Genomic DNA, 47,023 nt, shown 5'->3' with positions numbered 1-47,023 from the left:
CCTGGCAACCGGTGTCCGGCCCACGGCCGTCACTGCCCTTGCCTCTCGCCTCCTGGCCTACGCCTTACGCGTCGACTGCGATCCGCTCACCGCCCAGCTCGACCGCCGCGCAGCGCCAGCGGAGGTCGGGGCCCCGTTCCAGGCGGAACGCCATGGCCGACACCCGGTCGCCCGTGCCGATCCGGGCGAAGGCCTCGATGACTCCGGGGCGCGGGATGTACTCGTCGCAGTGCCGCAGCACCGGCCGCACACCGTTCGCGGCCAGCGGCGTGCCCGGGGCGAGGCGGACCAGATGCTCATAGCCGTCCCCCACGGTGTGGCCGAGCATCCAGTGGACCGGGCGGGTGCCGCTGAGTACCGCGAGCAGGCGCTCCGCGAACCAGTAGCGGGGGAGCCGGGATCTCGCTCCAGCCACCCCCGTGCGGCGTGGTGTGAGACGGCCCGGGCCGCGGCTGTCGTGGCGCCCGCCGGGCGGGTGGCTCAGGGCCGAGGTGTGGTCCACGGCTGTCGCTCCTTCCGATACCCGCAAGTAACTTTCAGTCGCGGGTTGTCTACGCGGAGTCACGGGTCTGTCGCAAGCGGCGCCCTCTCGCCCCGCGGCGGTGCGGAGAATCACCTATCAGGGTGATCAGAGGCCTGTGCGAGGCCTGAGGGAAGGGGTTTCCAGGGTGCTGGACTGACCTCGGGGGGCGCGCTCGGGGGCACTCTGACGGGGGATCGCGCACGTATCCTTAGGTGTTCACCCGACGACGAAAGCGGCCGGCCATGCGCGTCTACGTACCCCTGACCATCCCGGGTCTCGCAGAGGCGTACAAGGTGGGTGAACTGGGCTCCGCGCCGCTGACGGCCTACGCCGTCACGCCGGCGCTGCGGGAGTGGTACGTCTCCGACGACATCGAGGAGCTCGAGTACGCCGCGCTCAGCAGGGCCGCCGCCGCCTCCCTGCGACTGCTGGCCGGAGACCCCGGTACGCCCAGGCGCCGGGTCGTGGTGGCCGTCGACGTGTCCGACGGTGACGCCGTCGCCGACCCGGGACACGGGCTCGGCTCGGCCTCGCTCGGTGAGGTGCGGATCGCTTCGGCGGTGCCCCTGAAGAAGGCGGCGTCGGTGCACGTGGACTCGGGCGAGGCGGAAGCCGATGTGTCAGCGGCGGCCGGCGCGCTCGGCGCGGCCGACCACGGGGACGACGACGCGCAGTTCATCGTGGACGGCGCGGAGGACCATGAGCTGCTGTGGTTCGGCGTGCAGGAGATCCCCGGACTCATCGGCTGACACCGGCCCGAGGGAGCCCGCTGTCAGACCCGGAAGGTACCGTTTCCTGCCATGGGGAAGCACAGCGCGCATCTGGTCTGGGACTGGAACGGCACACTCCTCGATGACATCCACGCCGTCATCGAGGCGACCAACGCGTCGTTCGCGGAGATAGGCCTGGAGCCGATCACGCTGGAGCGTTACCGGGACCTGTACTGCGTGCCGGTGCCCCGGTTCTACGAACGCCTCATGGGCCGGCTCCCCACGGACGCCGAGTGGGCCGTCATGGACGAGGTGTTCCACCGGCACTACTGGCAGCGCGCGGACGCCTGCGGGCTCGCGGCGGGCGCCGCCGAGCTGCTCGCGAAGCGCCAGGCGGCGGGCCGTACGCAGTCGCTGCTCTCGCTGGCCCCGCATGAGCACCTGATACCGATCGTGCGGCGGCACGGCATCGAGGCGCGCTTCACGCGGGTCGACGGCCGGATCGGCGGTTCCCACACCGGCAAGACCGAGCACATGGTGCGCCATCTGGCGGCGCTGGAAGGCGTCGCAGCGGACCGGATCGTCGTGATCGGCGACGCGGTGGACGACGCCGTCGCCGCCCACCATGTGGGGGCCCGGGCGGTGCTGTACTCCGGCGGCTCGCACAGTACGGCCAGCCTGCTGCTGGCCGGGGTCCCGGTGGTGGACACCCTCGCCGAGGCCGTGCTGGTGGCCGAGGAGATGCTGGAGTAGCGGCGGCGACGGGCCGCACGACGGCCATGGCCTTCGCCGGCTCGTCACGTGTTCGCCACCTGGCGGTCCCGCGGCGCCCGGTCCGGCCGCCGGCGGGCACAGCGGCCGGACCTCGTGTCGCAGTCGTGTCAGCTCAGCGGGGCCTTCTCCCGCAGGACCTTCAGGAATTCGCGCATCCACGCCGGGTGGTCCGGCCAGGCCCGGGACGACACCAGGGTGCCGTCCACCACGGCCTCGGAGTCGCGGAAGGAGGCGCCGGCCGACTGCATGTCGAGTTCGAGCGCCGGATAGGCCGTGACGCGGCGGCCCGTGAGACTGCCGACGGCCGCCGTCAGCAGGGGACCGTGGCAGATCTGCGCCACGGGCTTGTCCGCGTCGAAGAAGGACTTGAGGATCTTGCGGAGCTCGGGATCGTTGCGGAGGTACTCGGGCGCACGGCCGCCCGGGATGACGATCGCCGCGTAGTGGCCCGGGTCCACCTCGGAGAACGCCAGATCGGCGGGCCAGGTGTACCCCGGCTTCTCCGTGTACGTGTCAAAGCCGGGTTCGAAGTCGTGCACCACGAACTGGAGCTGCTTGCGCGAGGGGGCCGCGATATGGACCTCGTACCCCTCCTCGCGGAGTCGCTGGTACGGATACAGCACTTCGAGTGACTCGGCCGCGTCGCCGGTGACGATCAGGATCTGCACAGTCATGGCTGCTGCTCCCCGGAATCGATGTATTGATTTGTCGCTATCGTTCGGGTCTGAGGTTGTTCCCTGCTTCAGGGTTGATTGTCATCCTTGGTCCACGGGGTCAACCTGCCCGTCCGCGGTGGGTTTGCCAAGAGGCCATGTGTCGCTGTCCAGAGTGTCAAACTTCCGGCCCCGCTTTTGTACACATACGGCTCATGACGGCCCCGGGGTCGGGGGCGATAGCCTTGTGCCGTGATCAGCGCGATACGCCGCGGGGGCAGTGCAGCCCCCGACGGGCTCCGCCCAGTGACAACTGGGGGACCGCGCCCGGGACGCCACAGCGGCCGGGTGCGAGCTGATCTTCCCTGCGGCCCGCATAGTCGCGGCCCGCGGTACACCCCGGGCCCGTCACAGCCGGAATCGGCCGAATACGGCTCGGACATCTCTCATTTCGGCATAGCGTCGACCCTGACCGGACACCCCGCGTCGTGGCGTTGTGCCTACGTTTCCACCTACGTCACGCAACGGCGCGCGACAGGAGCCAGAGGACATGCAGACCAAGCTGGACGAAGCCAAGGCCGAGCTGCTCGAGAGGGCCGCTCGGGTAGCTGAGAACAGCCCGGGCGGGGGGCAACTTCCGACTGGGTCCGACGGCGGGGAGCGCCCTGACCGGGCCACGCTCCTCGCGTACCTCCAGCGCTATTACCTGCACACCGCGCCCGAGGACCTCACCGACCGTGACCCGGTCGATGCCTACGGCGCCGCCGTCTCCCACTTCCGGCTGGCGGAGAACCGCCCGCAGGGCACGGCCAACGTCCGGGTGCACACCCCGACGGTCGAGGAGAACGGCTGGACCTCCAGCCACTCCGTCGTCGAGGTCGTCACCGACGACATGCCCTTCCTGGTCGACTCGGTCACGAACGAGCTCACCCGCCAGGGCCGCGGCATCCATGTCGTGATCCACCCGCAGATCACCGTCCGCCGCGACGTCACCGGCAAGCTCATCGAGGTGCTCCGCGCCGAGTCGAACGGCGCCACGCTCCCCCACGACGCCTTCGTCGAGTCCTGGATCCACGTCGAGATCGACCGCGAGACCGATCGCGCCGACCTCAAGCAGATCACCGCCGACCTGCTCCGGGTGCTGTCCGACGCCCGCGAGGCCGTCGAGGACTGGGAGAAGATGCGCGAGGCCGCGCTGCGCATCGCAGAAGGACTGCCCCGCGAGCCCATCGCCGAGGACATCCGCAACGAGGATGTCGACGAGGCCCGTGAGCTGCTGCGCTGGCTCGCCGACGACCACTTCACCTTCCTCGGCTACCGCGAGTACAACCTCGTGGACGGCGACGCGCTGTCCGCCGTGCCCGGCACCGGGCTCGGCATCCTCCGCTCCGACCCGCACCACAGCGGCGACGACGCCCACGGCCACCCGGTGAGCCCCTCCTTCAACCGGCTGCCCGCCGACGCCCGCGCCAAGGCCCGCGAGCACAAGCTGCTGATCCTCACCAAGGCCAACAGCCGCTCCACCGTGCACCGCCCGTCCTACCTCGACTACGTCGGCGTCAAGAAGTTCGACGACAAGGGCAACGTCATCGGTGAGCGCCGCTTCCTCGGGCTCTTCTCCTCGGCCGCCTACACCGAGTCGGTCCGCCGTGTCCCTGTGATCCGCCGCAAGGTCGCCGAGGTCCTGGAAGGCGCCGGCTTCTCGCCGAACAGCCACGACGGCCGCGACCTGCTCCAGATTCTGGAGACCTTCCCGCGCGACGAGCTGTTCCAGACCCCGCCGGACCAGCTCCGCGAGATCGTCACCAGCGTGCTCTACCTCCAGGAGCGCCGCAGGCTGCGGCTCTACCTGCGCCAGGAGGAGTACGGCCGCTACTACTCGGCCCTGGTCTACCTGCCGCGCGACCGCTTCAACACCACCGTCCGCGAACGCCTGACCGGCATCCTCAAGGAGGAGCTCGACGGCAGCAGCGTCGACTTCACCCTGATGAGCACCGAGTCGGTGCTGACCCGGCTGCACTTCGTCGTGCGCGTCGCCCCCGGCAGTGAGCTCACCCACCTCACCGACACCGACAAGGACCGCATCGAGGCCCGGCTCGTCGAGGCCGCCCGATCCTGGGCCGACGGTTTCGCCGAGGCGCTGAACGCCGAGGCGGGCGAGGAGCGCGCCGCCGAGCTGCTGCGCAAGTACGGCAATGCCTTCCCCGAGGGCTACAAGGCCGACCACTCCCCGCGTGCCGCCGTCTCCGACCTTTCCCATCTGGACCAGCTCAGCAGCTCCGGCAAGGAGTTCTCGCTCTCCCTCTACGAGCCGGTCGGCGCCGCCCCCGGTGAGCGCCGCTTCAAGATCTACCGGCTCGGCGAGCAGGTCTCCCTGTCCGTCGTGCTGCCGGTGCTCAACCGCCTCGGCGTCGAGGTCATCGACGAGCGCCCGTACGAGCTGCGCTGCGCCGACCGCACCCACGCCTGGATCTACGACTTCGGTCTGCGGATGCCGCTCCCCAGCGGCAACGGCGGTGGGGACTTCCTCGGTGACGACGCCCGCGAGCGCTTCCAGGACGCCTTCGCCGCCGTGTGGACGGGCGCCGCGGAGAACGACTCGTTCAACTCGCTCGTGCTGCGCGCCGGGCTCAACTGGCGTGAGGCCGTGGTGCTGCGCGCCTACGCCAAGTACCTGCGCCAGGCCAGTTCGACCTTCAGCCAGGACTACATGGAGGACACCCTCCTCAACAACGTCCACACCACCCGGCTGCTGATCAACCTGTTCGAGGCCCGGATGTCGCCGGACCGCCAGCACGCCGGCACGGAGCTGATCGACGGACTGCTCGAGGAGCTGGACTTCGCGCTCGACCAGGTCGCCTCGCTGGACGAGGACCGGATCCTGCGCTCCTTCCTCACCCTTATCAAGGCCACCCTGCGCACCAACTTCTTCCAGGAGGCGGGCGGCGGTACACGGCACGGCTATGTGTCGATGAAGTTCGACCCGCAGGCCATCCCGGACCTGCCCGCGCCCCGCCCGGCGTACGAGATCTGGGTGTACTCCCCGCGTGTCGAGGGTGTCCACCTGCGCTTCGGCAAGGTCGCCCGCGGTGGTCTGCGCTGGTCCGACCGGCGTGAGGACTTCCGTACGGAGATCCTCGGCCTGGTCAAGGCGCAGATGGTGAAGAACACCGTGATCGTGCCGGTCGGCGCCAAGGGCGGCTTCGTCGCCAAGCAGCTGCCGGACCCGGCCGTGGACCGCGACGCCTGGCTCGCCGAGGGCATCGCCTGCTACAAGACCTTCATCTCCGCGCTGCTCGACATCACCGACAACCTGGTGGCGGGCGAGGTCGTGCCGCCGCACGACGTGGTGCGCCACGACGAGGACGACACCTATCTCGTCGTCGCCGCCGACAAGGGCACCGCCACCTTCTCCGACATCGCCAACGAGGTCGCGGTCGCCTACAACTTCTGGCTCGGCGACGCGTTCGCGTCCGGCGGCTCCGCGGGCTACGACCACAAGGGCATGGGCATCACGGCCCGTGGCGCCTGGGAGTCCGTCAAGCGGCACTTCCGCGAGCTCGGGCACGACACCCAGACCGAGGACTTCACCGTCGTCGGAGTCGGCGACATGTCGGGTGACGTGTTCGGCAACGGCATGCTGCTGTCCGAGCACATCCGGCTGGTCGCGGCCTTCGACCACCGGCACATCTTCATCGACCCGGACCCCGACGCGGCCGTCTCGTACGCCGAGCGCCGCAGGCTCTTCGAGCTGCCCCGCTCCTCCTGGGCCGACTACAACAAGGAACTGCTCTCGGCGGGCGGCGGCATCCACCCCCGTACCGCCAAGTCGATCCCGGTCAACACGCACGTCCGGGAGGCCCTCGGCATCGACGAGGGCGTCACCAAGCTGACCCCGGCCGAGCTGATGAAGGCGATCCTCCAGGCCCCGGTGGACCTGCTGTGGAACGGCGGCATCGGTACGTACGTCAAGGCCGCCACCGAGTCCAACCCCGACGTCGGCGACAAGGCCAACGACCCGATCCGCGTCAACGGCGACGAACTGCGGGCCAAGGTGGTCGGCGAGGGTGGAAACCTGGGCCTGACCCAGCTCGGCCGGATCGAGTTCGCCCGGGGCGGCGGACGGGTCAACACCGATGCCATCGACAACAGCGCGGGCGTGGACACCTCCGACCACGAGGTGAACATCAAGATTCTGCTGAACGGTCTGGTCGCGGACGGCGACATGACCGTCAAGCAGCGCAACAAGCTGCTCGCCGAGATGACCGACGAGGTCGGCAGGCTGGTGCTGCGCAACAACTACGCCCAGAACGTGGCCCTGTCCAACGCCGTCGCACAGTCCCCGAGCCTGCTCCACGCCCACCAGCGCTTCATGCGCCGGCTGGGCCGGGACGGCGCACTGGACCGGGCACTGGAGTTCCTGCCCAACGACCGGCAGATCCGGGACCTGCTGAACAACAGGCAGGGCCTGTCCCAGCCCGAGCTCGCCGTGCTGCTCGCCTACACCAAGATCACGGTGGCGGAGGAGCTGATCGGCACCTCGCTGCCCGACGACCCGTATCTGCGGGGCCTGCTGCACGCCTACTTCCCGAAGGCGCTGCGCGAGAAGTTCACCGACGCGGTCGACGGCCATGCGCTGCGCCGCGAGATCGTCACCACCGTCCTGGTCAACGACACCGTCAACACGGGCGGATCGACCTTCCTGCACCGGCTGCGCGAGGAGACCGGGGCCTCGATCGAGGAGATCGTCCGGGCGCAGACCGCGGCCCGCGCCATCTTCGGGCTCGGTGGGGTGTGGGACGCCGTCGAGGCGCTCGACAACCAGGTCGCGGCGGACGTCCAGACCCGTATCCGGCTCCACTCGCGCCGGCTCGTCGAGCGCGGCACGCGCTGGCTGCTGGGCAACCGTCCGCAGCCGCTGGAGCTCACGGAGACGATCGACTTCTTCGGGGCGGGCGTCGAGCAGGTCTGGGCCGAGCTGCCCAAGATGCTCCGGGGCGACGACCTGGAGTGGTACGAGGGGCTGCTGGAGGAGTTCACGGCCGCGGGCGTCCCGGACGAGCTGGCGACACGGGTCGCCGGGTTCTCCTCGGCCTTCCCGACGCTCGACATCGTGGCGATCGCCGACCGCACCGGCAAGGACCCGCTGGCCGTCGCCGAGGTCTACTACGACCTGGCGGACCGGCTGCGGATCACCGAGCTGATGGACCGGATCATCGAGCTGCCGCGAGCCGACCGCTGGCAGTCCATGGCCCGTGCGTCCATCCGTGAGGACCTGTACGCGGCGCACGCGATGCTCACTTCGGACGTGCTGATCGCCGGCAACGGCAGCGCCACGCCTGAGGAGCGCTTCACGGCCTGGGAGGAGAAGAACGCGGCGATCCTGGGCAGGGCACGGACCACGCTGGAGGAGATCCAGGGCTCGGACACGTTCGACCTGGCGAACCTGTCGGTGGCGATGCGGACGATGCGGCAGCTGCTGCGAGCACACACCTGACGCCGCTCGAGCGACTGAGGGGGCGCCCACCACGGCGGTGGGCGCCCCCTCAGTGCGTGGGCCGGTACGTGTGCCGAGAGCTACTTCTTGCGAGTGAACGCCTCGTACGCGGCGACGACCTCCGCGGCGGGCCCGTCCATCCGTAGCGTGCCCGATTCCAACCACAGCGCACGGTCACACGTCTGGGTGATCGCGCCATTGCTGTGGCTGACCAGGAACACCGTGCCCGCCTGCTCCCGCAGTTCGGCGATCCGTTCCTGGCTGCGGCGCTGGAACTTCGCGTCGCCCGTCGCCAGAGCCTCGTCGATCAGCAGGACATCGTGGTTCTTGGCCGCCGCGATGGAGAAGCGCAGCCGGGCGCCCATGCCGGAGGAGTACGTCCGCATGGGCAGGGAGATGAAGTCGTCCTTCTCGTTGATCCCGGAGAACTCGACGATCTCCTCGTAGCGGTCGCGGACCTCCTCGCGGGTCATGCCCATCGCGAGACCGCCGAGGATCACGTTGCGCTCGCCGGTCAGATCGCCCATGAGGGCGGCGTTCACGCCGAGCAGTGAAGGCTGGCCATGGGTGTAGACCCGGCCCTTGGCGGTGGGCAGCAGCCCCGCGATGGCCTTCAGCAGGGTGGACTTGCCCGAGCCGTTGGAGCCGATCAGGCCGATGGCCTCGCCCTTGTAGGCGGTGAAACTGACTCCCTTGACGGCATGGACCTTGCGGCCGCCGCCGTCGGGGTCCCGGCGCCGGGAGAGGAGCCGGCTCAGCGCGGCGGTGGCGGCGCCGCGGCCCGGAGTGCTCTTCGCGCCATTGACGGTATAGGTGATGTGGACGCCGTCGACGACGACGGTGGGGGTCCTGTCCCGCGTGCGCGGGTCCGCTGCGATGTGGTCAGCCACGGCCGTACTGCTCCTCCGCCTTCCAGAAGTACACGAATCCGCCCACCCCGAAGACCACGGCCCAACCGAGGGCGACCACCCAGACATGCGGTGGCAGCTGGGCCGATGTGTAGCTGTCGATGAGCGCGAAGCGGACGAGGTCGATATAGACGGCCGCGGGGTTGCACTGGATGGCCAGCTCCACCGCGTGCGGCAGGTGCCGGCCCTTCAGCACGGCGTGGATGCTCCACATCACGCCGGACCCGTACATCCAGGTGCGCAGGATGAACGGCATCAGCTGCGCGATGTCCGGGGTACGCGCGGCGAGCCGTGCCATGCCCATCGAGACCCCGGTGTTGAAGAGCGCCTGGAGCAGCAGCGCGGGCAGCGCGAGGAGCCAGGACGCCTTCGGGAACTGCCCGAAGCCCATCAGGATCACGATCAGGGCGCCCATGGAGAACAGCAGCTGCTGGAGCTGCTGGAGCGCCAGCGCGATGGGCAGGGCGGCACGCGGGAAGTGCAGGGCCCGTACCAGGCCGATGTTGCCGGAGATGGCCCTCGTCCCGGTCGTGATCGAGTTGGCCGTGAAGGTCCAGATGAAGACTCCGGTGACCAGGAACGGTACGAAGTCGGACACATGGCGGCTGGTCTTGAGCAGCATGCCGAAGATGAAGTAGTAGACCGCCGCGTTGAGCAGCGGGGTCATCAGCTGCCAGACCTGCCCCAGCTTCGCCTGGCTGTACTGAGCGGTGAGCCGGGCGGTCGCGAACGCGGTGATGAAGTGGCGACGGGACCAGAGCTGTCGGACGTACTCGGGGAGTGCTGGGCGGGCGCCGCTGACCTGGAGTCCGTGCCGGGCGGCGAGCGCGCTCAGGCTTTCACCGGGCGCGGCTGCCCCGGGCGGTCCGGAGACCGCCTGGCCGCTGTCCACGCTCACGCTGACGCTCACGTACACGCTCCCTCACCGTCGCAACGCAACCGTATCGTCGTTACGGCGACAGTAGGGCGTTATGACGTCGCAACGCAACCGTCTCGTCGTCACGGGTTATGCTCGTGGACATGACCACGGAGCCGGGACACCCACGCCGCACCCCCGCGGGAGCCGCCGTGCTGCGGGAGGACGTCACCGAGGCCATTCGCTCCGCCGTCTTCGAGGAGCTCGCGACGGTCGGTTTCGCCCGGATGTCGATCGAGGGCATCGCCCGGCGGGCCGGAGTCGGCAAGACCGCGGTCTATCGGCGCTGGAAGTCCAAGCTGTCCCTGGTCCTGGACCTCGTCTCGGCGTTCGCCGCCCAGGGGCTGCCCGCCCCGGCCACCGGCTCGCTGTACGGGGACGTCCGCGCGCTGCTCGAAGTCGCCTCGCACGCCCTGCGCCACCCGGTGGCGTCCCAGGTCATCCCCGACCTGCTGGTCGAGTCCGCCCGTAACCCGGAGATCGCCCAGGCGGTCAGGGCGGCGCTGTTCGACAGCCAGCAGGGAGTCGCGGCGCTCGTGGTACGCGACGCGGTGGCGCGCGGCGAACTCCCGGAGTCGGCCGACCCCGACCGCGCGCTCGACCTGATCGTCGGACCGCTGTACTGGCGGCTGGTGGTGGTGCGGGGTGACCTGCCCAAGGGCTATCTGGACGACCTGGCGGCCTCGGCGGTGGCGGCCCTCACCCGTCACCGGTCCCTGTGAGGGCGATCTTCCCGGGTCCGCGTCCTGCGTCGCCGCGCCCTACTTCACCGCCCCTGCCATCACCCCGGACACGAACTGCCGCTGGAACGCGAAGAACACCACCAGCGGGATCACCATCGAGACGAACGCCCCGGGCGCCAGTACGTCGATGTTGTTGCCGAACTGCCGCACCTGCTGCTGGAGGGCGACCGTGATCGGCGGCGACTCGGAGTCGGCGAAGATCAGTGCGACCAGCATGTCGTTCCATACCCACAGGAACTGGAAGATGCCCAGCGAGGCGATCGCCGGAGCGCCCAGCGGCAGCACCACCCGGGTGAACAGCCGGATCTCACCCGCCCCGTCGAGCCGGGCCGCCTCCAGCAGCTCCCTCGGGATCTCCGCGAAGAAGTTCCGCAGCAGGAAGATCGCGAAGGGCAGGCCGAAGGCGACATGGAAGATCACCACTCCGGCCGTCGTCTCGAAGATCCCGATCTCGCCGAACAGCCTCGAGACCGGGACCAGGGCGACCTGCACCGGGACCACGAGCAGGGCGACCACTGCCAGGAACCACCAGTCACGCCCGGGAAAGTCCATCCAGGCGAAGGCGTAACCGGCGAGCGAGCCGATCACCACGACCAGGACCGTCGCCGGGACGGTGATCAGGACCGTGGAGAGCAGCGAGTGGGTGATGGTGTCGTTCTGGAGCAGCCTGGTGTAGTTCTCGGCGGTGAGCTGGGCGGGCCGGACGAAGACCTCCCACCAGCCGCTCGCGCTGATGTCGGCGGGTGAGCGCAGCGAGGAGAGCAGCAGGCCGATCGCCGGTATCAGCCAGAACAGCCCGACGAGGACGAGGACGACCCGCAGGGCGCCACCACCCGTGCGGGCGGCGATCCGCGAGGCGAGCGAGGGCCTCCCGCTCCCGGACCGGGCGCTTACGGCCGCACGGGTCTTCCGGGCCGCCTCAGCCGTGCCACCGGCGCCGTCCGGGCCCGTCGTGGTCATCGGCGCGTCTCCCTTCGCATCCTGCGGATGTTGAACAGCATCACCGGGATCACCAGCAGCAGGAGGAGCACCGCGATCGCACTGCCGACGCCGAGGTCGGCATCGGTGCCGAAGGAGGACCGGTAGAGCTGGAGCGCCAGCACGTTCGCATCGTCCTGGGACGAGCCGGGCGCGATGATGAAGACCAGGTCGAAGATCTTCAGTACGTTGATCATCAGCGTGACCATGACCACGGCGAGGACCGGCGCCAGCAGCGGGACCGTCACCCTCCGGAAGACCTGCCACTCACTGGCCCCGTCCACCCGGGCCGCCTCCAGCAGCTCCCGTGGCACGGCGGCCAGCCCCGCGGCGATCAGCACCATCGCGAAGCCCGCCCACATCCAGAGGTACGAGCCGATGATCGCCGGGGTCACCAGCGAGGGACCGAGCCAGTCGACCCCGTTGTACGGTTCCCGGAAGTTGCTCTCCGGCAGCCGGAGCCGGGCGCCGTCCGCCTGTGCGGGGAGAGTGAACGTACCGTCGGCGGCCGCCGTGGCCGTGGCGACGACCTTGCCGTCCTTCACCGCCTCGATCCTGATGCCCTTGAGGCCCACTTCCTTCGGGTCGACGGTGTTGGGCTCACCGCCCCCGCCCCGGGTGAAGTCCAGCCAGGCAGTGCCGGTGATCTTCCCCGGTTCCGGGGAAGGGGTACGCGCCGGCCGTGCGTCGGCCGGCATCTTCGCGGGAGCCACCCCGACGAGAGGCAGCCGCACTGCGGCACCGCCCGCTGAGACCGGGTCCCTGGTGATGAACGCCCCGCCGCCCGCAGCCTCCAGCGGATGGGTGGGCAGGGGGTGGGCGTTCGGGAAGCCGGCCGACTCGGCGAAGGTGTCATGCACCCCCACCCAGACCGCGTTCGCCACGCCACGGTCCGGGTCCTGCTCGTACACCAGCCGGAAGATGATGCCCGCGGCCAGCATGGAGATCGCCATGGGCATGAAGACCACCAGCTTGAACGCGGTGCCCCAGCGGACCCGTTCGGTGAGCACGGCGAACACCAGACCGAGTGCGGTGGCCACGGTCGGGGCGACCACGACCCAGATCGCGTTGTTCTTGACGGCGGTGAAGATGGTGTCGTCGGTGAAGATCTCGACGTAGTTGCCGATCCCGGCGAACCCGCTCCCGGACTTGTCGAAGAACGAGCGGTAGACCGAGTACCCGATCGGATACACCACGAGCGCGCCGAGCAGCACGAGTGCGGGCAGCAGGAAGCCGGCGGCGACCAGCCTCCGGGTCCCGGTCACGCTCCTGCGTGCCTTCGCCGCGCGCCGTCCCCGTCGTGGCCCTTCGCTTTGCTGAGCGGTCACGGCGGCGTCAGTCCTTGTACGCCTTGGCCGCGTCGGCCTCAAGCCGCGCCTGCGTACCCGCGATGTCCTTCGGGTGCTTCAGGAAGTCCTGGAGCGCCTTCCACTCGCCCTTGCCGGGAGTCCCGCCGAACGACTGCGGCATCTGGTCCGACATGTCGAAGCGGAAGTTGTCGCCCGCGGCGATCAGGGCCTTCGCGATCTCCCGCTGCACATCGTTCGGGTACGCGGCCGGATCCAGGTTCTTGTTGGGGGAGATGAAACCACCGGACTCGGCCCAGATCTTCGCGGCGTCCGGCGAGGCCAGGAAGGTCAGCAGCGCCTGCGCGCCCTTGGAGTCCTTGAGCACGACGGCAGCGTCGCCACCGGTCACCACGGGCGGCTCCGCGCCGACCCTGGGGAACGGGAACACCTTGGCATCCGTACCGATCCTGGCGTCGGTCTGCGCGATGTTGACGGTGACGAAGTCCCCTTCGAAGACCATCGCCGCCTTGGGCTGGTCGCCGCCGGTGAAGGTCTGGGTGACGGACTTGGGGAACTCCGTCTGGAGCGCGCCATCCGCACCACCGGCGATCAGGGACGGCTTGCCGAACAGCTCGCCGAGCGTCGTCAGGGCCTGGGTCACCGAGGGGTCGGTCCACTTGATCCGGTGCTTGGCGAGCTGGTCGTACTTCTCCGGGCCCGCCTGGGAGAGATAGACGTTCTCGAACCAGTCGGTGAGCGTCCAGCCGTCGGCCCCGCCGACCGAGACCGGGGTGACTCCGGAGGCGGAGATCGTCTCGGCGGTCTTCAGCAGGTCGTTCCAGGTCGTGGGCACGGTGGCACCCGCGTTCTCGAAGACCGCGTTGTTGTACCAGAAGAGCGACTTGTTGGCGGCCTTGAAGTACACGCCGTACGGAGTGCCGTCGACGGAGCCGAGGTCCTGCCAGCCCTTGGCGTAGTTCTTGGCGAGCTGGGCCCTGGCCTCGGCGCCGAGCGGCTTGGCCCACTTCTGGTCCACGGCCTGCTGGATCGCGCCGACCTGCGGAAGCATCGCGACATCGGGCGGGCTGCCCCCGGCGATCTTCGTGCCGAGGAAGTTCACGATCGGGTCCTGAGCGGGGACGAAGGTGACCTTGGCGCCCGTGCGCTTCTCGAACTCCTTGAGGACCTTGGTGAAGTTCTCCTGCTCGGGACCCGTCCAGACCGCCGCGACCTCGAGCTTCTGGCCGTTCAGCCTGGGCAGCTGGACCGTGGGCGCGGAGTCGCTGCCGCCGGTCCTGTCCGGTGCACTGCTGCCGTCGCTGTCGCCGCCGCAGCCGGTGAGCGCCAGCACCCCCGTGGCGACGAGTGCGGTGGCGGCCCTGGCCGTCCTGGTGCCCCTGTGCGTACGACCACGTGCGACTGTCCGCGTTGAGCGCATCACTGCCCCGTCTCTGCCGTGCGCTTCCGGAGGGCGCGCCCGGCCGTGACGCGGGCAGCACCGCTTTCGTCCCGTGCTGTCAGGTCTACGCCCGGTGCCCAGGGGAGGCAAGAGCGCCATCGCCGTCAAGCCGCCGATCGTGATGGGCTCGTGACGTAGAGTCAGGTGACTCTCTCAGGCAGGGGACGAGGTCAGCCGGGGCAGCCGGGCGGCGTCGACCGAGCGGGCCGCGCGGTCCAGGGCACTGGCCAGCAGGGCCAGGTCGGTGGGGCCGTTGCCCAGCTCACGGACCGGGCGACGGGTGGGCGGATCGCCCATCCGCTCCCACTCCAGCTCCACGACGGTGGGCCGCTGGGTCGCCGTACGGGGGATACGGCCCGTCACCCGGCCCGCCTGGAACGGGGTCATGGCACCGTCGGGATGGGCGAGGCGACCACGGCCCGGGGCGGGGTCATCGGGGCCGGGCGACACCGCGGGGGCGTCGAGCTCCACCCGCAGCCGGACGCCGCGCGCGAGCTGGGTGTCCGCCGTGCGCTCGGGACGCGCGGACGTCGCGACCAGATGGACACCGAGCCGCTCCCCGTCCCTGGCGACGGCCTCCAGCGCCCGTACGACGGAACCCGCCGCGGGCCGGCCGGGGCTCCCGAGCGCGGGGGCGACCAGCGCGTCGTAGTCGTCGACGAGCACGACCAGCCGGGACAGAGCAGGGGCTGCCTCGGCCCGTCCGGTTGACGTGTCGGCGGCGCCGCTTCCCTGAGGGCTGCCCGTGCTCCCGGCGGTGCCGCCGTCGGCCGGACCCTGACGCTGGCCCACCAGCCGCACCGGGACCCCGAGGCGGGTATGCCACTCGCTGAAGCTCTCGCCGTCCAGCAGCTCCGCGCGCCGCTTCAGCTCCGCTCCGAGCGCCTGGGCGAAAGCGCGCATGCGGACCGGCTCCGACGCGACCAGATGCTCGCCGACATGGGGAAGGTCGGTACAGGCGGCCAGCCCGTCACCCCGTTCGCCGCCGGCGCCGTCCACGAGCAGCAGACCGAGCTGGTCGGGGCGGCCCGCGGCGGCCAGTGAAGCGGCGATCGCGTGCAGCAGCTCCGTACGGCCGCTGCCGGCCGGGCCCTCGATCAGCAGATGGGGACCATCGGCGGTGAGATCCACCGCGAGCGGTCCGCGCGGGCCCGCGCCCAGCACCGCCGCGCCGAGTGAGGCCGATGCCCAGCGGGCCATCAGCGAGGCCGGTGTGGCCCGGGCAAGGCCCAATTCGTCCAGCAAGCGGGCCGACCGCGGCAGCGGGGTCGCCATGGGCCGCGCCCCCGGGCAGTCCGTACCCCCGCCGTGTGACTCGGCCGCGCGCAGTGGCGCCAGCGCCCGGGCGAAGCGCTGGGCCCAGGCCGTGGAGACCGCGTCCACGGCCGCGACCGTGCCATGGCCTGCGGGCTGACCCCCCGCCGTACGCAGCAGCCGCAGCGCCGTCGCCACATCGCCGCTCAGCAGCGCGACCGCCCCGCACTCCCGGAAGGCGAGGGATACCGCACACGCCTCCTCATAGGTGGCGGCGACCGGCGAGGACGGGGACGCGGCGGGGGTCTCGGCCAGGCAGATCACATGGATGCCCGCGGCCGCTCCGGCTCCGGCCAGCCGCGCCGTGGTTTCACGGAGCGCGGCCGAACCGGGATCGCCGTCCAGCAGCAGCACGGTGCGCGGACCGCTGTGGCGGGCCGCTGCCTCGTCCACCGCGTGGCGGTCGGCGCTCGGCCAGCCGGGTCCGAGCGCGCCGTCGTCCAGCCGCCGGGTCAGCTCAGCGGTCCGGGCGGTGGCCTGGTCCCGGTCGAAGGCGACCAGCAGCCGGCAGTCCTGCCCGTGTGCGGGCCTCAGATGCGGCAGCCAGCCGAGCCAGCTCCAGTCCCGCTTGCGCTCCTCCAGCGCTTTCGCGCGGTCCGCACTGACCAGCACGATCTCCAGCCCGGTGGGCGCGTGCAGCGCGGCGAGCTGGGCCACGACGGACCGGGCGAGCCCGGTGAGCCGGGCCCTGGGCCCCGCGAGACCGAGCGATCCCGCCTCGCGCAGCCCCACGGTGACCGGTACGGACGGTGTGTCCGCGCGATCCACCGTGCCCAGCCGTACCACGAGCTCCTCGGGGTGCCCGGGCTCCCGCTCCCACAGCCGCGGCCCGGGGCCCAGCGCGCTGAGCAGCACGGTGGCGGGGTCGGGCCAGGTCTCCAGCAGCGGGGTGCTGACGGCAGCCATCGGCTCTTCGGGCTCGGTCGCGCCGTCGTCGGCGGCGCCTTCCCGGGTGCCGGTGAACCGTCGCGCCCACGCCCCTATCCCGCGCCGTCGCGCACCGCCGTCTCCCCGGCCGCGTCTTCCGCCCGCGCTCTCGTCGGCTGATTCCCGATCACCGGAAAGGGTGGCTCCGGGCCCCGTCGGGACTGCCCAGATGCCGCTGCCGTGGGTGGTGTCGCCGTGCGGCGCGCCCTGCGCCCCGCTGCCGGTTTCGCGCCGGACCTGCCCGGGGATCGTCACCTCGTCCCGGACCCAGGACGGGACCGGGCGCCGCCTCGGGGCTGCTTCCCCCTGCTCACCGCCGTCATGGCTTTCACGGCCGTCATGGCCGTACGGGCCGGGGTCAGGGCTCTGCTCCGCTTCGGGGGCGATGGCGCCCGCCTCACCCCTGGTCGGCTCCCCGCGCACCCGTAGGTGCCCCTCTCCGTCCGGGGTGGTGGTCAGCGCGTCCGGCGCGGCCGTCGGTGCCAGCCGCAGCGTGGACTCACCCAGGCGCAGCAGGGCGCCGGCGGAGAGCCTGACCGCATCGGAGCCCACGGGGGAGCCGTCCAGCGTGGTGCCGTTGGTGGAGCCGAGGTCCGCGACGGTGACCCGGCCGTCGTCGGCTACGGTCACCGCGCAGTGGAGCCTGGAGACGTCCGGGTCATCGAGGGGGACGTCGGCCTCGGCCGCGCGCCCGATCACTATCCGGCCGCTGTGCAGGAGATGGACACCGCCCGCGTCCGGTCCCGCGATCACATGGAGCCGGGCCGCCGCCTCGGCTTCGCCGTCCGCGTCGCCCTCGACGGGGGTCTGGAGGGCCAGCACGGCCCCGTCCACCAGCGGGGGCTCGCCCAGTGCGCAGCGCTGGGCGTCCAGTCGCTCACCGCCGGCGTACAGCACGACCTGACCGACGTCCTGCCCGGCCACGGCCGCCGCGAGTGCGGAGGCCACCGCGGCCAGCGCCGTACCGGCGGGAGCGGTGACGAGTACGTCACACGCACGTCTCGAGGCATCCGGCGCGGCCGTCGGGCCGGGCGTGGCGGCGGACTGCGCGGAGGGCATGGATGGTGCGGACGGTGTGGACTGGCCGCTGCGCGGCGCGAGGACGGTCAGCCGGATCTGCATCGCCGTCAGCGGTCCCTTCTGCGCGGGGTGCCCGGCAGGGGAGCGGCCTTGTGAATCCCCCCACCCGGCAGGTCGGCACGGCCGCGGGGCACTCCCCACCCCATACGGCGTGCTGGAGGCATCCTTGCACCTGCCACTGACAACTTGCCCGCCACCCGGCCTCAAGTGATCTTGATTGGTCGGCTCTGGGTGCAAAAGTGCCTGGTTGGGATCGTCTATGCCGCCATCGGCACAGCTGTTCGGCGGTCGACCCGGGCGGCGACGTGGTGGTGATCCCGGCGGTGACCAGGCAGTGACCCGGCAGTGACCTGGTGTTCCCCCGGCAACCATCAGCCCGCGGGGCGCGTCTTACCCGGCCCACCGTCCACATCCGCTGAGCCCGCCGTTGACCCGATCAGCGGCACTACAGTGGGTCGGACACGCGGTCGGGGGCCAGTGTGACCAGTACCACCCGTACTACTCGTACGACCCGTACGACCAGAACCACGATCAGCAGGGAGCGCATGACGTGCGGCCGGTAGGCAGCAAGTACCTGCTCGAGGAACCGCTCGGCCGCGGTGCCACGGGCACCGTCTGGCGAGCCCGCCAGCGGGAGACCGCCGGAGCCGAGGCGGCCGTCGCCGGCCAGCCGGGCGAGACCGTGGCGATCAAGGTCCTCAAGGAAGAGCTCGCGAACGACGCGGACGTGGTGATGCGCTTCCTGCGCGAGCGCTCCGTGCTGCTCCGGCTCACCCACCCGAACATCGTCCGCACTCGCGACCTGGTGGTCGAGGGCGATCTGCTCGCCCTGGTGATGGATCTGATCGAGGGTCCCGACCTGCACCGCCACCTCCGGGACAGCGGCCCGTTCTCCCCAGTGGGGGCGTCCCTGCTCACCGCGCAGATCGCGGACGCTCTCGCCGCCAGCCACGCCGACGGAGTGGTGCATCGCGACCTCAAGCCGGCGAACGTGCTGCTGGCCGAGCGCCACGGCGAGATGCACCCGATGCTCACCGACTTCGGCATCGCGCGCCTCGCGGACTCCCCGGGGCTGACCCGTACCCACGAGTTCGTCGGCACGCCCGCCTATGTCGCCCCCGAATCCGCCGAAGGCCGTCCGCAGACCTCGGCCGTCGACATCTACGGTGCCGGGATTCTGCTGTACGAGCTGGTCACCGGGCGTCCGCCGTTCGCCGGCGGCACGGCGCTCGAGGTGCTGCACCGCCACCTCAGCGAGGAGCCCCGTCGCCCATCCACCGTCCCGGGACCGCTGTGGACGGTCATAGAGCGCTGTCTGCGCAAGGAGCCGGGGGAGCGGCCCAGCGCCGAGAACCTCGCCCGCGGGCTGCGTACCGTCGCCGCCGGGATCGGCGTGCACTCCACGCCCGCGCAGATCGAGGCCGCGGAAGGCGTCGGCGCGCTGCTGGCACCCGACCCCGACCCCGCCGCGGTCCCGCAGACGCCGGGGGCCGCCGACCCCACCCAGGTGCTGCCCAGCAACGCCGCGCAGTACGACCCTGGGGCCGCCACCAGCGTGCTGCCGCACACCGGTCGGCCGGGTGGTGACGCCGACCCGACGTCGGTCATGCCGCCCGTTCCCCAGGGGCCCGGGCCCGAGGACCCGCACCCGTGGCAGTCCCAGCTCCAGGCGGCCCGGGACCGCAACGAGCAGACCCAGGTCCAGTACCTGGACCCGGGTGAGGACCCGCTGCGCCGCCGTCCGCAGCGCCAGGCGCCACCGCCTCAGCCTCCGCAGCGGCCGCGGCAGCGCCCCCAGGGCCAGCCGCAGCGCGGCCAGCAGTACGCGCCCCCTCCGCAGCAGTACGCCCCCGCGCCGCCCCAGCACTACGCCCCGCAGCGGCAGCAGTACGCCCCGCCGCAGCCGCAGCCGCCCCAGCAACCTGCCCAGCGCCCGCAGCGCGAACCGCGCCCGCCCCGCCAGCGCGGCGCCAATCCGATGCGGATTCCCGGTCTCGGCTGCCTCAAGGGCTGCCTGTTCACCCTGGTCCTGCTGTTCGTCGCGGGCTGGCTGATCTGGGAGCTCACCCCGCTCCAGCAGTGGATCGGCACGGGCCAGAGCTACTGGAACGCCATCGGTGACGGGATCGGCAAGGTGAGCGACTTCATCGACGAGCTCGTCGGCTCGAACCCGGGCACGGGCGGTGCCGGCGGCACGGGCAGCACCGGCCAGTGACTCTGTCTCTTTGTCGACTTCTGTGGTGGGAAATAGCCCCGCAGAAGTGACGGCTGGCGCCATTCGGGGCACTGAACACCCCGAAACCCGCGTAGTTTGTGGGCAACGCCAGCCGCTGAGGGAGCAGTTTTGGCACGGAATATCGGCAGCCGGTACACCGCCCACCAGATCCTTGGCCGCGGCAGCGCCGGCACGGTGTGGCTCGGCGAGGGGCCCGAAGGCCCCGTCGCCATCAAGCTGCTGCGTGAGGACCTGGCCTCCGACGAGGAGCTGGTCGGGCGGTTCGTCCAGGAGCGCACGGCCCTGCTCGGGCTGGACCATCCGCGGGTCGTCGGGGTCCGGGACCTGGTCGTGGACGGCAACGACCTCGCCCTGGTGATGCACCTGGTGCGCGGCACGGACCTGCGGACCCGCCTCGACCGTGAGCGACGGCTCGCGCCCGCCGCCGCGGTCGCCATCGCCGCCGATGTGGCCGAGGGCCTCGCCGCCGCCCATGCCGCGGGCGTGGTCCACCGCGACGTCAAGCCGGAGAACATCCTGCTCGACATGGAGGGCCCGCTCGGTCCCGGTGGCGCCCACCCCGCTCTGCTCACCGACTTCGGCGTCGCCAAGCTCATCGACACCCCGCGCCGCACCCGGGCCACCCGGATCATCGGGACACCCGACTATCTGGCCCCGGAGATCGTCGAGGGCCTGCCGCCCCGCGCAGCCGTCGACATCTACGCCCTCGCGACGGTCCTCTACGAGCTGCTCGCGGGCTTCACGCCGTTCGGTGGCGGCCACCCGGGAGCGGTCCTGCGGCGCCACGTCACCGAGACCGTGGTGCCCCTTCCCGGCATCCCCGACGAGCTGTGGCAGCTCATCGTGCAGTGCCTGGCCAAGGCGCCCGCGTCCCGGCTGCGCGCATCCGAGCTCGCCGCCCGGCTGCACGACCTCCAGCCGCTGCTGAAGGGCATGCCCCCGCTCGACGTGGACGAGCCGGACGCCGAACCATCCTTCGACGCCGACGACGACCCCGGCTACCCCGCCATCCCCAGCGCGCCCCGCAGAGCGGCCGTCCCGCTGGTCCCCGGCGCGGCCACGGACTCCAACCGGGACACCCACACCTCCATGCGCGTCCCCGGCCCGGACGAGCTCGCGGGCGGCGCCCGCGGCACCGCCCGCGCCCCGCGTACCCCGGGCCAGCGCCGCCCCGGCTCCGCCCGCCACAAATCGGAGGTGGTCCGCAGACGCCGGATCACCCTCGGCATCGCCGGCCTGGCGCTGGCGGTGGCCGTCGGGGTCGGCGGCTGGCTCGCGACCGGCGGTGACGACGAAGGCGTGCCGCCCCAGGACTCCAAGCAGTCGGCTCCCTCGCAGCCCTAGCGCCCTGAAGGACCTGTTTGTCCCGGACGGGCGGGACGGTACGCTCCGCCCAGCCGTTACGCTGGACCCGTGGCAGTCGTCGATGTATCCGAAGAGCTGAAGTCCCTCTCCTCGACCATGGGGTCGATCGAGGCCGTCCTGGACCTCGACAAGCTGAGGGCAGACATCGCCGTGCTCGAGGAGCAGGCGGCGGCACCGTCCCTGTGGGACGACCCCGAGGCGGCGCAGAAGATCACCAGCAAGCTCTCGCACCTCCAGGCCGAGGTCCGCAAGACGGAGGCGCTGCGCGGGCGTATCGACGACCTCGAAGTGCTCTTCGAGCTCGCCGAGGCCGAGGACGATCCGGACACCCTCGTGGAGGCCGAGGCCGAGCTGCAGGCCGTCCGCAAGGCCCTGGACGAGATGGAGGTCCGCACCCTCCTGTCCGGCGAGTACGACGAGCGTGAGGCGCTCGTCAACATCCGCGCCGAGGCCGGCGGCGTCGACGCCGCCGACTTCGCCGAGCAGCTTCAGCGCATGTACCTGCGCTGGGCGGAGCGCCACGGTTACGGCACGGAGGTCTACGAGACCTCGTACGCGGAAGAGGCCGGCATCAAGTCGACCACCTTTGTGGTCAAGGCGCCCTACGCCTACGGCACGCTCTCCGTCGAGCAGGGCACGCACCGCCTGGTCCGTATCTCCCCGTTCGACAACCAGGGCCGCCGCCAGACCTCCTTCGCGGGTGTCGAGGTGCTCCCCGTCGTCGAGCAGTCCGACCATGTGGAGATCGACGAGACCGAGCTGCGCGTGGACGTCTACCGCGCGTCCGGTCCCGGCGGCCAGGGTGTCAACACCACGGACTCCGCGGTTCGCATCACCCATATCCCGACCGGCATCGTGGTCTCCTGCCAGAACGAGCGCTCCCAGATCCAGAACAAGGCGAGCGCGATGAACGTCCTCCAGGCGAAGCTCCTCGAGCGCCGCCGCCAGGAAGAGCAGGCCAAGATGGACGCCCTCAAGGGCGACGGCGGCAACTCCTGGGGCAACCAGATGCGTTCGTATGTCCTGCACCCGTACCAGATGGTCAAGGACCTCCGCACGGAGCACGAGGTCGGTAACCCGCAGTCGGTGCTGGACGGCGAGATCGACGGCTTCCTGGAGGCGGGTATCCGCTGGCGCAAGCAGCAGGAGAAGTAACCGCTCGGCGGCACTCTCGTACGACCGAACGGCGCCGGGCCCTTTGGGATCCGGCGCCGTTCGTTCGCTGGAGCAAGCGGAACGGGAGCCGTTCACTCGCTTTGTCGACAAGGGAACTGCCCTCTTCGAGGCGCCAGTTCCCCTTTTACGTCACAGTTACAGGCCCTCGCCTCAGTCAACTCCCCCTATTCCGGGCATCGCACGCGCAACGTCCTTGACGTGTCCGGGAAAACTGGGGAAGGCTGGCGCGGCACGCGTGTTTCCGGGGCGTGTGTGTGGGGAATGCGAAAGCGCCCCTAGCGGCCGATGCCCCTCGACGCTGCATCAATGACATAGAGCTACTGGGGGTAGCACACAGATGACCAAGAAGACGCGGGTCCGTGTGGCACGAATAGCCGCCGGTGCGGTGATCGCCGCCGGTGCGTCCCTGACTGCCGCGGGTGCCGCTCAGGCCGCCGGTATCGGTGTGGACGTTGTGGGGATCAAGGCCGAGGCCGGGGTCTCCAGGGAAGGCGTCGAGGTCGGCCTCGGCGTCGGCGGTGACTCCGAAGGCAACAAGAACGGGGGCAACGGCGACGACCCGTGCATCCCCGGTGACGCTTCTTGCCCCGACCCGACCAACGGCGGGACCACCGATGGTGGTGTCACTGACGGTGGTGCTACCGATGGTGGTGCTACCGATGGTGGGGCCACTGACGGTGGTGTCACGGATGGTGGTGTCACTGACGGTGGTGCTACCGATGGTGGTGTCACTGACGGTGGTGCTACCGATGGTGGGGCCACTGACGGTGGTGCTACCGATGGTGGTGTCACGGATGGTGGTGTCACTGACGGTGGGGCCACTGACGGTGGTGTCACGGACGGTGGGGCCACTGACGGTGGGGCTACGGACGGTGGCGCTACTGATGGTGGGGCCACGGATGGTGGTAAGACCAGCGGCTCCGCCACCACGTCCGGCGGTTCCGCTACCACCACCGGCGGTGACGGCAACGGCACCGACGGTGGTACGGGCGACTGCACCGTGAACGTCGAGGGTGCCGAGTGCGCCGACAACACCGACACCAACAACGCGGGCTCCACGCCGGTCGAGCAGGGCCAGGCGAAGGAGGAACTCGCCGAGACCGGTGCCACGGAGACCACGTTCCTGCTGGTCGGCGCCGCCACGATGATCGCGGGTGGAATCGGCTTCCGGATGCTGCCGCGCCTCGTCGGCAACGGTCGTACGGCTGCCTGAGTGGCTGTAGCAGTTCGCGAGCGCTGTAACTGCACGTAACAGCACGCACAAGGGGTCCGGACACATTCGGTGTCCGGACCCCTTGGTGCGTCTGTGGCGCTCTGAGGCCGCTGGGGCCTTACCGGGCGCTACGCGGTCTGGTGAGCCGCCAGCAGCGCCACAGCGGCCACCAGGACCGCCAGAAGCACGAGCAGGGCCGCCGGGCTCAGGCCCGCCAGGGGGCCGGTCGATTGCTGCAGGCGCTCACGGCTGCTGCGGCAGACGGGGCACCGGCCCTCGCTGACGGGTGCCGCGCAGTTGGCGCACACCAGTCGGTCGTAGGTCATGCGCTCTCCTCCTCCCGCACGGCGGAGCCGTCGGCCGAGTCGTACTCCCGGGGTTTCCCGGTGATGCTTCTCAGTGGTCTTCTCCGCTCAACGTGCACGGGGACGCGTCCGTTCCCCCTCCCACTGTGCCAGCTCCCGCGCGATTCGGCGCGTCCCCCCGGGTGGCCGTGCCCGCAGGCCCGCCCCGCCCCAACAGTCAAAGCAGCACAAAAGCCGCAACGCCGGTCGGTGACTGCGCGGGCCATCCTCATTCGCGTATGGTCACGCACACCTACTCCCGGCTGACCGTGGTGCACTCGTGATCCGATTCGACAACGTCTCCAAGAGCTATCCCAAGCAGAACCGCCCAGCCCTGCGCGACGTCTCCCTGGAGATCGAGAAGGGGGAGTTCGTCTTCCTCGTGGGCTCGTCCGGTTCCGGAAAGTCGACCTTCCTGCGGCTGCTCCTGCGCGAGGAGCGTGCCAGCCACGGTCAGGTCCACGTCCTGGGCAAGGACCTCGCCCGCCTGTCGAACTGGAAGGTGCCGAACATGCGCCGCCAGCTCGGCACGGTCTTCCAGGACTTCCGGCTGCTGCCCAACAAGACGGTCGCCGAGAACGTGGCGTTCGCGCAGGAGGTCATCGGCAAGTCCCGCGGTGAGATCCGCAAGTCCGTGCCCCAGGTGCTCGACCTCGTCGGGCTAGGCGGCAAGGAGGAGCGGATGCCCGGTGAGCTGTCCGGTGGTGAGCAGCAGCGTGTGGCCATCGCCCGGGCATTCGTCAACCGCCCCATGCTGCTGATCGCGGACGAGCCCACCGGCAACCTGGACCCGCAGACCTCCGTCGGCATCATGAAGCTGCTGGACCGGATCAACAGGACCGGCACCACAGTGGTGATGGCGACCCACGACCAGAACATCGTCGACCAGATGCGCAAGCGCGTCATCGAGCTCGAACAGGGCCGGCTCGTACGTGACCAGGCGCGCGGCGTCTACGGCTACCAGCACTGAAAGGCTGAACGACTCGCCATGCGCGCCCAGTTCGTACTCTCGGAGATCGGCGTCGGTCTCCGCCGCAATCTCACGATGACCTTCGCGGTGATCGTCTCCGTGGCCCTGTCGCTCGCGCTCTTCGGTGGTGCGCTGCTCATGCGTGAGCAGGTCAGCACCATGAAGGACTTCTGGTACGACAAGGTCAACGTCTCCATCTTCCTCTGCAACAAGAACGACGCGGAGTCCGACGAGAAGTGCTCCAAGGGCGCGGTGACCGCCGAGCAGAAGGAGCAGATCGAGGCGGACCTCGAAAAGATGGACGTCGTCGACACCGTGCACCGGGAGTCGGCCGACGAGGCGTACAAGCACTACCGGGAGCAGTACAGCGACACCCCGATCGCCGCGACGATCACCCCGGACCAGATGCAGGAGTCGTTCCGGGTCAAGCTCAAGGACCCCGAGAAATACCAGGTCGTGGCCACCGCGTTCGCGGGCCGGGACGGTGTGCAGTCGGTACAGGACCAGCGCAACATCCTTCAGAACCTGTTCGACCTGATGAACGGCATGAACGTCGCCGCGCTGTTCGTGATGGCGCTGATGCTGATCATCGCGCTGATGCTGATCGTCAACACCGTGCGTGTCTCGGCGTTCAGCCGTCGGCGTGAGACCGGGATCATGCGGCTCGTCGGCGCCTCCAGCTTCTATATCCAGATGCCGTTCATCATGGAGGCCGCGTTCGCGGGGCTCCTCGGCGGTCTGGTGGCCTGTGTGCTGCTGCTGGTGGGCCGGTACTTCCTGATCGACCACGGCCTCGCACTGTCCGAGAAGATGCAACTGGTCAACTTCATCGGCTGGGATGCCGTGATCACCAAGTTGCCTCTGGTGCTGGTGATCGGCCTGTTGATGCCCGCCCTTGCCGCTTTCATCGCGTTGCGCAAGTACCTCAAGGTGTGACAAGCGCCCCGGGCGCCGTACGGTCAACGGCCGTACGGCGCCCTTCGCTTGTCCTAGAGTGGGCGCCATGTTGGGCCCCGAATCACCTCTGATGCCCCGTGGAGTCCCTCGCGGATTCCGCCGCGGGGCGGCCCTGACCATGGTGTTCGCGGGTGTCCTCGCGGCCGCTTCGGCCACCGGTCTGCTGCCTCGCAGCGAGGTTGAGCCGGACCCCGTGCCCGCGGCCCGTGCCGCCGCGGCCACCATGGCCGATCGCGACGAGGTGGCCCGTGCCGCCGCTCGGGCCATGGCGGACGGCAAGTCCGTGGCGGACGCCGCCGAGGAGGTCGTCAGCCGCAGCGGTGACCGCTGGGGCGCGGTGTACGACAAGGGGGAGTACGAGGAGTTCACGCAGGCCCTCGACGGCGCGTACACCGGCGTCGGGCTGTGGGCCAGGCGCGGGCCCGACGGCCGGGTCGAGGTCGCCCGGGTGCAGCGCGGCGGTCCCGCCGAGCGCGCCGGGGTCCGGACCGGGGACCAGGTGCGCACCATCGACGGGGCAGCGATAGACGGGCGCCCGGTCAGCGAGGTCGTCGCTCTGCTGCGCGGCGACGGCAAGGAGGCCCCGGCGGGCTCGGTCGTCGCCCTCGGCCTCCAGCGCGGTGAGCGCACCTGGACGCAGACCCTGCGCAGGGCCCGGCTGGCCACTGAGGCGGTCACGGTCCAGAAGCTCGACGGCAACGCCGTGATGATCAAGGTGGCCGCCTTCACCAAGGGCTCGGGCGAGCGGGTGCGGGACGCCGTCAGGAGGGCTCCGGCAGGCGCGGGCGTGCTGCTCGACCTGCGGGGCAACGGCGGCGGACTGGTGTCCGAGGCCGTGACGGCCGCCTCCGCGTTCCTGGACGGCGGTCTGGTCGCCACGTATGACGTGCACGGGGAGCAGAAGGCCATGTACGCCCGCCCGGGCGGCGACACGGAAAGACCCGTGGTCGCCCTGGTCGACGGCGGCACCATGAGCGCGGCCGAGCTGGTCGCCGGGGCCCTCCAGGACCGTGGCCGTGCGGTCACCGTGGGGTCGCGCACCTTCGGCAAGGGTTCTGTTCAGATGCCCGAGAAGCTGCCGGACGGCTCCGTCGCCGAGCTCACGGTCGGCCACTACCGCACCCCGGCCGGACGCGATGTGGAGGGCAAGGGCATCACCCCGGACCTCGTCGCGGGCAAAGAGGCACAGAAGCGGGCCCGCACAGTATTGAGTGGCCTCGGCACCGGTACGTAGTGCGAAAATGGCCGCACTATGGCTAAGGAAAAAGGGCGCAAGCTGATCGCGCAGAACAAGAAGGCGCGGCACGACTACCACATCCTCGACACCTACGAGTGCGGTCTCGTGCTGATGGGTACCGAGGTCAAGTCGCTGCGCCAGGGGCGGGCCTCGCTGGCGGACGGGTTCGTCCAGATCGACGGACACGAGGCGTGGCTGCACAACGTGCACGTACCGGAGTACAGCCAGGGCACCTGGACCAACCACAGCGCCCGGCGCAAGCGGAAGCTGCTGCTGCACCGTGCCGAGATCGACAAGCTGGAGTCCAAGTCCCAGGAGACGGGGCACACCGTCGTGCCGCTCGCCCTGTACTTCAAGGACGGGCGTGCCAAGGTCGAGATCGCGCTTGCCAGGGGCAAGAAGGAGTACGACAAGCGGCAGACGCTTCGCGAGAAGCAGGATCGCCGCGAGTCGGACCGTGCGATGTCCGCGGCGCGCCGCCGCCAGCGGGCCTGAGCCCCCCTGCCGGGGGAATACGCTGGCACCGTGGTGCGTTGGTCACGTACGATGGCATCTGCCCTCCCCGAGAGGGCGGCGTTTGCGCAGTATCCAATTCAATAGTGAGTACATGGGGATGATCGGTTTCGACAGCGGATGTCGAAGCAGGGGAAGCGTGTCGAGGAAGCGGCAATGATCTCGTAAACCACGCGCCGAAACCAATAATCGCCAACACCAAGCGCGATTCCTTCGCCCTCGCTGCCTAAGTAGCGACTTGCGAAGTGTCAGCCCGGGGCTGTTCCCGACCCGGATCCTGGCATCAGCTAGGGAACTCAACCTCTAGGCCCGGTCACGGGGTGTAGAGGGAAAACATACAGTGACTGAGCCCGTCGGAGACTTGTCCGCGTGATCTCCGGGGCTGAGAAAAGCGCAGCGGACTGCACACGGAGAAGCCCTGATTCTGCACCGTTGGACGCGGGTTCGATTCCCGCCATCTCCACTACCGAAGGATTCCGGGGGCCACCCCCGGAATCCCGAACCCCATGTGGGCAAAGGCCCGGCTGTCACAGCCGGGCCTTTGTCGTACCCGCCTTCGGCGACAGGGCGGAGAACGCGAGCGCCAGCGCGAGGCCCGCCGCGGCGACCGGTACGGCGTAGCCGTGGGCCGCACCCGCGTGCTCGACCGTCCAGCCACCCGTCGCCGACCCCACCGCGATACCTCCGAGCAGCGCGGTCACGGCGAGGGTCATGCCCTCGTTCAGCTGTCCCGCGGGGGTCAGGCGCTGCACCGTGGCCATGCCCGTCACCATCGTCGGGGCCGTCGCCATGCCCGCGATCAGCAGGCAGGCCGCCACGGCGGCCAGCGAACCCGTCGCCACCGCGGCGAGCAGCGGCAGGGCCATCAGGCCCGTCATCGCCGCCAGACACCCCCGCAGTCCGGCACCGCGCCGCGCCCTGCCGTATGCGAGCCCCGCGGCACACGAGCCCGCAGCCTGGAGGGCCAGCACCGGACCGGCCGCAGGGCCGTCCGCGAACGCGATCGTCACGACCTCCATGGATCCGAACACCGCGCCGGTCGCGAGGAACACGGCCAGCAGCGGAGCCATTCCGGGGGTCCGCAGGGGCGACCCTGCCGAGGTGCGGGGTGCCACCGGTGGTTCGGTGGACCGCTGAGCCGCGAACAGCAGGACGCCCGTGAGCAGCAGGAGCGCCCCCGCCAGTGTGCCGGCCTCCGGGAACAGGGCCGAGCAGAGGAGGGCCGCGAGCACCGGACCGAGCATGAAGCACAGCTCGTCGGCGGCCTGCTCGAAGGCGTTGGCGGTGTGCAGCGCTCTGGGGTCGTCCTTCAGGAGGTGGGCCCAGCGGGCCCGGGACATGCCACCGGTGTTGGGCATGGTGGCGGTTGCCGCGTAGGAGGCGAACAGCGTCCAGGTGGGAGCGTCGTACCGCACGCACAGCACCAGGGCGAGCTCACCGAGCACGGCGAGTGCGGTGGCCGGTACGGCGACCCTCGCCTGCCCGCACCGGTCGACCAGCCGTGCCGTCCAGGGCGCGACCAGCGCCGTTGCGGCGAGGCCGGTCGCGGTGACGGCCCCGGCGAGCGCGTAGGAGCCCCGCGCCCCCGCGATCATGATCACGGCGCTCACGCTGAACATCCCCATGGGAAGGCGGGCGATGAGGTTGCCGGTGGTGAAGGCGCGGGCGCCGGGGACGCGGAAGAGGCGTGCGTACGGCCCCGCCGGACGGGCCGGACGGGCCGGGCCCGGCTCCCGGTAGGGCGGCGCCAGCACCAGCGTGCCCCCCGCTGTGGTCATCTGCGGCGCGGTCGTGGTGTGTCCTGCGGTGCTGTGCTGAGTGGTCATCCGAGGCATGGATCAAGGTTCGCCGCGAGCGGTCACCACGGTCCAACACCTGTTCGGAACCCATTGACGCATCTCTGTTGTAAATTCCCCCGCATGCCCCAGGCCCAGGACCTCGAGCCCCGGCTGCTGCGCGCCTTCGTCGCCGTCGCCACCGAACTGCACTTCACCCGCGCCGCTGCCCGGCTGTTCATCGCCCAGCAAGCGCTGAGCCGGGACATCAGGCGCCTTGAGCGGGAGTTGGGCGCCGAGCTGTTCGTACGGACCACCCGGCAGGTGATGCTCACCGCCGACGGGGAGCGGCTGCTGCCGTACGCGCGCCGGGTGCTCGACGCCCAGGACGAGCTGGCCGCCGTGTTCGCGGACGCGAGCCGCCCGCTGCTGGTCGATCTCAACAGCGAGGGGATGACGACGGGGCGGGTTCTGGAGCGGGCCCGTGCGCTCGCGCCCGGGAGCGAGCTGATGGCCCGCTTCGAGAGCGGGCTGACCGGAGCTGCGGCGGAGATCGTCGCCGGCCGGCTCGATGTGTCCTTCGGACGGTACGCCGGACTCGAATCGTCCATGCGCTCGCATCTGGAACATCAGCTCGTGCGGTTCGAGCCGATGGCGGTCCTGTTGCCCGCCGACCATCCGCTGGCGGGATGTGAGCGCCTGGAGCTGGATGCCCTGGCGGGCGAGCGGATCTATGCCGGTGCGGGCAATCCGAGGACGCTGGAGTGGACCGACCTGGCACGACGGCTGTTCGAAGGGCGCGGGATCGAAATCGCCCCGCCGGCACCGGTGGCCCTGGGGAAGGAGGAGTTCCGCCGCATCATGGCCAAAACTCGTAGCCCTGTACTCGCAGTAACCGAGTTCCCGCCCATGCCGGACACCGTGCTGCGCCCCCTCGTCGCGCCCGTGCCGCTGTCGCCGCTTTCCCTGGTCTGGCGCAGGGGGCTGAGGCATCCGGGCCTTGACGCCCTGCGGCTCGCGGCCACTCAGCTCGCTGCCGAAGAGGGCTGGCTGAAAATGATCCCTGGAGCCTGGCTTCCGGACACAGACCGGTCACTTATTACGGACAACCGCTGATACACCGACCCAAGCGGAAGCACTGTGCGCTACATTCATGGTCCCGGGTGCCACATGGGTTGACGGGTGCTTGGACGCGGTGGGGGCCGCGTCGGGTGACCGAGATCCGGCCATACGTGTGCCCGGTTCCGTTCAGTGGGGGATGTGCGTTCTGCAGTGGAAAATTGGCGAGAAGCTGCTCGTTTCGGGTCTACGCATGAGCCCAACGATGCTCGGGGCAACGAGGTCACGGTGCAGCTCGCGGTCACCGAGCTCGGTGAACTGCGCGGGCTCGATGACCTTAACGAACTCACCGTCCAGCTCGACGGCCTTGGCCGACAGCTCACGGAACGTAACCGTCTCGTGGGTTCGACGGACACGAAACGGCCGGACGCGCCACCCGCGCAGGACTCCTCCGACGGACCGGTGTTCGTCGACGCCAGCGGCCGCCGCAGCCGGAAGCTCCGCCGGATCGGCTGGGTGCTCGCCATCGCCTGCGCCTGCTACGCCATCACCCTGGTCGCCGCCCTCATCGGCGGCAACTCCAGGGCGCCCTGGCTGCTGATACCCGGCCCTGAGGGCGAGCAGAACACGGGCACCGTGCAGGAGCAGCCCGTTCCCACCGGCTCACCCACGGATCCGGCCGCCCCTGGGAGCAGCCCGGGAGCCCCCGCCCTCGACGGTTCCACCGGCGCTGCCCCCGAACAGCAGCCGGACGGCACGGCCAGCGGCGCCGGCGGCAGCGCGGGAGCCAGCGCCTCCGCCGACCCCGGTGCCACCACCGGCCCCAGCGACACAGCGCCCGGCAACGGCGGCGCCACCGCGGGCGCCGGAAAGCCCGTCACGCGCCCCACCGTCTCCGCACCCGTCGACGGCGGAGCGGGAGGCGAGGAGCCCGAGCCGGAGGAGCCGCCCGCCCCTCCGACGGACACCGAGACGGCACCCACGGAAGAACCACCCACCGACCCACCCGCGGGTGACGGCGGCCAGCAGGGCCTGGAAGGCGCAGAGTAAATGACCACCTCCGGCAGGCGTGCGCGCAGACAGCGCACGGCCGTCAGGCGCAGGCTGCCCATGCGCTATCTGCTGCCCTCGCTGTTCCTCGTCGCGCTGCTCGCGATGCTGATGCTGCGCGGTTACGTCCACAGCGAGATCCTCGCCGACCACCGCGTACGGCCGCCGGACTCGAGCGACCACGTCCCCGCGAACATCCTCAAGGGCGGCCCGGTCATCGACGCCCGCGCCGGAATCCAGCCCAAGGCGCTGAGCGTCCCCGACAAGAAGCTGGTGCTGACCTTCGACGACGGGCCCGACCCCGTCTGGACGCCCCAGGTACTCGACAAGCTGAGGAAGTACGACGCACACGCCGTCTTCTTCGTGACCGGCACGATGAGCTCCCGCTACCCCGAGCTGGTCGAGCGGATCGTCGCCGAGGGCCATGAGATCGGGCTGCACACCTTCAACCACCCCGACCTCTCCTTCCAGTCGAAGAGCCGTATCGACTGGGAACTCACCCAGAACCAGCTCGCCCTGGCCGGCGCCGCCGGGATCCGCACCTCCCTCTTCCGGCCGCCGTACTCCTCGTTCTCGTCGGCCCAGGACGACTTCTCCTGGCCGGTGACCGAGTACGTCGGCAGCCAGGGCTACATCACGGCCTTCAACGACACCGACAGCGAGGACTGGAAGCGCCCCGGCGCCGACGCGATCATCGAGCGCGCCACGCCCCAGGGCACCAAGGGCTCCATCGTGCTGATGCACGACTCCGGTGGTGACCGGTCCCAGACCGTCGCAGCGCTGGACCGCTTCCTGCCCCGGATGCAGAAGCGGGGCTACGCCTTCACCAACCTCACCGAGGCACTCGGCGCACCGAGCGCCCACACCAAGGTCACCGGACCCGAGCTGTGGAAGGGCAAGGCCTGGGTGGGGGCGGTCGCCGTCTCGGAGCGCACCACCAGCGCCCTGACCGTGGGCCTCGCCGTGATCGGCGTGCTCGTCTTCGTGCGCTTCGGGATGATGCTGCTGCTCTCCTTCGGGCACGCCCGCAAGGTGCGCCGCCGTCGCTTCCGCTGGGGTCCGGCCGTCACCGAACCGGTGACGGTGCTCGTCCCGGCGTACAACGAGAAGGAGTGCATCGAGAACACGGTGCGCTCGCTCATGGCCAGCGATCACCCCATCGAGGTCATCGTCATCGACGACGGCTCGTCCGACGACACCGCCGACCTCGTCGACGAGATGTGGCTGCCGAACGTCCGGGTGATCCGCCAGGCCAACGCCGGAAAGCCGGAAGCCCTCAACAACGGCATACGCAACGCCCGCCACGACATCATCGTGATGATGGACGGCGACACGGTCTTCGAACCGTCCACCGTCCGCGAACTGGTCCAGCCGTTCGGCGACCCGAACGTCGGCGCCGTCGCGGGCAACGCCAAGGTCGGCAACCGCGAGTCCCTCATCGGCGCCTGGCAGCACATCGAGTACGTGATGGGCTTCAACCTGGACCGCCGGATGTACGACATGCTGCGCTGCATGCCCACCATCCCGGGTGCGGTCGGCGCCTTCCGGCGCGAGGCCCTCCAGCGGGTCGGCGGCATGAGCGACGACACCCTCGCCGAGGACACCGACATCACGATGGCGCTGCACCGCGACGGCTGGCGGGTCGTCTACGCCGAGCGGGCACGCGCCTGGACCGAGGCGCCGGAGAGCGTGCAGCAGCTCTGGTCCCAGCGCTACCGCTGGTCGTACGGCACGATGCAGGCCATCTGGAAGCACCGCAGGGCCGTGATCGACAGCGGCCCCTCCGGCCGCTTCGGCCGGGTCGGTCTGCCGCTGGTCTCGCTCTTCATGGTGCTGTTCCCGCTGCTCGCACCGCTCATCGATGTGTTCCTGATGTACGGACTGGTCTTCGGCCCCACCCAGAAGACCGTGGTCGCCTGGCTCGGCGTGCTCGCCATCCAGGCCGCCTGCGCCGCGTACGCGTTCCGGCTGGACAAGGAACGCATGGTGCACCTGATCGCGCTGCCCCTCCAGCAGATCCTCTACCGGCAGCTCATGTACGTCGTGCTGCTCCAGTCCTGGATCACCGCGCTCACCGGCGGTCGGCTTCGCTGGCAGAAGCTTCGCCGCACGGGTGTGGTGGAGGCGCCCGGCTCGATTCCGAGCCCGCGGCAGAGCAGTGAAAACCGGAGGCCCGTCGCGTGACCACCCAGCCCATCGACCTGGGCGGTCTGTCCCAGGACAGCCCCCGGGGCGGGCTCCAGGGCGAGCCCCGGCACCGGGCCACAGCGCCGACCCCGACGCCGGCCCCTGCCCCCGCCACGGTGCCCAAGCGGCCTGGCCGAGACCGCTACCTGGACCTGCTGCGTACCATCGCGCTGGGTCGCGTCGTGGTGTACCACATCTTCGGCTGGGCCTGGCTGACGATCCTCTTCCCGTCCATGGGCGTGATGTTCGCGCTGGCGGGTTCGCTGATGGCGCGCTCGCTCTCCCGGCCCGCCCTGGAGGTCATCCGGGGGCGCGTGCGGCGACTGCTGCCTCCGATGTGGGCCTTCTCCGCCGTCGTGCTGCCGCTGATCTTCTACTTCGGCTGGAAGCCGGTGAAGGAAGAGGGCATCTGGTGGTTCGTGAAGCTCGCCTGGTACGTCGTCCCGGTCGGCGCACCCCCGTTCCCCTGGTCCAGCGGTGACAACGCCGGACTGCTCGAGGAGACCTGGGCCGTCCAGGCCGCGGGACCCCTCTGGTACATCCGGGCCTATCTGTGGTTCGTGATCGCCTCGCCGCTGCTGCTGTGGGCCTTCCGCAGGGCACCCTGGGCGACGCTCCTCGCGCCGCTCGGACTGACCGCGATCGTGGGCTCGGGGTTGTTCACGATCCCCGGCGAGACGGGCAACGCGATCACCGACTTCGCCTGCTTCGGCTCCTGCTGGGTGCTCGGATTCGCCCACCAGGAGGGCATGTTCGAAAAGGTCCCGCGCTATCTGATCGTGTCCTGCTCCTCGTTGATCATGGCCTTCGGGCTGTGGTGGGCCTCGGGGCATCTGGGCGAGGACGGCTGGGACCTCAACGACATCCCGCTCGCGCAGGCGACCTGGTCGTTCGGCTTCTGCGTGATCCTGCTGGTGTACTCGCCGTCCTGGCGGGAACTGCCCGGGAAGCTGGCCCGCTTCGACCGCCTGGTCACCCTCGCCAACAACCGTGCCGTGACGATCTACCTCTGGCACAACATGCTGATCATGGCGACGATCCCGGTCATCGACCTCCTGTGGGACATCCCGTACGTGGACGAACACCTGGGTGGCTACGTCGAGTCGGTGTACGAGTACCTGATGCTGCTCGTGGTCTGGCCGCTGATCGGCCTGATGATCGTCTCCGTGGGCTGGCTCGAGGACGTGGCGGCCAAGCGCCCGCCCCGGATGTGGCCGAACGGCGCCGCGGGCAAGAAGCGGCGCCGCGCCAGGGCCCAGTAGGTCCCGTCGCCCCGCCAGGGCCCTGCACCGGCCGGCCCGGGACCGGTCTGCCCGGATCCGGCCGGCCTGGCTTTCGTACGACCGGCGTGCCTACCATGCCGACCGCCTAGTTGATCGTGTCGGCCGACGCCCACCCCCACCGGCGCCGGCCCTGCGTTTCCCCCCACCCACGCCACCGGTCGGCGAGTCGGGCCGGTGGCGTGCGATCGCCATGCGAGAGGACGCACTGTGTCGTTGGAAGCGTCACTGGAAGCCGTACCCCGTGCCAAGGGCGGCCTGCCCGGAATCGGCCATGCGCTGCGCCTGCTGCGGGACCCGCTGGGAATGCTCAGATCCCTGCACACCGAAGGCCCGTTGGTGCGGCTGGACATCGGCACCATGCCGACGGTCGTGGCCACCAGCCCCGAGGCCGTCAACGACGTCATGACCAGGCACGCCAGGTCCTTCCGCAAGGGCAGGATGTTCGACCGCGTCCGCCCGCTGGTCGGCAATGGCCTCGCCAACTCCGACGGTCCCCAACACCTGCGCAACCGGCGGCTGATCCAGCCGCTGTTCTACAAGGAGCGGCTCGAGGGTTACGCGACGGTGATGAGCGAGCGGGCCGGGGCGCTCGCCGACTCCTGGAGCGACGGTCAGGAGATCGACGCGATCGAGGTGATGGGCACCCACTGCATCGAGACCCTGGCGGCCACGCTTTTCAGCGCCGAGGTCGGCGGCGGGGCCGTCGAGTCCGTACGGGAGGACCTCCCGGTCATCCAGAAGGCCATGCTGCGGCGGGCGCTCGCCCCCAAGGCGTTCGACGGCCTGCCCGTGTGGCGGGCCTTCGACCGTTCCGCGTCGCGGATGCGTTCCGTGATCCACGACGTCATCACCGCCACCCGCGCCGCGCGGACGGAGGGTACCGATCTGCTCTCGCTGCTGCTCGCGGCGCGTGACGAGACCGGAGCCGGGCTCACCGACGAGGAGATCCACGACGAGCTCACCACGATGCTGTTCGCCGGGACCGAGACCACTGCCTCCACCCTTGCCTGGGCCCTCTACCACCTGGGCCGGCGGCCCGATGTCGAGCGGGAGCTGCTCGCCGAGATCGAGACGGCCGTCGGTGACCGCCCCGTCCGCTTCGCCGACGTGGCCCGGCTGCCCGCCGTCACCCGCGTCCTGGACGAGGTGATCCGGCTGCACGGGGTGGTCATCGTCATGCGTCGCACGACCGAGCCGGTCACCATCGCCGGCTACCCGATCCCGGCCGGCACCGAAGTGCTCTTCAGCCTCTACGCCCTGCATCGCAACCCCGATCTCTACCCGGAGCCGGACCGCTTCGACCCCGACCGCTGGCTGCCCGAGCGGGTCGCCACCCGGCCGCGTGAGCATGTCGTGCCGTTCGGAGCGGGCAACCGCAAGTGCATCGGTGACAAGTACGCCTGGATGGAGGCCGCGATCACGCTGGCCACCCTCCTGCCACGCTGGCAGCTGCGCCCGGTGCCCGGCAGCAAGCCTCCGAGGGAGGCGACATCGTCCATGGCCCACCCCACGCGGGTGCCGATGGTCGTCCGCCGGCGCGAAGCCGGGTGAGAGCGTCGCTCACACCCGGGCCCCACCCCCGGTGAGAGCAAGGTTCCACACCGGTCACCTCATGCCACGGGCCTGAAACCCGCCCTCCCTACCTTCAAAGCCACGACCCGGAGCAGCGGGGGAGATCGAGGGAGGCGTGACATGGCCCGTGGCGGCAGGTGGATCGAGCGGTGGGACCCGGAGGACGAGTCGTTCTGGGCGGAGCAGGGTGAGCGCATCGCCCGGCGCAATCTGCTCTTCTCCGTGCTCTCCGAGCACATCGGGTTCTCCATCTGGACCCTGTGGTCGGTGATGGTCCTGTTCATGGGGCCCGAGTACGGGATCGACCCGGCCGGGAAGTTCTTCCTGATCGGGACCGCGACCCTGGTCGGGGCCGTGATCCGGGTGCCGTACACCTTCGCCGTGGCGCGGTTCGGTGGACGCAACTGGACGGTCTTCAGCGCGCTGATGCTGCTGCTGCCGACTGGTGCCGCCTATGCGGTGATGGAGCCCGGGACGTCGTACGGGACCTTCCTCGCCGTGGCGGCGCTCACCGGGGTCGGCGGCGGGAACTTCGCCTCGTCCATGACCAACATCAATGCCTTCTTCCCGCTGCGGAAGAAGGGCTGGGCGCTCGGGCTCAACGCGGGCGGCGGGAACATCGGTGTGCCCGTGGTGCAGCTCGTCGGGCTGCTGGTGATCGGGACGGCTGGGGCCGCCCATCCGAGGCTCGTGCTCGGCATCTATCTGCCGCTGATCGTGCTGGCCGCGCTCTGCGCCGCGCTGTACATGGACAACCTCGCGCCCGTGAAGAACGACACCGGGGCAGCGAAGGAGGCCGTCAGGGACCCGCACACCTGGATCATGTCGTTCCTCTACGTCGGCACCTTCGGCTCCTTCATCGGCTACAGCTTCGCCTTCGGCCTGGTCCTCCAGACCCAGTTCGGCCGTACCCCCCTCCAGGCCGCGTCGCTGACCTTCATCGGGCCGCTGCTGGGCTCACTCATCAGGCCGGTGGGCGGGTCGCTCGCGGACCGCTTCGGCGGGGCCAGGATCACCCTGTGGACGTTCGCGGCGATGGCCGCCGCCACCGGGGTCGTCGTCCACGCCTCCATGGCCAGGTCCCTGCCGGTGTTCCTGGTCGGCTTCATCGCCCTGTTCGTGCTCAGCGGGCTCGGCAATGGCTCCACGTACAAGATGATCCCCGGGATCTTCAAGGCCAAGGCGCTGGCCAAGGGCATGGCCGGTGAGGCCGCCGAGGCGTACGGACGCAGGCTGTCCGGCGCCGCGATGGGGCTGATCGGGGCGGTCGGCGCGCTCGGCGGGCTGGCCATCAACCTCGCCTTCCGGCAGTCGTTCCTGACGGCGGGCACGGGAACCGGCGCGTTCGTCGCCTTCCTCCTCTGCTACGCCGTGTGCTTCACCGTCACCTGGGCGGTATACCTTCGGCGACCCGCGGCCGCGCCCGCACCGGTGGCGAGCGCCGATGCCGAGCCCAAGCTCAGCTACGCCGAGGTGTGAGTCGCGGTGCCTCGTAACGGCGCGGAAATACCGCCGATCCGAGCCTGTCACGCTCCCTTGCCAGGCTCGGTCGGCATGTACGACGAACAGCGCGACGCCCCCACGGTGGGTCCCCTGGCCGGCTTCACCGTGGGCGTCACCGCGGCCCGGCGCGCCGACGAACTGGGCGTGCTGCTCCAGCGCCGCGGCGCTGCCGTGCAGCACGCCCCCGCCCTGCGGATCGTGCCGCTCGCCGACGACGGTGAACTGCTCGCCGCGACCAAGGAACTCATCGCCCACGCACCGGACGTGGTCGTCGCCACCACCGCCATCGGGTTCCGCGGCTGGGTGGAGGCTGCGGACGGCTGGGGCTGCGGCGAGGAACTGCTCGGCTGTCTGCGCGGCGTCGAAGTCCTGGCGCGCGGACCGAAGGTGAAGGGCGCGATCCGGGCGGCCGGACTGACGGAGGAGTGGTCGCCCTCGTCCGAGTCGATGGCCGAGGTGCTGGACCGGCTGCTCGCCGAGGGCGTGGAGGGACGCCGCATCGCCCTCCAGCTGCACGGCGAGCCCCTGCCCGGCTTCGTGGAGGCGCTGCGGGCCGGGGGAGCGGAGGTCGTCGTCGTACCGGTCTACCGCTGGATGCCACCGGAGGACCTCGCTCCACTGGACCGGCTGCTGGACACCACCGTGGCCCGCCAGGTCGACGCGCTGACCTTCACCAGTGCACCTGCCGCCGCCTCGCTGTTCTCCCGCGCCGAGGAACGCGGCCTGCTCCCGGAACTGCTCGACGCCCTCCGCCACGATGTGCTCCCGGCCTGCGTCGGCCCCGTGACCGCCCTGCCGCTCCAGGCGCAGGGACTGGACACCGTCCAGCCCGAACGCTTCCGCCTCGGCCCGCTCGTCCAGCTCCTCTGCGTCGAACTCCCCGCCCGCGCCCGCACTCTGCCCGTCGCGGGCCGGCGCGTCGAGATCCGCGGCCACGCGGTCCTGGTCGACGCCGAGCTGCGCCCCGTACCTCCTGCGGGCATGGCCCTCCTCAACGCTCTTGCCCGCCGCCCCGGCTGGGTGGTCTCCCGCCCCGACCTGCTGCGCGCGCTGCCCGGCGCGGGGCGCGACGAGCACGCGGTGGAGACGGCGATGGCCCGTCTCCGTGCCGCACTTGGCAACCCCAGCCTCATCCAGACGGTGGTGAAGCGGGGCTACCGGCTGGCACTGGACCCGGCGGCGGACGAGAAGTACGCGGACACGTAGGACCACGCAGGACCCCGACGCGCCGCGTGCGGACACCCAGGGCGCGCCGCGTAGGACGCCGTGGCACTGCCCCGGCCCGACCGGTACGCGGGGTTCCCGCGCCGCCGCGCCGGGGGCACTCTGTTGTCATGGGCGCGGAGGCAGCTGGGTGTGAGGCGCGGTTCGACTCCGGGCGGGTCTGCCTGGATCTGGTGGCGGTGGCACCGGAGAGGGCCGGGACGCTCGGGCGTTGGCTCGCGGAAGCCGGGCTGCTGCCGCCGGGGACGCCCCTGGACGCGGTGACCGCCCACTGGGTCCAGCCGTTCCTTGAACTGGGTGCCTGTGTGGCGAGCCTGGTGCACGCTCATATCGAGGGCCGGGCCGATGACATCGCGCTGGCCCGGCTCAACGCGTTCGCCGCCGGAGCGGCCCCGCCCGCCGTCAGGGCCGTACGGGCCGCCGACGGGGGCCTGGTGCGGGCCCCGCTCGCGCGGCCGGAGTGCGCCGGGCTGCTGGCCGCCGTGGCTCGCGACGCTGTGGAATTGCTCACTGATCCCGTCGCCCGCGCGGGGCTGCGCCGTTGCGAAGGTGACGGCTGCCGGCGGGTCTATGTGGACACCTCGCGCGGGCGTCGGCGGCGCTGGTGCTCGAGTGAGATGTGCGGCAACCGGGAGCGCGTGGCACGGCACCGGCGCAGGGCCGCTCTCGCGCGGGCCTGAGGCAGAGGGCCTCAACTCGGCGGTGCGCGGCCCGAGTCCGGACGGGTCGCTGCGGCCGCCGTGTGACCAGGGGATTCAGTGGTCCTCGGACGGTTGCTGTGACCTGCGAAGACGCCCTCCCGTGACGCCTCGCCGAAAAATCCTGGAAGAAAATCGCGTTTGCGTTGAGACGAACATCGCGTGCCTGCGTAGTGAGTAGCGACAGGGAAGCAGTCCAGACATCCAACAGGGTCTCGACCAGGAGGTTCAGGTGCGCAAGGATGCCGCCGTGGCCGATGACCGTTCCAGGCAGGCCCGGCATCGAGCTGCGACATCGAGCGCCAGTTCCTCCGTCCCCGACGAGGAGCTGATGCGCGCGCTGTATCAGGAGCATGCCGGACCCCTCCTCGCCTATGTGCTGCGTCTCGTCGCCGGCGATCGCCAGCGCGCCGAGGACGTGGTGCAGGAGACGCTCATTCGTGCCTGGAAGAACGCCGGTCAGCTCAATAGGGCAACCGGCTCTGTCCGACCCTGGCTGGTGACGGTCGCACGCCGCATCGTCATCGACGGTCACCGCAGCCGGCAGGCCCGGCCGCAGGAGGTCGACCCGTCGCCGCTGGAGGTCATGCCTGCGGAGGACGAGATCGACAAGGCGTTGTGGCTGATGACGCTCTCGGATGCGCTTGATGATTTGACCCCGGCGCACAGGGAAGTACTCGTCGAGACGTACTTCAAGGGGCGTACGGTCAACGAAGCGGCCGAGACGCTTGGCATACCGAGCGGGACCGTCCGGTCCCGCGTCTTCTATGCATTGCGTTCCATGAAGCTCGCTCTGGAGGAGAGGGGGGTCACGGCATGACACAGGAACCATACGAACAGTTCGGGCAGTCCGGCCAGTTCGGTCAGTACGGGTATCAGTCTGATCAGCCCGGGCAGTCCGGGCATTCCGGTCGTCCCCCGCAGCCCGAACCATCCGAGCAGGGCTCGATCCACGAGACCGTCGGGGCGTACGCCCTCGGGATCCTGGACGACGCCGAAGCCACCGCCTTCGAGGCGCATCTGGCGGGCTGCGACATCTGCGCCACCCATCTCGAGGAGTTCGCCGGGATGGCGCCGATGCTGGCCATGCTGGCGGAGGCTCCGAGCGCGGTGCCCCGTCAGCGGCAGTCGAGTGCCTCGCAGCCGCCGGTAGGCGACCTGCCGTTTTCCAGCACCCTCATGGAGCCGCCGCGTCGCCCCGCGGCCCCGGTGGTGCCGACCGCGCCCAGTCCCCAGATGCTGGACAAGCTCGTCGGCGAGGTCGCCGTCAAGCGGGCCAGGAAGCGGCAGCGAAGCATGTTCATGATCGCCGCATCGGCGGTCCTGATCCTGGGTGGTCCGGCCATCGCCGTCGTCGTGACCGACGACGACGCGGAGGCGGGCGTCGTCGCCGCACCGAATCCGAGCAGCCCCGCCGAGGACGCCTTCTTCAACCAGGCGGAGGAGAAGGTCCAGAACACCGACGCGGCCACCAAGGTCAGCGCCACCATCGGGCTGGAGCAGAAGCCGTACGGCACCCGTACGGTCATGGAGCTCAAGAACGTCAAGGGCCCGGAGAAGTGCCAGCTCGTCGTCGTCTCCAAGGCCGGCAAGGAAGAGGTCGTCGGCTCCTGGAACGTTCCCGAGTGGGGATACGGCATCGCGGACGCCACGGACGAGAAGGCGCAGAAGCCGCTGTACGTCAACGGTGTCACGGCCATGGAGCGTAACGAGATCGATCACTTCGAGATCCGTACGTTCGATGGAAAACGCCTGGTGGAGGTCGACGGCTGACCTTCATTAACTGACACGAGAGGCCCCCTTCGCGTACGGTTGACGGCTGCCTAGTGCACGTCAGAAGGGGGCCTTGGTGTCCGCGCAGGAAGCTGCTGGTACCAGACCGGCTGGTACCGGAGTCGACACGGTCCGCGACCGCGAGATCGGTGTCGAGCAGGAACATCTGGACCAGGTGTACCGCCGTCTCGAGGAGAAGATCCACGAGGCCGAGTTCCTGATGCACGACGCCGCCAAACGCGGCCAGGTCGGCACACCCGGGGCGCTCGCCGAGCGGGACGCCCAGGTGTTCCGCGCCGGTATCCACCTGAACCGGCTCAACAACGAGTTCGAGGACTTCCTCTTCGGCCGGATCGATCTGCTGCGGGGCAAGACCGGCCAGAAGGGCCCCGACGGCGCCTACACCTCAGTCGAACCCGCTGACGACGCCGTGGGCGACGACCGTACCGCCGAGATCGCCGAGACCCTCCACATCGGCCGGCTCGGGGTCCTCGACGCCGACTACTCGCCGCTGGTCATCGACTGGCGCGCACCGGCTGCCGCGCCGTTCTACCGCTCGACCCCGATCGACCCGGGCCGGGTGGTACGCCGCCGGGTCATCCGCTCCAAGGGCCGCAGGGTGCTCGGTGTCGAGGACGACCTGATGCGCCCCGAGGTCACCGCGCTGCTCGGCGGCGCCGAGCTGCCCGCGATCGGCGACGGGGCGCTGATGGCCGCGCTCGGCCAGGCCCGCAGCCACACCATGCGGGACATCGTCGCCTCCATCCAGGCGGAGCAGGACCTGGTGATCAGGGCACCCGCCGCCTCCGTGACCTACGTCGAGGGCGGGCCCGGCACCGGCAAGACGGCCGTCGCGCTGCACCGAGCGGCGTATCTGCTCTACCAGGACCGCCGGCGTTACGCGGGCGGCATCCTGATCGTCTCGCCGACGCCGTTGCTCGTCGCGTACACCGAGGGCGTGCTGCCGTCCCTGGGCGAGGAGGGGCAGGTCGCCATCCGCGCGGTCGGCTCCCTGGTCGACGGCACGGAGGCCACGACCTACGACGACCCGTCCGTCGCCAGGCTCAAGGGGTCCGCACGGATGCTCAAGCTCCTGCGCAAGGCCGCACGCGCCGCGTTGGAGCTGGGAGAGGCTCCCGAGCGGCTGCGGGTGGTCGCCTTCGGGCGGCGTCTGGAGCTGGAGGCCGACGAGCTCCAGCGCATCCGTCACAACGTGCTGGGCGGCACCGCGCCGGTGAACCTGCTGCGCCCGCGGGCCCGCAGGCTGCTGCTGGACGCGCTGTACGCGCAGTCCGGCTCCGGGGCCCGGCACAGCGACCCGGAACTCGCCGCCGAGCTGCGGGCCTCCTTCGACGAGGACGTCGCGTCGGAGGACAGCTTCCTCGGGTTCCTCGACGCCTGGTGGCCCGAGCTCACCCCGTCCGCCGTACTGGACGCCATGGCCGACGAGAAGCGACTCGGGCGCTGGGCGCGCAGGATCCTCAACCCGGGTGAGGTGCGCAGACTCGCCCGCAGTTTCAGCCGTGAGGGACTCTCCGTCCACGATGTGGCGCTGCTCGACGAACTCCAGATGCTGCTCGGCACCCCGGCCCGACCGAGGAAGAAGCGCGAGCTCGACCCGCTGGACCAGCTCACCGGGCTGGAGGAGCTGATGCCGCAGCGCGAGGAGACCCAGCGCGAGCGGGCCGAACGGCTCGCGGCCGAGCGCACCGAGTACACCCACGTCATCGTGGACGAGGCGCAGGACCTCACGCCCATGCAGTGGCGGATGGTCGGACGGCGCGGACGCCATGCCACCTGGACGATCGTGGGCGACCCGGCGCAGTCCTCCTGGCCGGACCCCGACGAGGCGGCTGCCGCCCGTGACGAGGCGCTGGGTGCCCGCCCGCGCCGCCGCTTCGAGCTGACGGTGAACTACCGCAACCCCTCCGAGATCGCCGAGCTCGCCGCCCGCGTGCTGGCCCTCGCGATGCCGGGGGCACGCTCCCCGCGGGCCGTCCGCTCCACCGGTGTGGTGCCGCGCTTCACCGTCGCCAGGGACGATCTGGAGCGGACGGTGCGCGAGGAGGCGCGCCGGATGCTGGAGCAGGTCGACGGCACCATCGGCGTGGTCGTGGCGATGGGCCGGCGCGCCGAGGCAGCCCGCTGGCTGGAGGGCTTGGGCGACCGGGTGGTGGCGCTCGGCTCGCTGGAGGCGAAAGGGCTCGAGTACGACGCGACGATCGTGGTGTCGCCCGCGGAGATCGTGGCGGGCAGCTCCCAGAACAGCGGCTCCGGGGGTGGTTCCGGGGGCGAGAGTGCGGCCGGTCTGCGGGTGCTGTACGTCGCGCTGACCCGGGCCACGCAGCAGCTCACGGTGGTGTCGGCGAAGCCCGACCGGCCGGACGGGGACGGGGTTCCGGCGCTGCTCAGGGGCTGAGAGGGAGACTGCCGAGGACCGCGGACGACGGGTCGTACGGCCGTACGGAGCCTGCCGCGGCTCCGTACGGGGTCAACCCCCCGCAGGGGGAATCACCGTCTGGGACTCTTTGTTAGCCTGTCTGTGGCACCGGCTCGATCCAAGCCCCCGGGCCCAACCTTCGTCCCTTAGAGGGACCACTTGCCGCGAGGCGAGCATGGCGGGTCGGTGCCACTGAATAGCTCGTTCGGAGAGGCCCGCGTCACCTCAGGTGGCGCGGGCCTCTCCGTTTCCCGTATCCCGACCGTTCTCGTATTGTGGAAAATACTTTCCGAAAACAAAAGGACCAGTATTACCAGCTACTCGCAGGTAGGTGCGACGATCGGAAGGCCTGCCCGGCCGTCGCCGGGCGGGCGAGCATTGAAGCTGGCAAGGAAGCCAGCTAGGGAAAGCAGAGGAAGTCGGCCATGGCAACGGCGCCCAGCGTCTCGTACTCGATGACGGTCCGGCTGGAGGTGCCCGCGAGCGGAACCGCGGTCTCCCAGCTCACCACGGCGGTCGAGTCATCGGGTGGTTCGGTCACCGGCCTCGATGTCACCGCATCCGGTCACGAGAAGCTGCGCATCGACGTCACGATCGCGGCCACCTCCACCACGCACGCCGACGAGATCGTCGAGAAGCTGCGGGGGATCGAGGGTGTCGTCCTCGGCAAGGTCTCCGACCGTACGTTCCTGATGCACCTCGGCGGCAAGATCGAGATGCAGTCCAAGCACCCCATCCGCAACCGTGACGACCTGTCCATGGTCTACACGCCGGGCGTGGCCCGGGTCTGCATGGCGATCGCGGAGAATCCCGAGGACGCCCGCCGTCTCACCATCAAGCGCAATTCCGTCGCAGTCGTGACGGACGGCTCGGCCGTGCTCGGCCTCGGCAACATCGGCCCCAAGGCCGCGCTGCCGGTGATGGAGGGCAAGGCGGCCCTCTTCAAGCGCTTCGCCGGAATCGACGCCTGGCCGATCTGCCTGGACACCCAGGACACCGACGCCATCGTGGAGATCGTCAAGGCCATCGCTCCCGGCTTCGCCGGCATCAACCTGGAGGACATCTCCGCGCCCCGCTGCTTCGAGATCGAGGCACGGCTGCGCGAGGCCCTCGACATCCCCGTGTTCCACGACGACCAGCACGGCACCGCCATCGTGGTGCTCGCCGCGCTCACCAACGCACTTCGCGTGGTGGGCAAGGCGGTCGGGGACGTACGGGTCGTCATGTCCGGTGCGGGCGCGGCCGGTACGGCCATCCTCAAGCTGCTCATCGCAGCGGGCGTCAAGCACGCCGTCGTCGCCGACATCCACGGTGTGGTGCACGCGGGCCGCGAGGACCTCGTGGAGGCGGCGCCGGGCACGGCGCTGCGCTGGATCGCCGACAACACCAACCCCGAAGGCGTCACCGGCACTCTGAAGCAGGCCGTCGTCGGAGCCGACGTGTTCATCGGTGTCTCGGCGCCCAACGTGCTGGGTGCCGAGGATGTCGCCGCCATGGCGGACGACTCCATCGTGTTCGCTCTTGCGAACCCCGACCCGGAGGTCGAGCCGGCAATCGCCCGTCAGACGGCGGCAGTTGTGGCCACCGGGCGCTCGGACTTCCCCAACCAGATCAACAACGTACTGGTGTTCCCCGGAGTCTTCCGTGGTCTTCTTGATGCGCAGTCGCGTACGGTGAACACGGAGATGATGCTTGCGGCGGCCCAGGCCCTCGCCAACGTCGTCACCGATGACGAGCTGAATCCGAACTACATCGTCCCGTCCGTCTTCAACGACAAGGTCGCGGGCGCGGTGGCCGGAGCCGTGCGCGAGGCAGCGAAGGCGGCCGGTACTGCCACTGGTGCGGCTGTGACGGAACCCACGTCGGTCTGACCTGCGCGTCCGGCGCGTCGCGGGTCGCGGGCCGGGCGAGCCCCTCTAGGGTGGCGGGTCATGAGCCGCGGTCGGCCGTGCGGATGGTCGCAACCCGTGGCTCCGGGGAGTCGCCAGCGAGTCGACGGAACGTCACCACGACGAGCAGTGGCGCTTTTCGTGTGACTCCGGAGGGTGCCGGATTGGCTTTCCCGCCGGTGGTGGGGGCAGGATGCTCCCCTGAGGGCCTGCGCCCTAGGGGGAAACCCATGGACGCGGAGGGTCTGCCGAACAGACCCGGGTCCGGGGATGTCCGAGCACCCTGGCAGCATCGGCTTCGCTGTGTCCGATATGCGGCTCCGCCGCTTGGCACGCCTCATAGGCAAGAAGAACACGGGAGTAAGAACATGAACCGCAGTGAGCTGGTGGCCGCGCTGGCCGACCGCGCCGAGGTGACCCGCAAGGACGCCGACGCCGTGCTGGCCGCTCTCGCCGAGACCGTCGGCGAGGTCGTCGCCAAGGGCGACGAGAAGGTCACCATCCCCGGCTTCCTCACCTTCGAGCGCACCCACCGTGCCGCTCGCACCGCGCGCAACCCGCAGACCGGTGACCCGATCCAGATCCCGGCCGGCTACAGCGTGAAGGTCTCCGCGGGCTCCAAGCTCAAGGAAGCCGCCAAGGGCAAGTAAGACGCCACACGACGTCTCACGATGCGCGCGTGACGCGTCCGCGCGCACCGTGCGAGGGCGGCCACCCGGTACCGGGTGGCCGCCCTCTACGCGTTCTCGTGGCCGCCCTCCATGCCCCGTGTCTTATAAAAATAAACC

General features: G+C 70.4%; 35 protein-coding genes and 1 other RNA gene. 26 read left to right on the top strand and 10 right to left on the bottom strand.

Annotated features, from left to right (window positions below; genetic code table 11):
* Positions 1-64: 64 nt before the first annotated feature.
* Complete coding sequence (locus tag ACFV6V_RS27690; RefSeq protein ID WP_385570183.1) at positions 65-502, bottom strand: Rv3235 family protein; 438 nt, start codon at positions 500-502, stop codon at positions 65-67.
* 263 nt (positions 503-765) lie between these two features.
* Here ACFV6V_RS27690 and ACFV6V_RS27685 point away from each other — a divergent pair, with 263 nt between their 5' ends.
* Both ACFV6V_RS27685 and ACFV6V_RS27680 read left to right on the top strand, forming a co-directional pair.
* The gene (locus ACFV6V_RS27685) at positions 766-1,272 is read left to right on the top strand and encodes a DUF6912 family protein (protein ID WP_385570180.1); all 507 of its coding nucleotides are present in this window, start codon (positions 766-768) and stop codon (positions 1,270-1,272) included.
* A gap of 51 nt (positions 1,273-1,323) precedes the next feature.
* Positions 1,324-1,986 carry an HAD family hydrolase gene (locus tag ACFV6V_RS27680; protein ID WP_385570177.1) on the top strand — a complete coding sequence of 221 codons (663 nt, stop codon included), beginning with the start codon at positions 1,324-1,326 and terminating at the stop codon, positions 1,984-1,986.
* Between the two features lie 128 nt (positions 1,987-2,114).
* Here the strand turns inward: ACFV6V_RS27680 and ACFV6V_RS27675 are convergent, their stop codons facing one another.
* Positions 2,115-2,681 carry a DJ-1/PfpI family protein gene (locus ACFV6V_RS27675; RefSeq protein ID WP_385570174.1) on the bottom strand — a complete coding sequence of 189 codons (567 nt, stop codon included), beginning with the start codon at positions 2,679-2,681 and terminating at the stop codon, positions 2,115-2,117.
* A 529-nt stretch (positions 2,682-3,210) separates the two neighbouring features.
* Here ACFV6V_RS27675 and ACFV6V_RS27670 point away from each other — a divergent pair.
* Positions 3,211-8,157 (top strand): NAD-glutamate dehydrogenase, encoded by a 4,947-nt coding sequence (locus ACFV6V_RS27670; protein ID WP_385570171.1) that lies wholly within the window; start codon positions 3,211-3,213, stop codon positions 8,155-8,157.
* A gap of 80 nt (positions 8,158-8,237) precedes the next feature.
* Here the strand turns inward: ACFV6V_RS27670 and ACFV6V_RS27665 are convergent, their stop codons facing one another.
* Together ACFV6V_RS27665 and ACFV6V_RS27660 are read right to left on the bottom strand one after the other, a co-directional pair.
* Positions 8,238-9,035 carry an ABC transporter ATP-binding protein gene (locus tag ACFV6V_RS27665; protein WP_385570199.1) on the bottom strand — a complete coding sequence of 266 codons (798 nt, stop codon included), beginning with the start codon at positions 9,033-9,035 and terminating at the stop codon, positions 8,238-8,240.
* Positions 9,036-9,039: 4 nt separating this feature from the next.
* The gene (locus ACFV6V_RS27660) at positions 9,040-9,957 is read right to left on the bottom strand and encodes an ABC transporter permease (protein ID WP_385570197.1); all 918 of its coding nucleotides are present in this window, start codon (positions 9,955-9,957) and stop codon (positions 9,040-9,042) included.
* A gap of 128 nt (positions 9,958-10,085) precedes the next feature.
* Between ACFV6V_RS27660 and ACFV6V_RS27655 the strand changes: the two genes are divergently transcribed.
* Positions 10,086-10,703, top strand: a complete 618-nt coding sequence (locus tag ACFV6V_RS27655; RefSeq protein WP_385570169.1) for a TetR/AcrR family transcriptional regulator — start codon at positions 10,086-10,088, stop codon at positions 10,701-10,703.
* 39 nt (positions 10,704-10,742) lie between these two features.
* Here ACFV6V_RS27655 and ACFV6V_RS27650 read toward each other — a convergent pair whose 3' ends face one another.
* From ACFV6V_RS27650 to ACFV6V_RS27635, 4 genes are all read right to left on the bottom strand, one after another.
* Positions 10,743-11,684: a carbohydrate ABC transporter permease gene (locus ACFV6V_RS27650; protein WP_385570166.1), complete on the bottom strand. Its 942-nt coding sequence runs from the start codon at positions 11,682-11,684 to the stop codon at positions 10,743-10,745.
* On the bottom strand, positions 11,681-13,030 hold the full coding sequence (locus ACFV6V_RS27645) for a carbohydrate ABC transporter permease (RefSeq protein ID WP_385570163.1): 1,350 nt from the start codon (positions 13,028-13,030) through the stop codon (positions 11,681-11,683). Before ACFV6V_RS27645 ends, ACFV6V_RS27650 begins: the two co-directional genes overlap by 4 nt.
* Positions 13,031-13,037: 7 nt before the next feature.
* Positions 13,038-14,429 (bottom strand): ABC transporter substrate-binding protein, encoded by a 1,392-nt coding sequence (locus ACFV6V_RS27640; RefSeq protein ID WP_385570194.1) that lies wholly within the window; start codon positions 14,427-14,429, stop codon positions 13,038-13,040.
* 174 nt (positions 14,430-14,603) lie between these two features.
* Positions 14,604-17,813 carry an FHA domain-containing protein gene (locus tag ACFV6V_RS27635; RefSeq protein ID WP_385570160.1) on the bottom strand — a complete coding sequence of 1,070 codons (3,210 nt, stop codon included), beginning with the start codon at positions 17,811-17,813 and terminating at the stop codon, positions 14,604-14,606.
* A 508-nt stretch (positions 17,814-18,321) separates the two neighbouring features.
* Between ACFV6V_RS27635 and ACFV6V_RS27630 the strand changes: the two genes are divergently transcribed.
* The 4 genes from ACFV6V_RS27630 to ACFV6V_RS27615 all read left to right on the top strand — a co-directional run bounded on the left by ACFV6V_RS27630 (position 18,322) and on the right by ACFV6V_RS27615 (position 23,761).
* Positions 18,322-19,986, top strand: coding sequence for a serine/threonine-protein kinase (locus ACFV6V_RS27630; protein WP_385570191.1), 1,665 nt, complete (start codon positions 18,322-18,324; stop codon positions 19,984-19,986).
* Between the two features lie 129 nt (positions 19,987-20,115).
* Positions 20,116-21,351, top strand: coding sequence for a serine/threonine-protein kinase (locus ACFV6V_RS27625; RefSeq protein ID WP_385570158.1), 1,236 nt, complete (start codon positions 20,116-20,118; stop codon positions 21,349-21,351).
* Positions 21,352-21,420: 69 nt separating this feature from the next.
* A complete protein-coding gene (prfB, locus tag ACFV6V_RS27620) occupies positions 21,421-22,527 on the top strand; it encodes a peptide chain release factor 2 (RefSeq protein ID WP_385570155.1) in 1,107 nt (368 codons plus the stop codon).
* A gap of 358 nt (positions 22,528-22,885) precedes the next feature.
* On the top strand, positions 22,886-23,761 hold the full coding sequence (locus ACFV6V_RS27615; protein ID WP_385570154.1) for a hypothetical protein: 876 nt from the start codon (positions 22,886-22,888) through the stop codon (positions 23,759-23,761).
* 128 nt (positions 23,762-23,889) lie between these two features.
* Here ACFV6V_RS27615 and ACFV6V_RS27610 read toward each other — a convergent pair whose 3' ends face one another.
* Positions 23,890-24,087: a hypothetical protein gene (locus tag ACFV6V_RS27610; protein WP_385570151.1), complete on the bottom strand. Its 198-nt coding sequence runs from the start codon at positions 24,085-24,087 to the stop codon at positions 23,890-23,892.
* A gap of 298 nt (positions 24,088-24,385) precedes the next feature.
* Between ACFV6V_RS27610 and ftsE the strand changes: the two genes are divergently transcribed.
* The 5 genes from ftsE to ssrA all read left to right on the top strand — a co-directional run bounded on the left by ftsE (position 24,386) and on the right by ssrA (position 28,248).
* Positions 24,386-25,075, top strand: coding sequence for a cell division ATP-binding protein FtsE (gene ftsE, locus ACFV6V_RS27605; RefSeq protein ID WP_361289986.1), 690 nt, complete (start codon positions 24,386-24,388; stop codon positions 25,073-25,075).
* A gap of 18 nt (positions 25,076-25,093) precedes the next feature.
* Positions 25,094-26,011 carry a permease-like cell division protein FtsX gene (gene ftsX / locus ACFV6V_RS27600; protein ID WP_385570149.1) on the top strand — a complete coding sequence of 306 codons (918 nt, stop codon included), beginning with the start codon at positions 25,094-25,096 and terminating at the stop codon, positions 26,009-26,011.
* A gap of 91 nt (positions 26,012-26,102) precedes the next feature.
* Positions 26,103-27,266 (top strand): S41 family peptidase, encoded by a 1,164-nt coding sequence (locus ACFV6V_RS27595; protein ID WP_385570146.1) that lies wholly within the window; start codon positions 26,103-26,105, stop codon positions 27,264-27,266.
* Between the two features lie 18 nt (positions 27,267-27,284).
* Entirely contained in the window at positions 27,285-27,764 is a 480-nt protein-coding gene (gene smpB / locus ACFV6V_RS27590) for an SsrA-binding protein SmpB (protein WP_385570144.1), read from the top strand.
* A 114-nt stretch (positions 27,765-27,878) separates the two neighbouring features.
* Positions 27,879-28,248: a transfer-messenger RNA gene (ssrA, locus tag ACFV6V_RS27585) on the top strand.
* 61 nt (positions 28,249-28,309) lie between these two features.
* Here the strand turns inward: ssrA and ACFV6V_RS27580 are convergent.
* Entirely contained in the window at positions 28,310-29,560 is a 1,251-nt protein-coding gene (locus ACFV6V_RS27580; RefSeq protein WP_385570189.1) for an MFS transporter, read from the bottom strand.
* Between the two features lie 141 nt (positions 29,561-29,701).
* Between ACFV6V_RS27580 and ACFV6V_RS27575 the strand changes: the two genes are divergently transcribed.
* The 13 genes from ACFV6V_RS27575 to ACFV6V_RS27515 all read left to right on the top strand — a co-directional run bounded on the left by ACFV6V_RS27575 (position 29,702) and on the right by ACFV6V_RS27515 (position 46,885).
* Positions 29,702-30,673, top strand: a complete 972-nt coding sequence (locus ACFV6V_RS27575) for a LysR family transcriptional regulator (RefSeq protein WP_385570142.1) — start codon at positions 29,702-29,704, stop codon at positions 30,671-30,673.
* 231 nt (positions 30,674-30,904) lie between these two features.
* On the top strand, positions 30,905-31,666 hold the full coding sequence (locus ACFV6V_RS27570) for a hypothetical protein (RefSeq protein ID WP_385570139.1): 762 nt from the start codon (positions 30,905-30,907) through the stop codon (positions 31,664-31,666).
* Positions 31,667-33,850: a bifunctional polysaccharide deacetylase/glycosyltransferase family 2 protein gene (locus ACFV6V_RS27565; protein WP_385570136.1), complete on the top strand. Its 2,184-nt coding sequence runs from the start codon at positions 31,667-31,669 to the stop codon at positions 33,848-33,850.
* A 26-nt stretch (positions 33,851-33,876) separates the two neighbouring features.
* Positions 33,877-35,115, top strand: a complete 1,239-nt coding sequence (locus ACFV6V_RS27560; protein WP_385570186.1) for an acyltransferase — start codon at positions 33,877-33,879, stop codon at positions 35,113-35,115.
* A gap of 228 nt (positions 35,116-35,343) precedes the next feature.
* Positions 35,344-36,687 carry a cytochrome P450 gene (locus ACFV6V_RS27555; protein ID WP_385570134.1) on the top strand — a complete coding sequence of 448 codons (1,344 nt, stop codon included), beginning with the start codon at positions 35,344-35,346 and terminating at the stop codon, positions 36,685-36,687.
* Positions 36,688-36,828: 141 nt separating this feature from the next.
* Entirely contained in the window at positions 36,829-38,187 is a 1,359-nt protein-coding gene (locus ACFV6V_RS27550) for a nitrate/nitrite transporter (RefSeq protein WP_385570131.1), read from the top strand.
* Between the two features lie 75 nt (positions 38,188-38,262).
* Positions 38,263-39,417, top strand: a complete 1,155-nt coding sequence (locus ACFV6V_RS27545) for a uroporphyrinogen-III synthase (protein ID WP_385570128.1) — start codon at positions 38,263-38,265, stop codon at positions 39,415-39,417.
* A 128-nt stretch (positions 39,418-39,545) separates the two neighbouring features.
* Positions 39,546-40,115, top strand: a complete 570-nt coding sequence (locus ACFV6V_RS27540; RefSeq protein ID WP_385570125.1) for a CGNR zinc finger domain-containing protein — start codon at positions 39,546-39,548, stop codon at positions 40,113-40,115.
* Positions 40,116-40,365: 250 nt separating this feature from the next.
* The gene (locus tag ACFV6V_RS27535) at positions 40,366-40,953 is read left to right on the top strand and encodes a sigma-70 family RNA polymerase sigma factor (RefSeq protein ID WP_361289956.1); all 588 of its coding nucleotides are present in this window, start codon (positions 40,366-40,368) and stop codon (positions 40,951-40,953) included.
* Positions 40,950-41,906 (top strand): anti-sigma factor family protein, encoded by a 957-nt coding sequence (locus tag ACFV6V_RS27530; protein WP_385570122.1) that lies wholly within the window; start codon positions 40,950-40,952, stop codon positions 41,904-41,906. Before ACFV6V_RS27535 ends, ACFV6V_RS27530 begins: the two co-directional genes overlap by 4 nt.
* A gap of 76 nt (positions 41,907-41,982) precedes the next feature.
* Positions 41,983-44,325: a HelD family protein gene (locus tag ACFV6V_RS27525; protein WP_385570120.1), complete on the top strand. Its 2,343-nt coding sequence runs from the start codon at positions 41,983-41,985 to the stop codon at positions 44,323-44,325.
* Positions 44,326-44,771: 446 nt separating this feature from the next.
* Positions 44,772-46,217: an NAD-dependent malic enzyme gene (locus ACFV6V_RS27520; RefSeq protein WP_385570117.1), complete on the top strand. Its 1,446-nt coding sequence runs from the start codon at positions 44,772-44,774 to the stop codon at positions 46,215-46,217.
* Positions 46,218-46,603: 386 nt separating this feature from the next.
* The gene (locus ACFV6V_RS27515; protein ID WP_004571953.1) at positions 46,604-46,885 is read left to right on the top strand and encodes an HU family DNA-binding protein; all 282 of its coding nucleotides are present in this window, start codon (positions 46,604-46,606) and stop codon (positions 46,883-46,885) included.
* Positions 46,886-47,023 lie beyond the last annotated feature (138 nt).

It is taken from the genome of Streptomyces sp. NPDC059828, from assembly GCF_042731955.1.
Classification (GTDB): Bacteria; Actinomycetota; Actinomycetes; order Streptomycetales; family Streptomycetaceae; genus Streptomyces.
The sequence above is the reverse complement of the archived record's forward strand: the minus strand, read 5'-3'. Positions and strand labels throughout refer to the sequence as shown.

Coding starts and splice junctions, on each gene's coding strand:
- ACFV6V_RS27685 (WP_385570180.1), top strand. CDS start 766: ATGCGCGTCTACGTACCCCTGACCATCCCGGGTCTCGCAGAGGCGTAC.
- ftsX (WP_385570149.1), top strand. CDS start 25,094: ATGCGCGCCCAGTTCGTACTCTCGGAGATCGGCGTCGGTCTCCGCCGC.
- ACFV6V_RS27670 (WP_385570171.1), top strand. CDS start 3,211: ATGCAGACCAAGCTGGACGAAGCCAAGGCCGAGCTGCTCGAGAGGGCC.
- ACFV6V_RS27530 (WP_385570122.1), top strand. CDS start 40,950: ATGACACAGGAACCATACGAACAGTTCGGGCAGTCCGGCCAGTTCGGT.
- ACFV6V_RS27540 (WP_385570125.1), top strand. CDS start 39,546: ATGGGCGCGGAGGCAGCTGGGTGTGAGGCGCGGTTCGACTCCGGGCGG.
- ACFV6V_RS27615 (WP_385570154.1), top strand. CDS start 22,886: ATGACCAAGAAGACGCGGGTCCGTGTGGCACGAATAGCCGCCGGTGCG.
- ACFV6V_RS27680 (WP_385570177.1), top strand. CDS start 1,324: ATGGGGAAGCACAGCGCGCATCTGGTCTGGGACTGGAACGGCACACTC.
- ACFV6V_RS27610 (WP_385570151.1), bottom strand. CDS start 24,087: ATGACCTACGACCGACTGGTGTGCGCCAACTGCGCGGCACCCGTCAGC.
- ACFV6V_RS27635 (WP_385570160.1), bottom strand. CDS start 17,813: ATGCAGATCCGGCTGACCGTCCTCGCGCCGCGCAGCGGCCAGTCCACA.
- ACFV6V_RS27550 (WP_385570131.1), top strand. CDS start 36,829: ATGGCCCGTGGCGGCAGGTGGATCGAGCGGTGGGACCCGGAGGACGAG.
- ACFV6V_RS27675 (WP_385570174.1), bottom strand. CDS start 2,681: ATGACTGTGCAGATCCTGATCGTCACCGGCGACGCGGCCGAGTCACTC.
- ACFV6V_RS27655 (WP_385570169.1), top strand. CDS start 10,086: ATGACCACGGAGCCGGGACACCCACGCCGCACCCCCGCGGGAGCCGCC.
- ACFV6V_RS27520 (WP_385570117.1), top strand. CDS start 44,772: ATGGCAACGGCGCCCAGCGTCTCGTACTCGATGACGGTCCGGCTGGAG.
- ACFV6V_RS27595 (WP_385570146.1), top strand. CDS start 26,103: ATGCCCCGTGGAGTCCCTCGCGGATTCCGCCGCGGGGCGGCCCTGACC.
- ACFV6V_RS27650 (WP_385570166.1), bottom strand. CDS start 11,684: ATGACCACGACGGGCCCGGACGGCGCCGGTGGCACGGCTGAGGCGGCC.
- smpB (WP_385570144.1), top strand. CDS start 27,285: ATGGCTAAGGAAAAAGGGCGCAAGCTGATCGCGCAGAACAAGAAGGCG.
- ACFV6V_RS27565 (WP_385570136.1), top strand. CDS start 31,667: ATGACCACCTCCGGCAGGCGTGCGCGCAGACAGCGCACGGCCGTCAGG.
- ACFV6V_RS27545 (WP_385570128.1), top strand. CDS start 38,263: ATGTACGACGAACAGCGCGACGCCCCCACGGTGGGTCCCCTGGCCGGC.
- ACFV6V_RS27580 (WP_385570189.1), bottom strand. CDS start 29,560: ATGACCACAGCGGGGGGCACGCTGGTGCTGGCGCCGCCCTACCGGGAG.
- ACFV6V_RS27575 (WP_385570142.1), top strand. CDS start 29,702: ATGCCCCAGGCCCAGGACCTCGAGCCCCGGCTGCTGCGCGCCTTCGTC.
- ACFV6V_RS27515 (WP_004571953.1), top strand. CDS start 46,604: ATGAACCGCAGTGAGCTGGTGGCCGCGCTGGCCGACCGCGCCGAGGTG.
- ACFV6V_RS27640 (WP_385570194.1), bottom strand. CDS start 14,429: ATGCGCTCAACGCGGACAGTCGCACGTGGTCGTACGCACAGGGGCACC.